At 35.3% G+C, this 56834-nt stretch carries 70 protein-coding genes and 1 pseudogene (2 of these 71 running past the window's edge); 24 read left to right on the top strand and 47 right to left on the bottom strand.

What is annotated here, in order from left to right; genetic code table 11:
- The 7 genes from AC13CQ_RS07760 to AC13CQ_RS07730 form a co-directional block, all read left to right on the top strand.
- Positions 1–171 carry the 3' end of an aldehyde dehydrogenase family protein gene (locus AC13CQ_RS07760; RefSeq protein ID WP_008610597.1) on the top strand. It extends 1341 nt beyond the left edge of the window, so only the last 171 of its 1512 coding nucleotides appear in the window; its start codon lies beyond the left edge, outside the window; the stop codon is at positions 169–171.
- Between the two features lie 69 nt (positions 172–240).
- The gene (locus AC13CQ_RS07755; protein WP_008610598.1) at positions 241–612 is read left to right on the top strand and encodes a DUF779 domain-containing protein; all 372 of its coding nucleotides are present in this window, start codon (positions 241–243) and stop codon (positions 610–612) included.
- A gap of 246 nt (positions 613–858) precedes the next feature.
- Positions 859–1854 carry an alpha/beta fold hydrolase gene (locus AC13CQ_RS07750; RefSeq protein WP_008610599.1) on the top strand — a complete coding sequence of 332 codons (996 nt, stop codon included), beginning with the start codon at positions 859–861 and terminating at the stop codon, positions 1852–1854.
- Between the two features lie 175 nt (positions 1855–2029).
- Positions 2030–2560: a YceI family protein gene (locus AC13CQ_RS07745; protein ID WP_008610600.1), complete on the top strand. Its 531-nt coding sequence runs from the start codon at positions 2030–2032 to the stop codon at positions 2558–2560.
- A gap of 69 nt (positions 2561–2629) precedes the next feature.
- Positions 2630–3454 carry a 4,5-DOPA-extradiol-dioxygenase gene (gene ygiD, locus AC13CQ_RS07740; protein ID WP_050989628.1) on the top strand — a complete coding sequence of 275 codons (825 nt, stop codon included), beginning with the start codon at positions 2630–2632 and terminating at the stop codon, positions 3452–3454.
- 15 nt (positions 3455–3469) lie between these two features.
- On the top strand, positions 3470–3634 hold the full coding sequence (locus AC13CQ_RS07735) for a DoxX family protein (RefSeq protein WP_157136641.1): 165 nt from the start codon (positions 3470–3472) through the stop codon (positions 3632–3634).
- A 71-nt stretch (positions 3635–3705) separates the two neighbouring features.
- Positions 3706–4326 (top strand): nucleotidyl transferase AbiEii/AbiGii toxin family protein, encoded by a 621-nt coding sequence (locus tag AC13CQ_RS07730; RefSeq protein ID WP_050989629.1) that lies wholly within the window; start codon positions 3706–3708, stop codon positions 4324–4326.
- Between the two features lie 314 nt (positions 4327–4640).
- Here AC13CQ_RS07730 and AC13CQ_RS07725 read toward each other — a convergent pair whose 3' ends face one another.
- A complete protein-coding gene (locus tag AC13CQ_RS07725) occupies positions 4641–5054 on the bottom strand; it encodes a DUF6691 family protein (RefSeq protein ID WP_008610602.1) in 414 nt (137 codons plus the stop codon).
- A gap of 3 nt (positions 5055–5057) precedes the next feature.
- Positions 5058–5615: a YeeE/YedE family protein gene (locus tag AC13CQ_RS07720; RefSeq protein ID WP_008610603.1), complete on the bottom strand. Its 558-nt coding sequence runs from the start codon at positions 5613–5615 to the stop codon at positions 5058–5060.
- A 106-nt stretch (positions 5616–5721) separates the two neighbouring features.
- On the opposite strand from AC13CQ_RS07720, the gene AC13CQ_RS07715 reads away from it, so the two are divergent.
- Positions 5722–5877 carry a hypothetical protein gene (locus AC13CQ_RS07715; RefSeq protein ID WP_008610604.1) on the top strand — a complete coding sequence of 52 codons (156 nt, stop codon included), beginning with the start codon at positions 5722–5724 and terminating at the stop codon, positions 5875–5877.
- A 9-nt stretch (positions 5878–5886) separates the two neighbouring features.
- On the opposite strand, the gene cydB is transcribed toward AC13CQ_RS07715, so the two are convergent.
- Both cydB and AC13CQ_RS07705 read right to left on the bottom strand, forming a co-directional pair.
- The gene (gene cydB, locus AC13CQ_RS07710) at positions 5887–6924 is read right to left on the bottom strand and encodes a cytochrome d ubiquinol oxidase subunit II (protein ID WP_008610605.1); all 1038 of its coding nucleotides are present in this window, start codon (positions 6922–6924) and stop codon (positions 5887–5889) included.
- A gap of 5 nt (positions 6925–6929) precedes the next feature.
- Positions 6930–8288: a cytochrome ubiquinol oxidase subunit I gene (locus AC13CQ_RS07705; protein ID WP_008610607.1), complete on the bottom strand. Its 1359-nt coding sequence runs from the start codon at positions 8286–8288 to the stop codon at positions 6930–6932.
- 183 nt (positions 8289–8471) lie between these two features.
- Here AC13CQ_RS07705 and AC13CQ_RS07700 point away from each other — a divergent pair, with 183 nt between their 5' ends.
- The 7 genes and pseudogenes from AC13CQ_RS07700 (at position 8472) to AC13CQ_RS07670 (ending at position 13373) form a co-directional block, all read left to right on the top strand.
- Entirely contained in the window at positions 8472–8810 is a 339-nt protein-coding gene (locus AC13CQ_RS07700) for a hypothetical protein (RefSeq protein ID WP_482882766.1), read from the top strand.
- A gap of 126 nt (positions 8811–8936) precedes the next feature.
- Positions 8937–9338, top strand: coding sequence for a DoxX family protein (locus AC13CQ_RS07695; protein WP_008610609.1), 402 nt, complete (start codon positions 8937–8939; stop codon positions 9336–9338).
- Between the two features lie 2 nt (positions 9339–9340).
- Positions 9341–9763 (top strand): sulfur reduction protein DsrE, encoded by a 423-nt coding sequence (locus tag AC13CQ_RS07690; protein ID WP_474506638.1) that lies wholly within the window; start codon positions 9341–9343, stop codon positions 9761–9763.
- Between the two features lie 2 nt (positions 9764–9765).
- Positions 9766–11424: a bifunctional metallophosphatase/5'-nucleotidase gene (locus tag AC13CQ_RS07685; RefSeq protein WP_008610611.1), complete on the top strand. Its 1659-nt coding sequence runs from the start codon at positions 9766–9768 to the stop codon at positions 11422–11424.
- Between the two features lie 139 nt (positions 11425–11563).
- A complete protein-coding gene (locus tag AC13CQ_RS07680) occupies positions 11564–12136 on the top strand; it encodes a DUF4372 domain-containing protein (RefSeq protein WP_211206187.1) in 573 nt (190 codons plus the stop codon).
- Positions 12137–12148: 12 nt separating this feature from the next.
- Positions 12149–12733, top strand: a pseudogene (locus AC13CQ_RS07675) (IS4 family transposase); the annotation flags it as partial.
- 22 nt (positions 12734–12755) lie between these two features.
- Positions 12756–13373 carry a TlpA family protein disulfide reductase gene (locus AC13CQ_RS07670; protein WP_040879845.1) on the top strand — a complete coding sequence of 206 codons (618 nt, stop codon included), beginning with the start codon at positions 12756–12758 and terminating at the stop codon, positions 13371–13373.
- Between the two features lie 75 nt (positions 13374–13448).
- Here AC13CQ_RS07670 and AC13CQ_RS07665 read toward each other — a convergent pair whose 3' ends face one another.
- The 15 genes from AC13CQ_RS07665 to AC13CQ_RS07595 all read right to left on the bottom strand — a co-directional run bounded on the left by AC13CQ_RS07665 (position 13449) and on the right by AC13CQ_RS07595 (position 24324).
- Entirely contained in the window at positions 13449–14051 is a 603-nt protein-coding gene (locus AC13CQ_RS07665; protein WP_008610614.1) for a class I SAM-dependent methyltransferase, read from the bottom strand.
- A 6-nt stretch (positions 14052–14057) separates the two neighbouring features.
- Positions 14058–14510: a methyltransferase family protein gene (locus AC13CQ_RS07660; protein ID WP_008610615.1), complete on the bottom strand. Its 453-nt coding sequence runs from the start codon at positions 14508–14510 to the stop codon at positions 14058–14060.
- A gap of 29 nt (positions 14511–14539) precedes the next feature.
- Positions 14540–15019, bottom strand: coding sequence for a Dps family protein (locus AC13CQ_RS07655; RefSeq protein ID WP_008610616.1), 480 nt, complete (start codon positions 15017–15019; stop codon positions 14540–14542).
- Positions 15020–15022: 3 nt separating this feature from the next.
- Positions 15023–16354 carry an MBL fold metallo-hydrolase gene (locus AC13CQ_RS07650; protein ID WP_008610617.1) on the bottom strand — a complete coding sequence of 444 codons (1332 nt, stop codon included), beginning with the start codon at positions 16352–16354 and terminating at the stop codon, positions 15023–15025.
- A gap of 79 nt (positions 16355–16433) precedes the next feature.
- Positions 16434–16637 carry a YgaP family membrane protein gene (locus AC13CQ_RS07645; protein WP_008610618.1) on the bottom strand — a complete coding sequence of 68 codons (204 nt, stop codon included), beginning with the start codon at positions 16635–16637 and terminating at the stop codon, positions 16434–16436.
- A 103-nt stretch (positions 16638–16740) separates the two neighbouring features.
- Complete coding sequence (locus AC13CQ_RS07640; RefSeq protein WP_008610619.1) at positions 16741–17988, bottom strand: NAD(P)/FAD-dependent oxidoreductase; 1248 nt, start codon at positions 17986–17988, stop codon at positions 16741–16743.
- Between the two features lie 97 nt (positions 17989–18085).
- On the bottom strand, positions 18086–18796 hold the full coding sequence (locus tag AC13CQ_RS07635) for a DUF2490 domain-containing protein (RefSeq protein ID WP_008610620.1): 711 nt from the start codon (positions 18794–18796) through the stop codon (positions 18086–18088).
- 169 nt (positions 18797–18965) lie between these two features.
- Positions 18966–19238, bottom strand: a complete 273-nt coding sequence (locus AC13CQ_RS07630) for a heavy-metal-associated domain-containing protein (RefSeq protein WP_008610621.1) — start codon at positions 19236–19238, stop codon at positions 18966–18968.
- 158 nt (positions 19239–19396) lie between these two features.
- Positions 19397–19795, bottom strand: a complete 399-nt coding sequence (locus tag AC13CQ_RS07625; protein ID WP_008610623.1) for a hypothetical protein — start codon at positions 19793–19795, stop codon at positions 19397–19399.
- A gap of 4 nt (positions 19796–19799) precedes the next feature.
- A complete protein-coding gene (locus AC13CQ_RS07620; protein WP_245547633.1) occupies positions 19800–20060 on the bottom strand; it encodes a hypothetical protein in 261 nt (86 codons plus the stop codon).
- A 2-nt stretch (positions 20061–20062) separates the two neighbouring features.
- A complete protein-coding gene (locus AC13CQ_RS07615) occupies positions 20063–21082 on the bottom strand; it encodes a cytochrome c (protein WP_008610625.1) in 1020 nt (339 codons plus the stop codon).
- Positions 21083–21084: 2 nt separating this feature from the next.
- Positions 21085–22887, bottom strand: coding sequence for a cbb3-type cytochrome c oxidase subunit I (locus tag AC13CQ_RS07610; RefSeq protein WP_157136707.1), 1803 nt, complete (start codon positions 22885–22887; stop codon positions 21085–21087).
- A 50-nt stretch (positions 22888–22937) separates the two neighbouring features.
- Positions 22938–23153 (bottom strand): hypothetical protein, encoded by a 216-nt coding sequence (locus AC13CQ_RS07605; RefSeq protein WP_008610627.1) that lies wholly within the window; start codon positions 23151–23153, stop codon positions 22938–22940.
- 4 nt (positions 23154–23157) lie between these two features.
- Positions 23158–23502, bottom strand: coding sequence for a rhodanese-like domain-containing protein (locus tag AC13CQ_RS07600; protein ID WP_008610628.1), 345 nt, complete (start codon positions 23500–23502; stop codon positions 23158–23160).
- A 162-nt stretch (positions 23503–23664) separates the two neighbouring features.
- Positions 23665–24324 (bottom strand): peroxiredoxin, encoded by a 660-nt coding sequence (locus AC13CQ_RS07595; RefSeq protein WP_008610630.1) that lies wholly within the window; start codon positions 24322–24324, stop codon positions 23665–23667.
- A gap of 120 nt (positions 24325–24444) precedes the next feature.
- Between AC13CQ_RS07595 and AC13CQ_RS07590 the strand changes: the two genes are divergently transcribed.
- Positions 24445–25038, top strand: coding sequence for a class I SAM-dependent methyltransferase (locus tag AC13CQ_RS07590; RefSeq protein ID WP_008610631.1), 594 nt, complete (start codon positions 24445–24447; stop codon positions 25036–25038).
- Here AC13CQ_RS07590 and AC13CQ_RS07585 read toward each other — a convergent pair.
- The 6 genes from AC13CQ_RS07585 to AC13CQ_RS07560 form a co-directional block, all read right to left on the bottom strand.
- Positions 25023–25664: a class I SAM-dependent methyltransferase gene (locus AC13CQ_RS07585; protein WP_008610632.1), complete on the bottom strand. Its 642-nt coding sequence runs from the start codon at positions 25662–25664 to the stop codon at positions 25023–25025. The genes AC13CQ_RS07590 and AC13CQ_RS07585 overlap by 16 nt on opposite strands.
- A gap of 28 nt (positions 25665–25692) precedes the next feature.
- On the bottom strand, positions 25693–27111 hold the full coding sequence (locus tag AC13CQ_RS07580) for an MBL fold metallo-hydrolase (RefSeq protein ID WP_008610633.1): 1419 nt from the start codon (positions 27109–27111) through the stop codon (positions 25693–25695).
- A gap of 134 nt (positions 27112–27245) precedes the next feature.
- Positions 27246–28121 carry a sterol desaturase family protein gene (locus tag AC13CQ_RS07575; protein WP_008610634.1) on the bottom strand — a complete coding sequence of 292 codons (876 nt, stop codon included), beginning with the start codon at positions 28119–28121 and terminating at the stop codon, positions 27246–27248.
- 2 nt (positions 28122–28123) lie between these two features.
- Positions 28124–28927, bottom strand: coding sequence for a sulfite exporter TauE/SafE family protein (locus AC13CQ_RS07570; RefSeq protein WP_482882761.1), 804 nt, complete (start codon positions 28925–28927; stop codon positions 28124–28126).
- Between the two features lie 64 nt (positions 28928–28991).
- The gene (locus tag AC13CQ_RS07565; protein WP_008610637.1) at positions 28992–29618 is read right to left on the bottom strand and encodes a Crp/Fnr family transcriptional regulator; all 627 of its coding nucleotides are present in this window, start codon (positions 29616–29618) and stop codon (positions 28992–28994) included.
- Complete coding sequence (locus tag AC13CQ_RS07560) at positions 29602–29904, bottom strand: DUF983 domain-containing protein (RefSeq protein ID WP_245547634.1); 303 nt, start codon at positions 29902–29904, stop codon at positions 29602–29604. Before AC13CQ_RS07560 ends, AC13CQ_RS07565 begins: the two co-directional genes overlap by 17 nt.
- 639 nt (positions 29905–30543) lie before the next feature.
- Here AC13CQ_RS07560 and AC13CQ_RS07555 point away from each other — a divergent pair.
- Positions 30544–31290, top strand: coding sequence for a hypothetical protein (locus AC13CQ_RS07555; RefSeq protein ID WP_474506640.1), 747 nt, complete (start codon positions 30544–30546; stop codon positions 31288–31290).
- 150 nt (positions 31291–31440) lie between these two features.
- Positions 31441–32109, top strand: a complete 669-nt coding sequence (locus tag AC13CQ_RS07550; protein WP_482882768.1) for a Fic family protein — start codon at positions 31441–31443, stop codon at positions 32107–32109.
- Between the two features lie 16 nt (positions 32110–32125).
- On the opposite strand, the gene AC13CQ_RS07545 is transcribed toward AC13CQ_RS07550, so the two are convergent.
- From AC13CQ_RS07545 to AC13CQ_RS07525, 5 genes are all read right to left on the bottom strand, one after another.
- On the bottom strand, positions 32126–33376 hold the full coding sequence (locus tag AC13CQ_RS07545) for a phage integrase SAM-like domain-containing protein (RefSeq protein ID WP_317133716.1): 1251 nt from the start codon (positions 33374–33376) through the stop codon (positions 32126–32128).
- Between the two features lie 536 nt (positions 33377–33912).
- Positions 33913–34755, bottom strand: coding sequence for a nucleotidyl transferase AbiEii/AbiGii toxin family protein (locus tag AC13CQ_RS07540; protein ID WP_335588787.1), 843 nt, complete (start codon positions 34753–34755; stop codon positions 33913–33915).
- Complete coding sequence (locus tag AC13CQ_RS07535) at positions 34730–35749, bottom strand: type IV toxin-antitoxin system AbiEi family antitoxin (RefSeq protein ID WP_335588788.1); 1020 nt, start codon at positions 35747–35749, stop codon at positions 34730–34732. The genes AC13CQ_RS07540 and AC13CQ_RS07535 overlap by 26 nt, the downstream gene beginning before the upstream one ends.
- A gap of 191 nt (positions 35750–35940) precedes the next feature.
- Positions 35941–36372: a TOTE conflict system archaeo-eukaryotic primase domain-containing protein gene (locus tag AC13CQ_RS07530; RefSeq protein WP_474506641.1), complete on the bottom strand. Its 432-nt coding sequence runs from the start codon at positions 36370–36372 to the stop codon at positions 35941–35943.
- Positions 36373–36382: 10 nt separating this feature from the next.
- Positions 36383–37735: an ATP-binding protein gene (locus tag AC13CQ_RS07525; protein WP_474506642.1), complete on the bottom strand. Its 1353-nt coding sequence runs from the start codon at positions 37733–37735 to the stop codon at positions 36383–36385.
- A 592-nt stretch (positions 37736–38327) separates the two neighbouring features.
- Between AC13CQ_RS07525 and AC13CQ_RS07520 the strand changes: the two genes are divergently transcribed.
- The gene (locus AC13CQ_RS07520) at positions 38328–38954 is read left to right on the top strand and encodes a hypothetical protein (protein WP_337899730.1); all 627 of its coding nucleotides are present in this window, start codon (positions 38328–38330) and stop codon (positions 38952–38954) included.
- A 27-nt stretch (positions 38955–38981) separates the two neighbouring features.
- Here AC13CQ_RS07520 and AC13CQ_RS07515 read toward each other — a convergent pair whose 3' ends face one another.
- The 17 genes from AC13CQ_RS07515 to AC13CQ_RS07435 form a co-directional block, all read right to left on the bottom strand.
- A complete protein-coding gene (locus tag AC13CQ_RS07515) occupies positions 38982–39629 on the bottom strand; it encodes a hypothetical protein (RefSeq protein WP_474506643.1) in 648 nt (215 codons plus the stop codon).
- A 39-nt stretch (positions 39630–39668) separates the two neighbouring features.
- Positions 39669–40724: a hypothetical protein gene (locus AC13CQ_RS07510; protein ID WP_474506644.1), complete on the bottom strand. Its 1056-nt coding sequence runs from the start codon at positions 40722–40724 to the stop codon at positions 39669–39671.
- Between the two features lie 176 nt (positions 40725–40900).
- Positions 40901–41518: a DUF502 domain-containing protein gene (locus tag AC13CQ_RS07505; protein WP_008610645.1), complete on the bottom strand. Its 618-nt coding sequence runs from the start codon at positions 41516–41518 to the stop codon at positions 40901–40903.
- A gap of 48 nt (positions 41519–41566) precedes the next feature.
- Positions 41567–42358, bottom strand: a complete 792-nt coding sequence (locus AC13CQ_RS07500; protein ID WP_335588795.1) for a hypothetical protein — start codon at positions 42356–42358, stop codon at positions 41567–41569.
- Between the two features lie 111 nt (positions 42359–42469).
- On the bottom strand, positions 42470–42760 hold the full coding sequence (locus AC13CQ_RS07495; protein ID WP_335588796.1) for a chaperone modulator CbpM: 291 nt from the start codon (positions 42758–42760) through the stop codon (positions 42470–42472).
- Positions 42761–42771: 11 nt separating this feature from the next.
- On the bottom strand, positions 42772–43674 hold the full coding sequence (locus tag AC13CQ_RS07490) for a DnaJ C-terminal domain-containing protein (RefSeq protein ID WP_474506645.1): 903 nt from the start codon (positions 43672–43674) through the stop codon (positions 42772–42774).
- 80 nt (positions 43675–43754) lie between these two features.
- Positions 43755–44351 carry a nucleotidyltransferase family protein gene (locus AC13CQ_RS07485; protein ID WP_474506646.1) on the bottom strand — a complete coding sequence of 199 codons (597 nt, stop codon included), beginning with the start codon at positions 44349–44351 and terminating at the stop codon, positions 43755–43757.
- 16 nt (positions 44352–44367) lie between these two features.
- Positions 44368–45405: an XdhC family protein gene (locus AC13CQ_RS07480; RefSeq protein WP_474506647.1), complete on the bottom strand. Its 1038-nt coding sequence runs from the start codon at positions 45403–45405 to the stop codon at positions 44368–44370.
- A gap of 6 nt (positions 45406–45411) precedes the next feature.
- Positions 45412–46602 (bottom strand): molybdopterin molybdotransferase MoeA, encoded by a 1191-nt coding sequence (locus tag AC13CQ_RS07475; RefSeq protein ID WP_474506648.1) that lies wholly within the window; start codon positions 46600–46602, stop codon positions 45412–45414.
- 11 nt (positions 46603–46613) lie between these two features.
- Entirely contained in the window at positions 46614–47402 is a 789-nt protein-coding gene (locus AC13CQ_RS07470; RefSeq protein WP_008610652.1) for a sulfite exporter TauE/SafE family protein, read from the bottom strand.
- Entirely contained in the window at positions 47386–48459 is a 1074-nt protein-coding gene (locus AC13CQ_RS07465) for a ThiF family adenylyltransferase (RefSeq protein WP_474506649.1), read from the bottom strand. The genes AC13CQ_RS07470 and AC13CQ_RS07465 overlap by 17 nt, the downstream gene beginning before the upstream one ends.
- A gap of 4 nt (positions 48460–48463) precedes the next feature.
- Positions 48464–49060, bottom strand: coding sequence for a molybdenum cofactor guanylyltransferase (gene mobA, locus AC13CQ_RS07460; RefSeq protein ID WP_456867816.1), 597 nt, complete (start codon positions 49058–49060; stop codon positions 48464–48466).
- The gene (moaC, locus tag AC13CQ_RS07455; RefSeq protein WP_008610655.1) at positions 49044–49514 is read right to left on the bottom strand and encodes a cyclic pyranopterin monophosphate synthase MoaC; all 471 of its coding nucleotides are present in this window, start codon (positions 49512–49514) and stop codon (positions 49044–49046) included. Before moaC ends, mobA begins: the two co-directional genes overlap by 17 nt.
- 210 nt (positions 49515–49724) lie before the next feature.
- Positions 49725–50708: a GTP 3',8-cyclase MoaA gene (gene moaA, locus AC13CQ_RS07450; protein ID WP_335588600.1), complete on the bottom strand. Its 984-nt coding sequence runs from the start codon at positions 50706–50708 to the stop codon at positions 49725–49727.
- A 25-nt stretch (positions 50709–50733) separates the two neighbouring features.
- Positions 50734–50973, bottom strand: a complete 240-nt coding sequence (gene moaD / locus AC13CQ_RS07445) for a molybdopterin converting factor subunit 1 (RefSeq protein ID WP_474506650.1) — start codon at positions 50971–50973, stop codon at positions 50734–50736.
- Positions 50974–51184: 211 nt separating this feature from the next.
- Complete coding sequence (locus AC13CQ_RS07440; RefSeq protein ID WP_337899739.1) at positions 51185–52516, bottom strand: sugar porter family MFS transporter; 1332 nt, start codon at positions 52514–52516, stop codon at positions 51185–51187.
- Positions 52517–52595: 79 nt separating this feature from the next.
- Complete coding sequence (locus AC13CQ_RS07435; RefSeq protein WP_335588594.1) at positions 52596–53375, bottom strand: HAD-IIA family hydrolase; 780 nt, start codon at positions 53373–53375, stop codon at positions 52596–52598.
- Between the two features lie 139 nt (positions 53376–53514).
- Here AC13CQ_RS07435 and AC13CQ_RS07430 point away from each other — a divergent pair, with 139 nt between their 5' ends.
- The 5 genes from AC13CQ_RS07430 to arsM all read left to right on the top strand — a co-directional run.
- Positions 53515–53850: an arsenosugar biosynthesis-associated peroxidase-like protein gene (locus tag AC13CQ_RS07430; protein ID WP_008610660.1), complete on the top strand. Its 336-nt coding sequence runs from the start codon at positions 53515–53517 to the stop codon at positions 53848–53850.
- A 194-nt stretch (positions 53851–54044) separates the two neighbouring features.
- The gene (gene arsS, locus AC13CQ_RS07425; protein ID WP_008610661.1) at positions 54045–55100 is read left to right on the top strand and encodes an arsenosugar biosynthesis radical SAM (seleno)protein ArsS; all 1056 of its coding nucleotides are present in this window, start codon (positions 54045–54047) and stop codon (positions 55098–55100) included.
- 16 nt (positions 55101–55116) lie between these two features.
- Entirely contained in the window at positions 55117–55725 is a 609-nt protein-coding gene (locus AC13CQ_RS07420) for a TIGR04282 family arsenosugar biosynthesis glycosyltransferase (RefSeq protein ID WP_337899740.1), read from the top strand.
- A gap of 3 nt (positions 55726–55728) precedes the next feature.
- Complete coding sequence (locus AC13CQ_RS07415; protein WP_008610663.1) at positions 55729–56544, top strand: purine-nucleoside phosphorylase; 816 nt, start codon at positions 55729–55731, stop codon at positions 56542–56544.
- A protein-coding gene (gene arsM, locus AC13CQ_RS07410) for an arsenosugar biosynthesis arsenite methyltransferase ArsM (RefSeq protein ID WP_474506651.1) crosses the window boundary here: on the top strand, positions 56541–56834 show its 5' end (the start). It continues 675 nt past the right edge of the window; only the first 294 of its 969 coding nucleotides appear in the window; the start codon lies at positions 56541–56543; the stop codon falls past the right edge of the window. Before AC13CQ_RS07415 ends, arsM begins: the two co-directional genes overlap by 4 nt.

Below are 56834 nucleotides of genomic sequence, written 5' to 3'. Positions count from 1 at the left end.
GCTGGTAGAGTTTGGGTAAACCAATACCATGCGTATCCTGCAGGAGCTCCGTTTGGAGGATATAAGCTATCTGGATTCGGTAGAGAAAACCACAAAATGATGTTAGGCTATTACCGTCAAACCAAGAATATGCTAATCTCTTATGACAAGAAAAAACAAGGATTCTTTTAATTAACGTTTTGAAAAGAGCAAATTCCATTTAGGGTTTGCTCTTTTTTTAACAACCAAAATCAATAAATTATGATATCTCGCATAGACAGTACAGAAAAAGCAAATGATTTAATCAAAGTGCTGCAAAAAAAACACGGTGAACTAATGTTTTACCAAGCTGGAGGATGTTGCGAAGGTACACAACCACAATGTTTTGAAAAAGGAGGTATTTATTTGCGGATGAATGATGTTTGTATCGGAGAAGTGGAAGGATGCGAATTTTGGGTGGATCACGATTTGTTTGAATACTGGAAACATTCTCATTTTACACTCGATGTAACCGACGGATTTGGAGCTGGAGGATTTTCACTCGAAACACCACTCGGAAAAACCTTTCAGATTCATTACAGACTTTTTACTCCCGAAGAAACAGATAATTTGACTCCGATTAAATTGGCTTAATGCACTAACGTTGTTGCCATCTAATAAAGAAGTCTGTATAATCGTCAAGCGAGTTTAGGGACGGTACAAAAATATACTCACCCCAAATGCACAACTCACCTAAGGAAGAGTTTAACAAACAAACGCTTACCTGTTTGTGTCTTTATGTTGTTCAATTAATAAAGCTGAAAATGCTCATTTTTCAAAAATCATTTTGCTAACAGATATTACATAAACAACAATCCATAAAATATAAAAACGATGAAAATGAACTTATTATCTATATTAACCTTTTTAATTACTTTTCAGTTTACGATAGCACAATCTGATAGCCTACAATGGTTGGACATTGAATTGTCTAACTATCAATATCCTTATGCTGTTTCTATTTTGGAGTTGAAAATACAAGAGCAAGATTTAAAAATGGCTTATATGGATATTACCCCTAAAAATTACAATGGTAAAAACATTGTTTTGTTTCATGGAAAAAATTTTAATGGAGCTTATTGGAAAACAACAATCGAAGCATTAAGCAAAGAAGGTTTTCGTGTCATCGTACCCGATCAGATTGGGTTTGGTAAATCCTCGAAACCAGAACATTTTCAATATACCTTTCAACAATTAGCACAAAATACCAAAACGCTACTTGATACTTTAAACATAAAGGAAACAGCCATTTTAGGACATTCTATGGGAGGTATGATAGCTTCACGTTTTGCCTTAATGTACCCTAAAACAATCACAAAACTAATATTAGAAAACCCTATTGGATTGGAAGATTGGAAACTAAAAGCACCATACAAACCTGTGGAATGGTGGTATCAAAATGAACTTAAAAGTAGTTATGACGGCATAAAGAAATATCAATTAGAAAACTATTATGACAACAAATGGAAATCTGAATATGATCAATGGGTGAACCTATTAGCGGGTTGGACATTAAATTCAGATTATAAAAAAATTGCATGGAATTCAGCATTAACCTATAATATGATTTTTACGCAACCTGTGGTTTACGAATTTAAAAATATTACCGCTCCAACACTTTTAATTATTGGCATAAGAGATAGAACGGCTCTTGGAAAACCGCTTGTTTCTGAAGATGTTAGAAAAACCATGGGGCTTTATAATGAATTGGGTAAAAGAACCCAAAAGGAAATTCCTAATGCACAATTAGTGGAATTAGAAAATATAGGGCATTTACCTCATATTGAGAAGTTTGATAGTTTTATTCAACCGGTAATAAAATTTTTAAAAGAATAAGTTGTCAAAACCCTATCAAAATAATTGAGTGTTAGTCTAATCAATCACCAAATGGGTTCTGGAACGATATGAAAAACATCCTTCCTTCCTAAATCTACAACTCAACTACCGAATAGTGTAACACCTGCACCAATGTATGTAAGTAACTTTGCATTAAACATTAAATATAATTTTTATGAAAACAACAACATGGGCAATAGACCCAGCGCACAGCGAAATAACATTTAAAGTTAAGCACTTAATGATTTCTAACGTAAAAGGAGAGTTTAGAACTTTTGAAGCCTCTATTGATGGTGAAGATTTTACAAATTCAACCCTTTCCGCAAAAATTGATGCCAGTTCTATATCAACCAATAACAATGATAGGGACACACATCTAAAAAGTCCTGATTTTTTTGAAGTAGAACAATTTCCTGAAATCACTTTTAAGAGCACTTCCCTTAAAAAAGGAGATGATGATGAGTATAAGTTGGTTGGTGACCTAACCATTAAAGGTGTTACCAAAGAAATCACGCTTGATACCGAGTTTGGAGGTTTTATGAAAGACCCATACGGAAACGAAAAAGCAGGTTTCTCTATTAATGGAAAATTAAACCGTAAAGACTTTAGACTTAACTGGAATGCTGCCTTGGAAGCAGGAGGCGTTATGGTTGGTAATGAAGTGAAGATTAATGCAGAAGTTCAATTTGTAAAGCAAATTTCATAACTTTTTTATGAAGTGAATCGCAAACAATTTTTAAAATCCTTGGCACTTTTGCCACTTGCAAGTTCGAGTATGAATTTAAAAGATTTAAATAAAATGACCTCAACAATGAGTCGCACAGAAAAAATGCCCGTGTTGTTCCTTGGTCATGGAAGCCCTATGAATGCCATTGAAGAAAATGAATTTGTAGCAAACTTTAAACAACTAGGGAAAGAATTGGTGCGGCCAAATGCGATTCTCTGTATTTCGGCACATTGGGAAACCAAAGGTACTTTTGTAACAGCCATGCAAAATCCGCCTACCATTCACGATTTTGGTGGATTTCCACAAGCCTTGTTTGATGTGCAATATCCTGCACCAGGAAGCCCAGAATTGGCACAAGAAACCAAAAATATCATCACTCTGACCGAAGTTGGATTAGATGACAAATGGGGACTTGACCATGGCGCTTGGAGCGTGATAAAGCATTTATACCCAAATGCAGACATTCCAGTAATACAGATGAGCATAGACTATTCGCAACCTGCAAAATATCATTATGAACTTGCAAAGGAACTAAACAGCCTACGCAACAAAGGTATTTTAATAATTGGAAGTGGCAATATGGTGCATAATCTACGAAAAGTGGCTTGGGATAAACTAAATGAAGAATATGCTTTTGATTGGGCGATAGAAGCCAATGACAAGATGAAAAGTTACATTTTAAGTGGCGACCATCAAAGCCTTATCAACTTTAAATCGCAAGGGAAAGCCTTTGATTTAGCCATCCCAACACCAGAACATTATATGCCTTTGCTTTATACATTGGCATTAAAAGAAGAAAACGAAAACATCACATTATTTAACGATAAACCTGTTGGAGGTTCACTTACAATGACTTCAGTAAAAATAGGTTAAACAAAAAACTGGATTATGAATAAAATAACGAATATTGATTATAGTACAAATTCTGTAAACATTGCACTTTTGATTTTAAGAGTGGGAGTTGCAGTCATGATGCTGGTACACGGTATCCCAAAACTTCAAATGCTATTTAGTGGAGATATCCAATTTCCGGGTGTTATGGTGAAGCCCTAAAACGGATAAAATCAAGTATTGAAGCTGCCGTCCCCGAAACACATATTTCCCTTCAGGAGAAAATACTAAAATTGCTCATTTCAACCCCAAAGGCACAAATAAAACTGGAAGTCAACCAAGCCAATAGGGGTGTAATCGATGGTACTAAGGAAATGATGCTATGCGAAAAAGCCCAAGATGAGTTTGCAGCATTCTGTGCTATTGATGTAGTCCCACTAAGTCAACTTTATGGGGGTAAAATATGTGCTGCTTTACACAGGCAACACCCAAGGGATTTGTTCGATATAAAATATCTAATGGAGAACGAAGGTTATACAGATGAAATAAAAAAAGGGTTTATACTTTGTCTATTGGGCAGCAACCGTCCTTTGCACGAAATACCCAGCCCTAACCTCTCGGACCAAAGGCATGCTATGGAAAATCATTTTGATGGAATGAGCTATGTTCCGTTTTCCCATGAAGATTTTGAAGAAACCAGAAGTCAACTTATAACGGTCGTCAAAGCGAGCCTAACAAAAGAGGATAAAGATTTTTTATTGGGCTTCAAGACTCTTACACCGGATTGGAGCGTTTACGATTTTGAAAGATTCCCTGCTGTGCAATGGAAACTACAGAACCTTCTTAAACTTAAAAACAGTAACGAATCAAAATACAATGAACTAGTTGGGGCTTTGAAAAATGTGCTCTACTAATGGAAGCTTTTCTGTCTCAAATTCATTCTCTTTTTGGGACAATGTAAATTTGAAATTGAGATAAATACGATTGTGATTGACCCTTATAATAATCTTAAATTTTAAATCTTAAAAAATATCAATTACTATCAAAACATATTCTAACTTCAAAAATGGCAAAATGTTGTACCTATGTTGTACCCAAGAAAAAAAGTGAAGTAATTTTTAATAAAAAAAGCCGAAGATTTCTCTTCGACTTTTGTACTGGCTGGGAGATTTGAACTCCCCTACCTCGTCGTTTTACATCTTAAATCTAAACTTTTGATTCTTAAAGATTAATGCTGCAACTTGTCCTTAACCAATCCATACAGAAAAGTACCTACCAACGCGCCAAAAATCACTATTAAAATAGATAAGTAACCAGCACCTGCCAATACATACATTGGACCAGGGCAAGCCCCTGCCAATGCCCATCCCAAACCAAAAATGATTCCACCAATAAGATAACGAGTAACACTCTTTTCTTTTGGATTTAAACTCATTTTGCTTCCGTCGATTGGCTTTATGTTTTTTATTTTAATTATTTGAACACCAATTATACCCAGCACTAAAGCCGAACCTATGATGCCATACATATGAAAGCTGCCAAACTGGAACATTTCATAAATGCGAAACCAAGATGCAGCTTCCGATTTGAACATTATAATTCCGAAGAAAATTCCTATTACCAAATATGTTATATATCTCATTATCTAAAAAATTAAGGGAAACATAATATGAATCATTACCAATCCACCAATGAAGAAACCAATTACCGCAATTAAGGATGGCAACTGTAAATTGCTTAATCCAGAAATGGCGTGCCCAGAAGTGCAACCACCAGCGTACCTTGCTCCAAAACCTACTAAAATGCCACCCACTAAAAGTATCAGTATATTTAAAGGGTCTGATAAGGATTCCAAAGAAAAAATTTCTGGCGGAAGGTAGCTTTCCCCGGCACTTTGAATGTTATAATCAACAGCAAGTTGTTGTGCGATTTCAGGATTAATTTTCACACTACCGTCGCTCATATAATTTGAAGCGATAAAACCACCAATGATGGCACCCAATACCACCATTAAGTTCCAGCGTTCTGCTTTCCAATCAAATTTAAAGAAATCTGCTGCCTTTCCTGCACCCACTACAGCACACGCTGTCCGTAGGTTTGAAGACATCCCAAATTGTTTTCCCACAAGTAACAAAACAAACATTACAAGGGCAATAAGTGGTCCCGCCAAATACCAAGGCCAGGGTTCATATATCAAATCCATACTAAATAATTTTATGCAAATATGACACTTTCGCAAAATTAAAACTGTAACAAGGGTTACAGTAGTGCTAATTAATTTTCATTAACTTTATTAAAATAGAAAGATTATGACTCGTAACAAAAAAATAAACTTGATTTCAGTACTACTTGGCTTAACTGCTGTAGCAATGATTATTATAGGAATAGTTATGAAAATACCAGCACCTGCAGTCACTGGTGTGGGATTTCTTTTGATAGTTTGGGCTTTTCAAATCTTTAAATAGAATAATTAATTAATAACTCGTATCATCCAATTTCACTTTACCGTGAAATGTCTTATATAGGAACAGGAAATAACCAGCTAAAAGAGGTGTACCAATAAGCACAATAGTTAACATTATGCCTAAAGATTTTTGGGATGCTGCTGCATTGTAAATTGTTACACTATATTCTGGACCTATAGTTGATGGTAATAGAACTGGATATAACTGAACTGCAACAAGCATTAACAAAAACGCCATTGTTAAAGACGAGAATATCAAGGCATACGCATATTTCTTTTTTGAGGCTAATCTTGGTACGTTTGCAACAGCCAAAAAAGCCAGTACAGGAATCACAAAATATATAGGATGCTCCTTAAATGTATCGGTAACGCCATGTAAAAACACCAATGTATAAAGTGATGTAGCTGCAAAGCTTACAATGAAAAAAATCATTCCTTTTTTTAGTAAAAATGTTAATCTCGCGTGTAAACGACCTTCCGTTTTTAATAACAGAAAAATAGCACCTTGTGTCATAAATAGTGATACCGTGGTTAAGCCAACCATTATAGCATAAGGGTTTAAAAACGAAAAAAACATACCACCTTTATAGCTGTAGTTTTCGGCTAATTCTATTCCCTGTAAAATGTTTGCTAAAACAACCCCCAACAAAAATGATATAAATACATTTGCTGTAAAGTAAATTATGTCCCACGTCTTACGCCACCAAAGCATCCTCTCTGCACTTCTAAATTTTATAGCTGAAGAACGCAGTACCAAAAACATTAGAAAGAGCATAAAAGGCACGTACATTGAAGATAACATCGTGGCATACATTACAGGAAAACCGGCAAATAATGCACCAGCTCCTATAATGAGCCATACTTGATTAGCATCCCACAGTGGTCCAATAGCATTGATTGCGATACGCCTGCTTAAATCCTTTCTGAAAAATAAGTGCCACATTCCGGCACCATAATCAAACCCTTCTAAAATTGCATAGCCTGAAAATAATAAACCGACTACTAAATACCAAAGTGTTGGGTAATCAATCCCTAAAAAATATTCCATAGTTATTAACTTACGTATTTTAAAAATTCATCCGGGTTTTTAGCTTCATCGTATGGACCGTGCTTTATCTTTTTATTTACAGAGTAAATGAACAATAAAAAAAGTATGGCGTAAACCACTAGGAACAATATCAGTGAAAACAAAATTTGATTCGAAGACACCTCTTGTGAAAAGCCCTCGTTTGTTCTTAAGTGTCCATAAACTATCCAAGGTTGTCTGCCCATTTCTGCTGCAAACCAACCTACTTGATTTGCTATTTGCGGTAAAAGCACGGAGAATGCAAAAATCTTCAGCAGCCATTTTTTTTCAAATAATCTACCTTTCCACCATAAGTAACTAGCGTACAATGTGAGGCCTATTAAAAACATACCTATACTAATCATAATATGATAAAATTGAAAAACCGCATTCACCTGTCCGGGTCTATCTTCCTTTGGAAAGGCATTTAGTCCCGTAACCGGTGCTTCAAAATCTTGGTCAATCATAAAGGATAGACCACCTGGTATTTTTAGGCCCGTGACTTCTTGGGTTTCATCATTTACCCAACCAAACAGATATAAATCGGCCGAACCACTTTCCTCATAATGACCTTCCATTGCGGCAAGTTTAGCAGGTTGGTTTTCGGCAACAACTTCTGCAGAACTATGTCCTGAAAGCAATTGAGTTAAAGAAATAACAGTGGCTATACCCAAAGCGATTTTGAATGCTTTTTTTGAAATTTCAACATATCGCTCCTTTAGTAGATAATAAGCGTGAACGCTTAATACTAAAAAAGCACCGGCTAAAAATGCGCCTTGCCATACGTGAATAATTCTATCTACACTGGATGGATTAAAAACCATTGCCCAGAAATCTGTAACCTCTGCCCTTGCATTAAATCCTTCACCTACAATATGATAACCTGCAGGCGTTTGTTGCCAACTATTAGCCACAACAATCCATACCGCTGAAAACATTGAGCCCAAAAACACCCCTATGGTTGAAATGAAGTGAACTTTCGGCGAGACCCTGTTCCAGCCAAATAGCAGTATCCCTAAAAAAGCACTTTCCAAGCCAAAGGCAAACAAACCTTCGGCTGCCAAAGCACTGCCAAAAATATCGCCAACATATCTTGAATATACAGCCCAATTTGTGCCAAATTCAAACTCCATAATTATACCAGTTGCCACACCTATACCAAAGGTGATGGCGAAGATTTTTAACCAAAAACGGGTTAAAATCTCGTATTGTTTATTACCTGTTTTTATGTACATCCCTTCCATAAAAACCATAATCAATCCCAAACCGATACTCAAAGGCGGGTAGATGTAGTGGAAGGCAATGGTAAATGCGAATTGTATTCGAGCAAGAATTTCTACATCCATAATGTGTTAATATTTTGTTACAAAGGTAGAAAAAGGTCTTTCTAAACTGTGTAACATATGTAACCTTATTGTGAATTATATCGATTTGAATATTAAAATGAACTTAAGTAACAAAGGTTACAAACGATGCACTTTCTTTCTTATATTTTTGTTCCAATCGTGAAAACTAAAACTTACATAGCAGTGCTGCTCACTTTCATCTTTATGGCAAAATTTCTTGCTATAGATGCCAATGGATTGAATGTTCTATTCAGCGGAAGCGATATCACATTTGTAAAACCTCATTGCAAGAAGAAAAATTCTGTAAAAAATTTACAGTCAACATCGGCATTTTCTCAAGTTGACAATACAACTTCACAAGTTGTTGATTTAAGCGGTTTTTGTACATCACAATTTCAGTTGGAATTATTCACTTGGGAAACAAATACCTCCAAGCCTATTGCAGTTTTCAACGAACATTTCAATTCCAACTTGAGTTATCGCTACTTGGATAATGATTCCCCACCTCCACGTTTGGCTTAAATACGATTACTTTCTTAAAATTTAATGTCGGTGCTTCTTTACAAGTTGTTTGTATGCAAGACTTTGTGCTAAATGAATAGTTATGGCCAGACATTAAACAAAATCAATCTTTTTAACTTATTTACAATGACGACAAAAATTTTAATAAGCCGTCGTTCCATACAGCTATTGCGCGTAATGGTAAGCGGTATATTCCTCGTAGCAGGTTTTAATCATCTACTCAATGTAGAGAAAACTGCCCAGCGTATAGAGCAGGCAAGTTTTAAGGGTATCGCACATTTTTTTGGCGAACCCCAGTGGCTAATCATACTTTCGGGTATTGCAATGCTTGTGGCAGGCTTTCTATTTTTAATAGGATATAAAACCAAATGGGCGGCAATGGTGCTGATAGCTGTCTTAATTCCCATCACATTAACAGTTCAAGTGGGACAAATAACAACACTTGGACCACTTTTTAAAAATATAGCAATTCTCGGTGGACTTCTTTTTTTCATATTGAACGATACCAATAACCTTTTAAATAAATAAAAATGAAAACATACATCTTTAGTTCAGTAATCTTAATGTTGACCCTGTTCGGAGCCCTTAATACACAGGCACAGCAAATAGACAATGCCAAAAACAATTACGTGGTACTTACCAAAAAAGTGCCACAGTTACAGCCAATACTATTGACTGCCGAATCCCTAAAAGCTGAAGACGGCGAAGCTTTTGGGGATTTTCAGGTAATTATTTGCGGAAAGGAAATAGGTGATATCACTGATACCGAAAAAATAAGCGACTTCATCATAAAAGCCGAAAAAGCTAGTGTTCAACTAATAGCCTGTGGCTTTTCGCTCAATAAATTCAAAGTAGATAAAACCAAAGTCCCAAAAGAAATTGAGGTTGTTGAGAACGGAATTCTGTACAACTTCCAACTCCAGAAAAAAGGGTATAAAAGTATAAGCTTATAACTATGACAGTATTTAAGAGATATCTCCAAACAACTTTAGTATTAATCGGAATATTATTCGGAATGGTTTCTTGTAAAACAGAAAAATCGAACACAATGGAAACTAATGATTCAGTTAAAGACACATTGAGTATAACGATATTACAGACAGCGGATATACACGGTCAATTGGACACCCATCCTGAACTATTTTGGGAAAATGAAAAGGTAGTATTTAAAAACCGTGGCGGTCTCGCTAATATTAAAACCCTTTTTGACCAGGAACGAGTGAAAAACCCAAATAGAACTATTATTGTAGATGGTGGCGACCTTATACAAGGTAGTGGTTACACTGCTTTATCTGAAGGAAAAGTGATGCCTGATATTATAAAAAATATGGGCTATGATGTCATCATTCCCGGAAACTGGGAAGTGGTTTACGGAAAAGATATAATGATGGATGTAATGAAAGGGTACGACACACAGGTCATTGTCCAGAATATGTATCACGATGACAATGAAGAACCCTTATTTCCAGCCTCTTGGATTAAGGAAATCGAAGGGATTCGCCTAGGATTTATAGGTGTCAATGACCCAGATGTGCCCATTAGACAAAACCCTATTTTTAGCAAAGGAATTGGCTTTAGTGGACTAGACGAAAATCTAAAGAAAATGGTGGACGACTTTAAGGTCAAGAAAAATATTGATGTTTTGTTTTTAGTAACGCATCTTGGAATTTTTAAACAAGTTGAGCTTGCCAATAATTCCATAGCAGAGCACGCAGATTATATATTGGGTAACGATACCCACGAACGTGTGCGTGAACCTATACAAGGCAAATATGCAAAAGTGACTGAACCTGGGGCTTTTGGTTCATTTGTAGGTAAGTTGACCTTGAATTTTGTGGATGGCGTGTTAGTGGATGACGATTATGAACTCATCGATGTTGACCCAAAAGTCTTTTCAGCCGATGAAAAAATACAGGCACTTGTGGATAAGGCAAAAGCACCTTACAAAGCAAATTTAGAAACCATAGTAGGTTATACCAACACACCTATTTATAGATATTTAACGGTAGAAAACCCGATGGACAATATGATAACCGATGCCGCTCGATGGAAAACGGGTGCAGATATCGCTATTTCAAATGGGTTTCGGTTTGGTAACCCCATTGTGCCCCAAAATGGAAAACCGGCACCGATTACGAGAGCCAATCTGTGGAACTTGCTCCCGGTAAATGAAAAGGTAAAAACAGGAAAAGCTACTGGAAAACAGATAAAGGACTGGTTGGAAAAAGAAATGCACAATGCCTTTTCTCAAAACCCGACCGAACGTTTTGGGGGTTGGTTAGTACGCTTTTCAGGAATGAAGGTCAACTTCAATAGCCAAAATGAAAAGCGCAAACGAATCCATAGCATAACCGTAAACGGCGAGCCAATGCAAGATGACCAGTATTATACCATCTCTGCCTGTGTGCGTCCCGGTGACCCTATCGATAATCTTTGTAGGATGCCCAATGTTAAGGATGTTGAAGTAAAGGATTATACCATTCACGATGTGGTGGAAGAATATTTAAAAGAAAACTCGCCAGTATCGCCAACATTAGAAGGCAGGGCCTATTGCGAATATCTTGGCGAGTATTCCTTTTCTACCGTACCCAAAACCGATTATAAATTTCAATAAAGAATAAAATTCACTAATGGGCACTAAAATATAAATCAAGTTCTTTTAAATTCTTTGTATATCGAGGTTACGGCGTTTTTTAACACGGTGACGATTTGAATTGGGTTCAGGATTTTTGCTGTTGCAAAATCCACATCCAATGAATCAAGGTAAATACATTTTTGCTCAGTTGACCGAATTCTTGCCCCGTCGCGTGTTTGACCGCATTGTCAAAAAGCACGATGGGAACAAATATGTCCGAAGCTTTACCTGCTGGAACCAAATGCTCTGTATGGTATTTGGTCAGCTCACCTCCAGGGAGAGCATGCGGGACCTGATGCTAAGCTTGGAAGCCCATCACTCGAAATATTATCATCTGGGTTTCGGAAAATCAATTTCAAGGCGCAACCTGGGCAAGGCCAACGAAAAACGCAGCAGCAAAATCTTTGAGGAGTTTGCCATCGTCCTGATTGAACAGGCTAGAAAGAGCTATTATCGGAACGATTTTGAGGTTAAGGTTGAAGGCAATGTGTATGCCCTGGACTCCACCACCATAGACCTGTGCTTGAACGTGTTTTGGTGGGCAGAGTTCAGAAAGGCCAAGGGCGGGATAAAGATCCATACGCTGTATGATGTAAAAACTTCCATCCCGAGTTTCCTTCACATATCCAATGCCAGTTTACACGATGTGAACGTTTTGGACATCATCCCTTTTGAACCAGGGGGTTTTTAGGTACTCGACAAAGCCTACATAGACTTTGAACGCTTGTACAAACTCCACGGTAAAGAAGCCTTTTTCGTTACCCGGGCCAAGGACAATATGCGGTTCAAGCTGATGTACTCCAACCCGACCGATAAAGCAGCAGGCGTGAAATATGACCAGATAGGCAAACTGGAAGGATATTATTCCCGAAAGGCCTTTCCGGACAAACTGCGCCGGATAAAATATTATGATGAAGAAACACAAAAAGAGTTTGTTTTCTTGACCAACAACACCGAGCTGGACGCCTTGGAAATCGCCCTGTTGTACAAAAAACGGTGGGAGGTTGAACTGTTTTTCAAGTGGATGAAACAACATTTAAAAATCAAATCCTTTTGGGGTACGACCCTAAATGCTGTTAAAATCCAGATTTACTGTGCGATTATTGCTTACTGTTTGGTTGCCATCATAGCGAACACCTTGAAAGTGGAGTGGAGAATCTACGAAATTTTACAGATTCTGAGCATATCGCTACTCGATAAAACACCTGTAAGAGAGATACTTACAAGACACGATTACAAAGGTGTCAATGAACTAAAAAATAAACAACTGAAAATCAATGGGTTTTAAGCGCCCACTAATGAATAAAATTATGGATAAGAAGAAAAAGAAAACTTGGATTCAGTATGGCATTTTTGCTGTGGTGGCGATTTTCCTTTACGCAACCGGACTACATACCGAAGTTATTGGTTTTGCACAGCGTGGACTATTGGCAACTGGCTTGATGAATCCTGATGTAGCTGAAATAGCGCAAGCAAGAAACAATGAAAACACCGAAGCGATTACTGAAAAGCTAAGCCTTACTGAAGGAGATTATAATCTAAAATTGACTGACCGGGATGGTAACATACATTCGTTGGAAGAGTTTAAGGGCAAAGTAATATTTTTAAACTTCTGGGCAACTTGGTGCCCACCTTGCGTAGCCGAAATGCCGAGCATTGATAAGTTACACGAAGAAATGGGTGATGATGTTGCTTTTGTATTATTATCATTTGATGATGATTTTGAAAAAGCCAAAGCTTTTGATAAACGAAAAGGCTATAATTTACCCATCTATGCTCCTGCGAGCAATCTTCCAGCTATGTTTCAATCATCTGCCTTACCTACAACCTATGTAATTGATGCGAAAGGAAACCTTGCTTTAACGCATAAAGGTATGGCTGATTACAGTGACCCGGAATTTAAAAACTTTCTTAATAGTTTAAAGTAAATTTCTACTGCAAAATAAAAAACCGCACTGTTTAATTCATACAATGCGGTTTTTATTTATATCAAAGTACACTCTCTACTTTATTCCCACAAATCGAATCACTTCAGCAATTCCCTGATGATGATTACCTTCGGAAAGCTCAATGGTTCCTTCCTTTAATAATTTAAAGTCGAGTTGCGGGAATTCTGTTTTTATTTCCTCAATGGAAAATAACATTGCTTCATTTTTTGGACCACCAGAAGCATTTCCCAATTGTGCTTTTGCAAACGCTTCAAAAATCACAATGCCATCAGGTTTTAAAAATTTCATCAAATGCAGATGAGCTTGGTTGCGTATTTCTGCGGGAAAATGGGCGTAGCAAAAGCCAATGGCATCAAACTGGGCGTCGCTCTGAAATTCTAGAATATCCGAAATTTTATAGTGGATAGAAACTTGATTTTCAGCTGCCAAACCCAATGCTTTTTCTTTACCTTTTTCACTTATATCAAAGGCAACCACGTCCCAACCTAGTGAAGCGGCATATATTGCATTACGCCCTTCACCTTCGGCAGGCAAGAGGATACTGCCAGGTTTTAACTTGTCAATCTGTTCCTTAAAGAATTTATTTGGCGCTGTGCCGTAGATATATTCTTGGTGACCGAAGCGTTCGTTCCAAAATTCAGCTGGGTATTGTTTCATAGTTCCCTAAATAAATCGTCGTGTTTTCTTTTTATAATCTTCATATTCGGAAAATGTTTGGCCAAGCAACTTTTCTTCATATCTTGACTTGTAATAAAATAAGGTAAATAACACCAATGTAATCAATAGCTTAACTAAAGATTCCTGATATATCGTAAACCCTAGTGCCGAAAAAACCAAAGCTGTGTAAATGGGATGCCTGGAAACTGAAAAGGCTCCAGTTCTAATTAACTTTCCGTTTGAAACTGGTGTTGGAAAAGGTGATATTTTAGTGTTGAGTTGAAGCAATGCAGTTGTTCCTAAAATTAAGGCCATCCCCGTAACAACCAATCCCGAATAGCGCAACCATTCGGGAATGCTGATTGATATTATTTTAAAAGGCACAAAATAGGTGGCAAATATCAAAAATTGAAGTGCTACGAATAGATAGTCTTGATATGAAAGCTTATTTATTTTCAATAGCTTTTAACTAATAAAATGGTTGGTTTTTATTCCAAATAGGATGAAAGCATCCAGACCAATTTTTCTTGCTCAACGATGTAATCACTCATTAAAGCAACAGTACCTTCATCATTTGCTTCGGAAGCCATAGTTAATATCGTTCGTTCTTTTGCCAATAAGATTTTTAAAGCGTCAAGAATTATATTAATTGCTTCTTCACCAACTTTTATGTTTTCGGCAGCTTTTATTTCGGTAGTATCCAGATATTTTTTGAAGGAATGAAATGGCGTTTCACTTAAAGTAAGTATGCGTTCTGCAATTTCATCTACCTTAATCAATGCGTCATTATATAGCTCTTCAAATTTAAGGTGCAATTCAAAGAATTTTTTCCCCTTGATGTTCCAATGAAACCCTCTCAAGTTCATATAGAACAATTGATAATTTGAAAGTAAATCATTCAGATTTTCAGCTACTTTTTTTGATTTTTCTATATTTAAACCAATGTTATTATTGTTTTTAGTGTCCATAATTTATTGTTTAAAATCGTTAATATTCTCACTTAAATCGTACACAGTCACACCTTTCAATTTTTTTTGAAGGATGCTACTTCCCGCCGCACTTCTGTATCCACCTGCACAATGTACAACAATAGGTTTATCTGTAGGTATTTGTCCCGCCGTATCACGCAATTCATTCAATGGATGTGATATCGCATTGTCAAAAAACTTGCCTTCTTCCACTTCGCTGGTATTACGGATGTCCACAATGGTATAGCTGTCCGGATTTTTTTTGAAATCTGCTAAATCCAGTTTTTCAGTAGTAACCAAATCTTCGTCTGAAATCGTAATCACTTTGTTGAGCAGTTTTTCGTAGCCAATTTTTGCCACACGGTGCAACATGGTGTCTTTGTTTTCTTTGCTATCGATAACCAGCGTAAATGTTTCTTCTGGCTTGATGATGGAACCTAGCCAAGTTTCAAATTTTGCATTTTCAGAAACTGCCTGTATATTGAAACTTCCTTTTAAATGCCCTTTTTTAAACGTTCCTTCATCACGCATATCAACGATAAGACCTTCGGAAGTTGAACTTTCAGTAAAAGGTATTTTTTCAATGGACGGTTGTAAATTATCAGCTCCGGTTTTGTTCGTATCGACATCAAATCCAAAATAATGAGGAATAAAGGGTTGCCCATCAAGAATGGTATCCATATATTCTTTCTTGGATTGCTTTTTGAACGCCCAATTCCCCATTCGCTCATTGCCCAAAGTACTGCTGGCAGCGTCGCTTAAGTTCTTTCCGCAGAGTGAACCTGCACCGTGAGCCGGATAAACCAATGCATCATCTGGCAAGTCTGTAAATTTATTTTGAATGGTGTTATACATCATTTCAGCCAGTTCTTCGCGTTTGGCTTTCATATTACCCGCCTTTTCACGTAAGTCAGGACGTCCAACATCGCCTATGAATAAGGTGTCGCCAGTAAATAAAGCTGTTTCATTCCCTTCCTTAGCTATCACGGTAATACTGTCTGGTGAATGCCCTGGTGTGTTAATCGCTTTAAGGGTTACATTTCCTAACTGGATACTATCGCCTTCATCAAATGAAGTGTGTGGATAGTCTGCACCCAACTTTTCACTATTGTATATAGTAGCTCCCGTTTTTTTATGTATTTCGAGATGTGAGCTTACAAAATCTGCGTGTGGGTGCGTTTCGATTACCGCAACAATTTCTGCATTGTTTGCTTTCGCAAAATCATAATACTGCTCGGGATTTCGTTCTGGGTCTATAACCGCCATCTTGCCATTACTCACAATAGCATAGGAATAATGTGATAGTGGCTTATATTCAAATTGTTTGATATTCATAATTTTAAATTTTATATAAAAATAAAAAAGGTTACAGCAAATAGCTGTAACCTTTGATACATAAGTTCAATTTATCTAGCTATTTTCTTGGACAGGTATTAAGACCCACTAATTTGTATAATGGACAAAAGCTCACAAAGCTGGTCAACAGGAAAACCGCCGCAACTGCGATTAATACATAAGCCAAGGTTCCTTCTATGATACCCTGCCAGTAGAGGATACCTATTACAATAGCGATGATAATTCTAATTATGCGGTCTGCACCGCCCATATTTTTTTTCATAATATTTAGTTTAAAAATTCAATAAATAGCACCACAGCAGTTATTATAATGATACACAACACACATACTATAAGAAGCTTTTTTGTTTTCTGTTTATCCAATGCTATACATCTTTACCCTTTAACATTTTATTCCAGTATAGATAGGGAAGGCCGTATTTTTTCAGCATCCACAAACGCCAATGTTCTTTTGAACTATCTGAAATAAACATTTGTTTAAGTTTAGGATCAGGGGTAAAATTATTGTTATAATCAAATTCTGCCAAAACCATTTTTCCATAATCGGTAACTAATGGGCAAGATGAGTAGCCGTTGTACGATTTATTCCCCATTTTATCGTGGTTGATAAGCAAGCCAAGGTTATCCACAACCACAGGCACTTGTTTTCTGATCGCTGCTCCGGTTTTAGCAGTGGGCAATCCGGCGACATCGCCGAGACCAAAAATATTTGCGTACCTATTGTGTTGCATTGTGTGCTTATCTACATCCAACCATCCCGCTTCGTTTACCAAAGTTGATTTACTTACAAAATCTGGTGCAACACTTGGTGGTGCGGTATGTAGCATATCATAATGAATACCTGTTAAATTCCCGTCTTTTTCAATTTTCACATTCTTATGGTTATATTCTTTTTCGTGCTCTGCAAATGAATACCAAGCAATTTTATTTGCTCCGTCTATTTTCTTTAGTTGATACCCAAAACGTAAATTGATATCTTTTCTATCTACAACTTCCATTAAAGTTTTAGCAATTTCCTTTACGCCAAAAATTACTGTTCCGGCGGTGGCAAAAACAACATCAGTTTTTGAACGTGTTTTGCTTTTCGCCCAATGGCTCTCGGCCAAGTACATAATTTTTTGTGGTGCCCCACCGCATTTAATAGGCGTTGTAGGCTGTGTAAATAATGCAGTACCTCCTTTAAAATTCTTCACAACGTCCCACGTGTGCTTTGGGTCTGTATAGTTGCTGCACACCACACCTTTATCAATTGCATCACCCAACCCGGGCACGAGACTAAAATCGTAGGCAAGACCTGATGCTACCACGAGATAATCATACGTGATATTGCCAGAATTGGCTGTACTTACCAAATTATTTTCTGGGTCGAAAGCTGTAGCTTTATCCTTAATCCATTTAGCGCCATTAGGCATTACATCAGCCATTGGCTTTCCTGTTTTTTCATAATCATAGGTTCCAGCACCTACCAGTGTCCAAGCTGGCTGATAATAATGGGTATCGGCTGGTTCTATAATTGCGATATCTTTGGTTTTCTTTTGCGTTATAAGCTGTGATGCTGTCATTATTCCAGCGGTTCCGCCGCCAATGATAAGCACTTGATGATGCGTTGCCATAGTTGTATAGTTTTTATCCTAATAAAGATATAGGATGAACATTTGAAAGTTTGTAACCTTTGTTACACAAATTAGGATTTACTATTCGCTATAATCTTTATAGTGTAAACATTACAGAGGTTTCCCAAATATGGTTATTGATAACGATTTCAGTTCTCGGGATATTAATATAATGATATCCTGATGTGATAGTAATATACTCATTTTCCTGAAAGCGTAAACCGAGAAACATCCAGTTTTGGTCTAGTTTTTTGGGCTGTAGTCTTTTTTTAAAATCAAGAAATACTTCATCGTAAGCCAAAACTGAAATTTTGGGCTTTTTAAAAACTGGTACCTCTATAATAAATCGATAACGTAATCTATTGCCATAATTACTGCCTGTAATTTCAGAGTGGTCCTCTATTGTAGCTATTTTATCTTGAAAGCGCTCTTCAAATCGTAACCTATGAGATAAGGTAAATGAATGAAATGGCTGTTTGATAAATAATTGCTGCCAAAGATTGTTTTCTTGCGTATCTATGGGTGTTGAAAACTCTGAATAAGAATAATTTTGAATAAATGTATAACCTATGCCAACTGTAATAAATGGATTGACCTTGTGCTGAATTGAAGGCCGTAGTACAAACTGTTCCCAATCTTGAAGAAAATTTGTACGTCTAAAATTGAATTCAGATTTTACAAACCAATTTTCATTTATAGCTGCCTTAACTGTGAAGGTGTTCCAACTGCTACTGTGCTCAAATTGCTCCTGTTGTGCTCTTGTAGTCCCTACAAAAAACAAGAGACCTATTAGTAAACTATATCTCATCTATAAATGTTTGTTTAGCCAAAAATATAGTATGCAACGAGAGAAAAAGGTAACCCCTGTTACAGAAGTCAACATTTCGAAAAAAAAGAAAAAAAGAAAAAGGGCAGACCTTAATAGTCTGCCCCTTAACCTAACCAACTATTGGCTGGCTCGCATCAAGTGTACTAATTTAAGCAATGTTCAATTTTCCTGTCGCACAGCTTATAAGAGATTTTGCCTTATTTACGACTGTATTATCAACACCTTCTGGTGGATAGCCCATTTGTGTAAGCATTCGTTCTGCTATGGCAAGGTCATTTACGGTTTCATAGCTAAAACTGACCTCTGAAGTCTCATCGCTTACCTGCACGTTATTTATACCTGATAACTTCAGTAGCCGAACAGCAATGCCATTTGTACAGCCGCCACATTTAATGTTTTGTAATTTAAGTGTTGTTTTCATTTTATTTATTTTCTAGATTTATTAATCGTTCTTCTATTAGTATAAACTTCTTTATGATGGTGATATGTGTTTTGTTGGGTCGATACCTAAAGGGCTATCATTATTATGTACCTCTTTCTCAATTTTATGATAAACTTCTTTGTCAATCATAGTGTAGTTTATAAAGTTAATGAGGTTATCAAGTAGTAAATTGCCCAAGCAGCAAATATGATTATCCCTGCCCACAGCCAAGAGGGTATGCTTTGTGGAGTTTCGCTTCCCTCAATAAGAAAGTGTTTTTTTCCTCCTTTTCCATAAGCGTTAATCATAACGGGCACTTTACCATCTACAATTGCATTTTGTTTTATACCGTCAATATCGATAGCTGGGCCATTACGCACTATAAAATCTACTTTCTTAATACCCTCTTTGCCATAAGGGTCTTTACTGATAATTTTTAAAGTATGCTCGCCATCCACCATTTTGGTTGTGTCGAGTTCAAAATTTATAGGCACCTCATATTCTCCAATAGGTATTGGCTCTTCATCCAAAAATATTATGACCTTATTGCTTTCCATTGTCTTAGTCAAAATTCAATATTTTACGCTTGATGTGCGATGGTTTTGTTTCTCCTGGTTTTATAATCCATTTTATGGAATAATAAAGAGATATAAGGACTATAATGGATGTTAGAATTACAATGACGTAATCCCATTGCTGTTGTGGTCCTGCACCGTGTCCAATACCTTTCAATATTCCAGGTTGACTGCGTTCACATTCTGGGCAGGCCATAGCGGCTAAAGGCAATAACAATGTCACAATTAAAAAATGTCCTTTTTTCATAATCATTGATTTTCGTTCTGCTTTTTAAGTTCTTCCAGAATTTTATTGATTTCTTCTAGGCTTACTTCAGGTGCGTCATTGCTCCAACTGGTACGTTCGTGGTTCATCAATGCAACCAATTCTTCTAGCGATAGGTCATTAATTTGGCCGATTGCGGGCATTTCGCCGTATTCTTCCCTTGCATTATAGCCATACATTATGATATTGACCATAGAGGTTGGGTCTATGCCCTGCACGATGGCACTTCCGTCCAATGGTGGGAACGCACCGCTAACCCCTTTGCCATCGGTTTGGTGGCAACTGGCGCAATAATTGGTATATAATTCTGCTCCGTCTAAAGCGGAAGAACCTCCAGATTCGTTAGCTCCATGTTTTTTCTGTTCCCTTTTGTATAAAAATTCTGGGCTAGGCGTTCCATCTGGAAGTTTAACCTGTTGCAGTGATTTTAAATAGGCGACCAGTGCAATGGCATCTTCGGTGGCGACTACCTTTTTGCTTTTGTCCTTGATGTATCTAGCTGGTAGATTGACTATTTTGTCCTTTTCCGTAATCTTGATAGAATCCTTAAGTTCAAATAACCAAGGGTAAGGTGCCATAACTGAATTTTCTACTACTGCTCTTGGCTGGTAAAGGTGTGTTAAATGCCAATCTTCGCTTGGTTGTCTTTTTCCTATATTGGTCAAGTCGGGACCTGTTCTTTCTGTGCCCATTAAGGTGGCCGTATTTACCCAGAAATTAGTCCGTTCTATACCTGCATAATCCGCTGCGACGTTGGGGCGGCTTCCCCAAACCTTATCTATTTCCACATTACGCACCTGTTGCGTGTGGCAGGCAACACAGCCATTGCCAATATATACCATTTTACCACGCTGTTCTATTTCGGTCAAGGGTATAGAATCGGGTAAGGGTTCGTAGCTGTATTGGTTGTTTAAAGCAGGGAAAATAGCCACGAAAACAGTAAGCGTACCGAATAACAGTATCACTAATAGAAAGAGTCTTTTATGATTGCTGAATATATCCATAGCTATGTCTTTAGGTCTTCTTCAATTTCACTTTCCTTATTGTCGTTTTGCAATAACTGCAATGTCACTTCATGGATATCAACTTCTTTTTCCACTCGTACCATTTTATAGAAATTATAGGCAAATACAATATGGGATAACCACATCAATGTCCCGCCTATGGCACGCCATAGCCAATAAGGCTCCATCAATACTACAGAGTTTATAAAAGGTTCTCCATCTCCCCAAGAAAGTCCTTTGAGCGTCCCACCTATCATAAGAGGTATTGTATAAAATTGAAGCCCTACCAAGGCCATCCAGAAGTGTGCTCCTACCCATAGTTGGGTCGGTTCCTTGCCTGTCAATCTTGGTACAATAGCATAGACGCCTGCAAACAGGGTAAATGTTATAATCCCATACATTGTGATGTGGGAATGTGCTATGGTAAAATCAGTAAAATGCCATAATAGATTGGTAAACCTAAACGCTTCCGCAGTCCCTTGAAGCGAGCCTGTGAAATAATAAATAACCCCAACAAGGAAAAAAGGTAGAGAGTAACTACTGGCCACCTTGTTCCAAGAACCTTTGAAAGTCATCAAAAAGTTTATTGTTCCTGCCGCAACGGGTATCAACATACCCACACTACCCACAATTGCAACGGTTTGCAACCACCAAGGCAGGGAACTAAATACGAAATGGTGCGTGCCAATTAGGGTATAGAACAAAATTTGCGTCCAAAATGCCAATATGCCCAAACTATACGAATAAATGGGTTTATTTAATTGCTGGGGAAGAAAATAATATAACAGCCCCAATACAAACATCATAAACCAAAGCCCTACGGCCTGGTGCATATAATACCCTTGTATAATGGTTTCTCCAAGTCCATCTTGCCAAAAAGGAAGATACGATACTACAGCAATGATGTTAATGAAGATAACAGCTGCTATTATATACCAGTTTGATATGTAAATTTCTTTGGTTTTCCTAATGGCTACAGTCTTGTAATAATTGAAAAGACTCAACATTAAACCAATAACAAACAACAACATTACCGGCCAGATATATTCGCGATATTCGCCACCACCATTGTTTATTCCTGCCATCAACGAAATTGTACCAATGATATGGGATGCGTTTATAAAATAGAGCGAATACCATCCTAATTTTAAACTGGCGATACTCGTGTTACCCACTCGTGGTACTGTATAATATCCCAACCCTAACATTGCAAGGGAAGACCATCCCCAAAAGACCAGATTTGTATGTACAGGACGCAAACGCCCAAAACTTAACCAACTTACTGAATCCGCATCAGGTACAAGAAATTTAATGCCTAAATATTCACCAACACTCGTTCCCAACAACAACCAGAATATGGCAGAACCCAAAAACCAAAGCACCAGCTTTGTCAGGTTTTTATCTATTTTAGGACGCTTGGGTGGTTGGCTCTTTCTGGCAAAGAATGAATTAATCAATTCATTGGTAGGGTTCTGTATTAAACCGCGAACATCCTTTGCGGGTTGCTTTCCAGAAAGTTCCGCATTTGACAATTTATATTCCAGTCGTCGTTTTTTCTCTGCTATTTGTTCCGGATTTAAGCTGGCCTTGTTTCTAACAATTTCTTCTGCTAAAATTTTGGCCTGTTTGAGAGTTTCCTTATTTCTAATTTGCTTTGCAATCCTATACGATTTCATCGTAAGAATGATAATTCCTAAAATCATAGGAATAGCTATAAGTACTATGGTTATCAATACTCCTGGCGAACTCCATAATGATACTTCATCAGGGGTCTGCTCTTGAGCCAATACCATTGAGGGTATCATTAAAAAGAGAATGCTATAAAATATTGATTTCCTCACGTTAGTAGTTCTTATTATTTCTTATTTAAGGCCTTATTCAAGATGTCTAATTGCTTGCTGTCCATCTTATCTAAAAAACGGGATATCTTATCTTTTAAATTATGGCTGGAGAGTCTTTTTAGCTCTTCATACTCATCTGCCACTAATCGTAATCGATATATATACACGCCCACGAAAGCTAGAACCAAGAAGGCAATTACCAGTGCCCAAATTACAAGTGTATTGTCCATAATCTTATTTTTTAAATGGCCAACCCATATAACCTCCCCGTAAATCATAGATTTTTGTAAACCCCATTTCCTGCAACTTTGCAGCGGCTTGTTGGCTTCGATTCCCTGAACGACAGTAGAGATAGATAGGTTCTTTTTTATCTAACTTGTTGAATTCTTCAGAAAATTTTTCCTGCTGGAAGAAATCTATATTTAAAGCCCCTTTAATTGCACCTTCTTTATATTCTTGTGCTGTACGCACATCCACCAATTGGATGTTATCATTTGAAATGGCTTCATTAAATTTTGAAGCTGCAAGGATTTTTATAGAATTGTTTTGTTGCGCTTTTGCGCCGAATAGACTGCTCATAATTATACTTATTTATACGATTTTTTTCATTGTTTTACGCTCTATAAATTTATGAGTATAGTTATAAGTTGTTAGTAACTTATGTTACAGTAGTGCAAAAAAAGCGACGATTGCTCGTCGCTTTTTAACTAACCAACCTTAACTAAAAACTAACTTTGTTGATTACAATGATTTTTTGGCGAGATAAAAATCTACTTTTTCACAGCCGTCATCTGCAATTCTTGCATTCATTTCATCCAATGTTTTCGGCGGTGGCACGATAACCTTATCGCCCTTTTTCCAATCTAATGGCATTGCCACTTTATGTTCATCTGAAACTTGCAAGGCTTCCAGTGCTCTTAAAATCTCATCCATATTTCTACCTACATTCAACGGGTAGTACATTATCAAGCGTATTTTCTTTTTTGGGTCTATAAAGAATACAGCCCGTACTGCTGCAGTTTCGCTCTCGTTGGGTTGTAGCATTCCATAGAGTTTTGATACCTTCATATCAATATCTGCAATGATTGGGAAATCAAAATAGACACCGGTTTTCTCTCTTACGTTGTTTACCCATCCCAAATGCGAGTGTATGCTATCTATGCTCAATCCCAATAATTCTGTATTGAGCGCAGTAAATTCATCATTACGAATTGCAAAACCACTCATTTCGGTTGTACATACAGGTGTAAAATCTGCAGGGTGCGAGAACATCACAATCCATTTATTTTTTGCAAAATCAACCATTTGCATATCCCCTTTAGTTGTTTTCGCTTTAAAATCAGGTGCTTTATCGCCTATTCTTGGCATTGAATGCACTGTAGTTGTTTCCGTGTTTTCCATAATATTTTTTTTATTTGTTGGTATAAAATTATTAAGATTACTTACCGAAAACAGTAACAAGCGTTACACAAACAAGGAATAGTTTCGTTTATATTGCAGAAACGTTAAATCAAATTATATATGGATTACAATACTACTTTTGACGCATTAGGAAACGTTGATATTTATGTCATCGACCAGATATTGAAGGGTCGTTATCTAAATGGCCAATCCATTTTGGATGCTGGTTGTGGTAAAGGACGAAATCTGAAGTGGTTTTATAAGAACGATTTTGAAATATTTGGAATAGATGCGGATTCTGAATTTTTAGCAAATGCCAAACAAAATTACCCTAAAGCAGCATCAAACTTTAGGGTTGGCACATTGGATAAATTGCCTTACGGCGAAAAAAGTTTTGACCACATTTTATGTTGTGCTGTATTGCATTTTGCACAAAGCGAAACCCATTTTACGGCTATGTTTTCAGAATTAATCCGCGTGCTGAAACCTGATGGAATGCTGCTCATTAGGATGGCATCAAATATAGGTTTGGATGGCAATGCCCTAAAAATCATCTTCAAAGACAATGGAAAAAAAGGCAACTACTATCTCACCCGCGAACGTATTACTGATTTAATAACTGAATTTAATATTGATTTGATAGAACCTATTAAAACAACCAATGTTAAAGATGAACGAGCGATGACGACGCTGGTGTTTCAGAAAATGTTTTGATTCATCTTCTTTTTGAAGCTACAAAAAAGAAAGTTTTGTAACGTTTTAAATGGTGTTATATGATTATTATTTAAGCAAGTGATTTTTTCAAAATCATTGCTAAATAACTCTATAAGCTCTTGCTCACAATACTGTTTAATTTTTAGTCCGCTGCATTTTTCAGGCCCATCTTTCGAAAAGGTTCCAATAATTAAGAAATTGGAAACATATTTTTTTGCGATTTGAAAATATTTATCACGTTCTTGAGCTGTTGTAAGAAAGTGAAAGGTTGCCCTATCGTGCCAAACATCATAAGTTTCTGTAGGTTTAAATTCTGTAATATCGCTGACTATCCATTTGATTTGTTTGGATTTATCTCCGAGTCTATACTTTGCTTTTTCCAAAGCTTTGGCTGAAATATCGAGCACGGTAATATTAGTATATCCTTCCTGAAGTAAATAATCCACTAATTTACTGTCTCCGCCTCCTACATCAATGATCTTAGCATCTTTATCTAACATAAAAGAATCTAAAAAATCCAATGATGTTATAGGCTTTTCTTGGGTCCAACTTACTTGTTCTGGATTTTTAGTTTCATATACTGATTCCCAATGTTGCTTGCGATTTAGTTCCTTTGCCCTTTTCATTAGTGTGTTTTCTTTGATAAATGGTATTTTATTTCAATGTTGATGGACAAACATAATCTGTAGTCTCAACACCAGCTTCTTTTATTGCCTTATATCCGCCTTGCACATCGATTAAATTATGTATGCCACGGCTTTTCAAAATAGAAGTTGCAATCATACTGCGATAGCCACCTTCACAATGGACGTAAAAGGTTTCATTTTTTGGATATTCTGCTAGATGTTGGTTTATATTGGATAAAGATGTGTTGTTCGCGTTGAGCACGTGTTCACTTTGAAACTCGGAAGGCTTTCTTACATCAAATACTGGAACATCATAATTGCTATCATCTTCAATTTGTTTGAATTCGCTAGCGGAAATAGATGTTACCATATCGTATTCCCTTGCCGCTCTTTTCCAAGCTTCAAAACCACCATCTAAATAGCCCAATGTATTGTCAAAGCCAACACGCGATAATCGTGTAATTGTTTCTTCAATTCGGTCTTTATCGGCAATCAACAAGATGGGTTGCTTCACATCTTTTATCAAATCGCCAACCCAAGGTGCAAAGCTTCCGTCAATACCTATAAAAATTGACCCTGGAATATGTCCTTTTGCAAAATCGTTTTGGTGCCTTACATCCAGCACCACGACTCCTGTTTCGTTGGCTACGGCTTCAAAAGCATCTGGCGCTAGCGCATTTTCGCTTTGAGCGATTACTTCGTCTATATTTTTATAGCCCTCTTTGTTCATTTTTACATTCATAGGGAAATAGGCTGGTGGCGGTAACAAGCCGGCAGTCACTTCCCTTACAAACTCTTCCTTGGTCATATCGGCACGTAAGGCATAGTTCATTTCTTTTTGGTGTCCCAAAGTATCGACAGTTTCCTTCATCATATTTTTACCACAGGCTGAACCTGCACCGTGAGCCGGATATACCATTATATCATCTGCAAGCGGCATAATTTTATTACGAAGGCTATCGTATAGTGTTTCTGCAAGCTGTTCTTGGGTCATATGTGCAGCCTTTTGTGCCAGATCGGGTCGTCCTACATCACCAAGGAATAATGTATCACCTGTAAACAAGGCTTGGTCTTTTCCATCTTTGCCCTTTAACAAATAGGTGGTGCTTTCCATTGTGTGCCCCGGTGTGTGTAGTGCTATGAAAGTAAGGTCGCCTAGTTTGAATTCCTGCCCATCCTTTGCAGTAGTGGCTTTAAATGTTGGATTTGCATTTGGGCCATAGATGATAGGTGCATCGGTTTTTTCTGAAAGGGTAACGTGACCTGAAACAAAATCAGCGTGAAAGTGGGTTTCAAAAATATATTTGATTTTTGCACCAGCCGCTTCAGCTTTGTCTATGTAAGGTTGCACTTCGCGCAATGGGTCAATAATAGCCACTTCTCCCTTGCTTTCAATATAATAGGCACCTTGTGCCAAACACCCTGTGTAAATCTGTTCTATTTTCATAATTTTTATGTTTTAAGTTATCGCTATTTTAAATTATGCTTTCGCAATTCAACTGCATTAAACATAAACTTGAGCGGGAATTATAGATTTAAAATTATAAGAGATTTTTCTGTTTGTCAGTAACCATTGTTACGCTACTTATCTTTTTTGAAGGGATACTTCATTTGTTTTATAAAAGTATTAGGAAAGTTAGCGTCATCTTCAAACCCCAATTCGATATCACGGCCACTGTCAGGAACGTATGCAGTCCCGAACAGGTAATCCCAAATACTCAAGGTAAGCCCAAAGTTCATTCCGTAAGGGCGTTCAGCTGGTAATGCTTTGGCGTGATGCCAAATATGCATTCGAGGATTGTTGAATATATAACCAAATTTCCCATAGCTCCAGTCGAGATTTGCGTGATTAAGATGCCCAACAAAAACAGTAAACATATGTACAACAAAAAATTGTTCAATACCAAAACCTATCATTGCCAAAGGAATGTATTGAATGGATTTATATACGATAGTTTCCAAAAAATGAAATCGAAATTGAGCAGCAAAACCCATTTCCTTTACGCTGTGGTGCACTTTATGGAATTTCCACATCCACGGAACCCGATGCAGCATTCTGTGCACATTCCATTGCACAAAATCTGCTACTATGAACATAATAAAAAGCTGCATCCATACAGGAAAATCCTGTACTTCTACTGCAACAATATTTTTGATGCCAAATATGCCCAAGCAGTCATTAAATAATTCGACCCCTACATTTGAAAGAGCGTTGTAACCAATTAATGAAAACAGGAAAAAATTAAAGAGGATGTAAAAAGTATCGAGCCAAAACCCTTTTCTAATGACTGACTGTTTCTTACGCCAAGGAACGATGATTTCAAATAAAAACACAAGAATAGAAAGACCTAATAACCAATAAAAATAATTAGTCCAAGAGGGATTGGAAATTTCCTTAATTAGGTAATTGAAGTAACCTGAAAAAGAACGCTCTATTATGTCAATGTATTTCCCCATTGCTATTGATCGGAAATTTCCTTATATATAATATAAATTCCCATTAGAAGTACAAACCAGCCAAATGCCTTTTTAAGTTTTTTGCCATCGATAAATTTATTAAGCCAAATACCTATAAATATACCCACTACTGATATTGAAGTAAATAGCAGCAAAAACAACCAGTCTATATCATAGTTTTGCACATCTCCTAAAAACCCTATCAACGAATTAATAGCAATTATAAAAAGAGAGGTGGCCACCGCTTTTTTCATCGGCAATTTGGCCAAAAGAACCAATGCCGGAATAATTAAAAACCCACCTCCTGCGCCAACCATTCCAGTTACAATTCCAATGAAAAAGCCCTGCACCACCAACAAGAGGTGATTAGATTTTTTTTCAACTATTTCTGTATTAAGTTGCCGATTTCCATTGCGAATCATAGTAATGGATGCCAAAAGCATTACAATGGCAAAAAATAGCATAATGGCCAAATTTTTTGTGACCATAAAATCATTAACTTCAAAAAATCGTTCTGGAATTACAGGGATTAAATAAGCTCTTGTTAAATATACAGCTGTAAAAGCGGGAACGGCAAAAATAAGGGCCGTTTTAAAATCTACCTTACCCTTCATCATATTTTTAAGTGCTCCTACAAGTGAAGTTGTACCCACTACAAATAATGAATATGCTGTAGCAATTACTGGATTAAATGATAAGGCATAAACCAAAATGGGTACAGTTAAAATTGAACCACCACCTATCAATCCTAACACAATTCCAATAAATAGCGCACCTGCATAACCAAAAATTTCTATAATGTCCATTTATCTATCTACCTAATGATAGAACAAATGTAAAGGGCATATTAAACAAGTTTGGTAACTGATGTTACAAGACTTCAATAAAACTACGGTGTAATTTTATTTTTTTATTGATTTCCATTTTTTTGAGTAGTCTGGAAACCACCACACGGCTAGTATGTAAATCTGAAGCAATTTCCTTATGGGTTGTATAGATATGCTTACTGTTAATTAGGATAATTCTATTTTGGATATAGTTTTCCAAACGTTCATCCATATTATTGAATGCAATATTGTCAATACTTTCAAGCATTTCCATCATTCGCGCGTGATAGCTAGAAAATACAAAGTTTCGCCAAGATTTGTATTTTCGGGACCATTCTTCCATCATTCCTACGGGAACCATCAGAAGTTTAATGTCCGTTTCAGATACAGCGTGTATTTCACTTTTGGAATCTCCGATGCAGCAACTCATTGTCATTGCACAGGTGTCACCTTTTTCAATATGATAAAGCAACAATTCATCGCCATCGCCATCAGGACGCATAATTTTGATACTGCCAGACAACAGTAACGGTATTGATTTTATATATTGACCAGGTTTCATTAAATCTTGTCCTTCCGGAACTTCCATAAAAGTCCCAACTTGGTTGATTTCTTCCAAAAGTGCAAGTTCAAATTGTGAGCCATAATATTTTTTAAGTTCTTGAATCATTGCTTACTTTTTTAGCGATTTCAGGATTGTATTTTAAAAAGAAATGTGCCCAAATGGATTTTGAAACTGCTCCTATATAGGACATTGTAATAAGCAACGCGGCGACAATACTTAGCATTATTCCTGTTGGACCGAAATCCAAACCAAATATGAGCGTAAGCACATAAGCTGCCACAGCCACCGCAATACCAACGCCATAAGAAACATACATAGACCCTGTATAAAAGCTTGGTTCTATATGATATTTTAACTTACATTTTGGACAGTATTCCCTTACTTTATTCATATTTGAAATTCTATAAGGATGTCCCTCCAGAAATTCCCCTTGACGGCACTGTGGGCATTTTAAGAATAAGATGCTGTATAATTTTGTCTTTTTCAATTTTAAGTCTACCTAAATTTTAGGTAAAAATACAAGGAATTGATTTAATTTTCGGTAACAGATGTTACATAAAATCAAATGAGAAATATAATATTCTGATTATTTGGATTTTTAAATATCTACTTGTGGTCTTTTTAAGTTATTAAAGGATCAATGATATTTCTTTTTAAATTTGAAATATAATATGGAATGATATTAAATGCCTTCATATTCTAAAAAAAATATTTGGGCAGCAAAAATATCAAAATGTTGTACTCGACCCTTTTTTAGGGTGGATTTAGAACAAAAAAAGCCGAAGATTTCTCTTCGACTTTTGTACGGGCGGGGGACTCGAACTCCCACATCTCGCGGCACCAGATTCTAAGTCTGGCGTGTCTACCAATTCCTCCACCCCCGCATTTAATATTTTTATAAGCTTTTTCTTGCTTAATTCCCATGTTTTGCTATTGAACATATAGATAAGTAGAGTTTTACTGTTAAGTATACATATTGACTTATTGAATGCGCCTATTTATATTTTTTTGCACCTAAATTTTATTATATATGTCTTGTAGCGCTCATTTTTCATTTCTTGCACCCGTTTTTAATGGTATCTCTCTTCCTGATGAAGGATTTATTTCAGGTTATGCAGCGATTATTCATGGTTTACAGTTGCCAGTTCCTTTACCAATTCCATTTACAGTGGTAAGTTTGAAAACAGTACGTGTCCAAAATGATAACTTCACTTACTTGCCCAAAAGTTATAAAGTGGATGATTCACTTGAATATACAGAAATACAGGCACTCTATAAACATTTAGTGTTTGCCTTAAAATATGAAGGGGTGAATCTTTTAGTATTTAGTGCCTTAGTAAAACATTATAGTGAAGAGGAGCTGATTCAATTGGTCAGTATTGAGCCTACAGGTCAATATTCAAGAAGAATTTGGTTTTTAATAGAATGGTTACTCGGATCGGAACTTACGGGTATTTCCAGCATTAGTAAAAAAAGCTATGTTGACGTAATTGACACCCAATTACAATATGGTGTAAAAGCAATACGGTCACCCCGTCAAATGGTCAATAACAATTTACCCGGAACCGTTGACTTCTGCCCACTGGTTCGTAAAACAGCTTTTTTGGAGCATCATATTCAGGAAAATTTATCAGCCAGAAACAAAATCTATCTAAAGGGTATACGAAAAAGTATTTTACAAAGAGCTGCTTCCTTTTTATTATTAAAAGATTCCAAGGCTTCTTTTACCATTGAAGGGGAAAGCCCCAAAAGCAAACGTACCGCACGTTGGGGATAAGCCATAGGGCAAGCAGGCATGAAAGACCTAAGCCATGAGGAATTTGAACGCCTACAGCAACTCGTCATAGAAAATTCCCGTTTTATTGATATGGGCTACCGTAAAAAGGGAGGTTTTATAGGGTAACGGGATAAGGATACTTTTTCTCCCATCCCAGACCACATTTCCGCAAAACATGAAGATATTCCGATACTGATGATGGGGTTGTTGGAAACTAATAGTAAACTATTGGACGATGAGATAGATGCTGTACTTTCCGCAACCATTATTGCGTTTGGGTTTGTAAACATTCACCCTTTTGTAGATGGAAATGGACGTATTCATCGCTATTTGGTTCATCATATATTAGCTAAAAAAAGTTTTTCGGAGCAAGGAATTATTTTCCCTGTTTCCGCCTGTATCCTTAATCATATTGGAGATTATCAAAAAGTACTGGAAAGTTATTCCACCTCTTTATTGGATTTTATTGAATGGAAGGAGACAACTGACCACAATGTTGAAGTCATCAATGAAACTATAGATTATTATCGTTATTTTGATGCAACTGCACACGCAGAGTTTTTATATGGTTGTGTCAAGGATACCATTGAAAATATCATTCCTCAAGAAGTTGATTATTTGACCAAATACGAAGAGTTTAAGTATTATATTGACAACACATATGCAATGCCTGATGATATGGTGTCATTATTAGTACGCTTTTTGGAGCAAAACAATGGTAAATTCTCTAAACGGGCAAAAGCGAAAGAATTCTCAATGCTTACTAAAAGAGAAATTGAAGATATTCAATCCCAATATAATTTGATTTTTACCTCCTGAAAAAGAATAAAGAGAACTAAAAATCAACAACTTTATCCAAAGCAGCATCAGCCTCTTTTTTCATAAAGTTTGCTTGGTAATTTATAGTAGTCGTCACGGAAGAATGACGGTATAATTTCTGCAGCATTTGAATAGGAATTTTATCCCCGGAGATATTACCAAAAGTATGGCGGGCAATATGCATACTCAATTTTTTATTAATATTGAGTTTATCGGCTACTCGCTGAAGTTTTCGATTGACATTTCTGTTTACCGATTGTGTTCTTGAAAGGAGGGATTTTTTATCATTTAAATCGATTTCTCCCAAATCCGGAAATACTAGGTTATTTTTGTTAGAGAATTGTCTATAGAATTCCAATATGGCTTTAGCTTTTTCCGGAACTTTTAAAGAATCATGTTTTTGATTTTTGCTCATTCTGTAATAAAGCCTGTCATCCTTAAAGTCTGACCATTTTAGAAGTAATAAATCTCCAACCCGTATGCCGGCAAAGTAAAAACTGAACAACCACAAATTAACGGCATGTTTCTGTGGAGGGGTTAAGTTTGGTGCGTTTTCCAATAACCTGACTTCTTCAATACTCAACCCGATCTTTTCAGACTGCGGAAACTTGATTTGAATTTTCCCCTTTCCAAAGGGATAGCTGTCTTTACTAGCCAATGAATCGGAAATAGCCCTGTTATACACTGTACGAATAACCATCAAATAGTTTACCACAGTTCTTGGAGCCTTTTTGTCTTGATGTAACAAATAGGTTTCAAATTTTCTCAAAAGAAAAACAGTGATTTCCCGAAAGGCTAATTCCTGTTTACCTACAAAATTTTTAAACTTTTGGATTCTGTTCTTTTGTGTTTTGTACTGACGGTATTTTTCACTTTTCAAAAGATTGTCTAAGTAGCGTTCGGCAACGAGAAAAAAATCAGCTTTTTTCTTTTCAACGATTTTCTTCTTGATAGTTGAAATAGATTCATAATCATCTTTTGCTTCAGATTCCAATAGTTGACCATTTGCTTCAGAAAGTTTTTTGAGGATTAGTTGGTTGAGTCTTGTAGCATTTGGGTGAGATGATTTTACAAGTCTATTACCTTCATCCCAAAATTTAGGAGCAACATATTGACCAGTATACAAATAGGTAGATCTTCTATTTTTTGTAATTCTGATAACAATAGGATGCTCTTTATCAGCTTTTTTTTTCTTCCATAAAATTGCTCTAATTGATGCCATAAATGATATCTTTAATATAAAGATACAACATCTCAGGTAAAACATAGGTAAAACATTTTACCATTTTTCTTATATTTATTTGGTATTTTTTAACATTCAAAAATATTTAACTAATTGATTACCAGTTAAATTGCATTTTATTGATTTGGACAGGTAATTTTCTCATAACCCGAAGGTCACTGGTTCGAGTCCAGTTCCCGCTACTAGAAAAGAAAGGCTTCACAGAAATGTGAAGCCTTTCTTTTTTACAAGGGGTACAGAATAGGTACAGAATACTGGTTTTTTTATCAAGGCATTTATATCTGTACTGATTGTAATTAATTGCAATCAAATCCTATTATTTCTACTTTCTCCGAAATAATTTTATCTATAACTTTATCATTATAATATCATATATGATATTATAATATAGGTTTTATGAGTGCTTTTTAAAAGTGGGACGTTTATTTGCCTTTCTCAATCTCATTAAAAACAAAAAGATCATTATCCAAAAGTATATAAGAGTCTGGTGTCCCTGATTTTGTTTCTTTTTTCCCTAATGCCATACCAGACCGACCAAAATCTTTGTGAGACGGGTAATTCTATTTATTTTCAATCAAACCTAATTTAAATTCTTCCAAAATTTGAACAGCATATTCTAAATCCCATTCTCTATTTCTTATCCATTGTTTGGCAATTACTGAATCTTTGGCATTTGCAACGTTATCGTTGATAGTTTTTAAAATTCTATCATTGATGGCTTCTGAAATATTTAAAAACTGGCTTGCTTTTCTCCCTAATACTCTTGCTGCAATTTTGAATTGATCCAAGTCATCTTCTTCCGGAAAGGTATCATTATGATGTTCTACTATTTCATCAAAATTTAAATCGAAGTAATGTTCTATAATTCTCAAAATATCATAGAGGTCGTTATCCCTATCTTCTGGCCTGTCACTCCAGGCGATTAATTTAAGAATCACCATTCCTGGAAGGGACGGAATCTTTAAAGACTTTTCTTCTATTTGAACGGTCCCGGATTCTTGTAGCACTTCGCTAAACCCTAAAACGTGCAAATCTGTATAGCGTTCATTAAATTGTATGGTGAATTTTTCCTCAATTTCTCCAAAAGGTAATAGGTCAATGGCAATATTGAATCTGTCATTATATAAAGTCCACGGCGCTTCTACTTTGTTAAATCCATATTTGAGAAGTGCTTCAACCACGGCTTCAAATTCCTGTATGGAAGCTATCATTATTGCAAAATCAATATCTTTTGTTCCCCTGCTCGGTTTAATGCCCCCTTTCAATAGTTCTAAGGCTACCGCACTTGCGCCAATGAGGTAATATGGTATGTTCAGTTTTACCAATACATCATCGATAATGTCAAAAACTTCTTTAAAATAAGGGATTGCTAATTCCTTATAGGTTTGGTTTGATTTGCTCATTGAAAATTATGTTTGCAGTTTCTTTGCTTCTTTTATCGTTCCCAATCATCAATTCTGCATAAACCAATGCTGTGGGTGCTGTATTCTCGTTAAATTGGGGGTTCCAAAAGAGGTCGTATGCCCATACATCTCCTTCATCATCTGGAATTAATCTATAGTTGACCATCAGATCTCTTACGGTCTCTACGGTATATAGTATAAACTTTTCCGGACGTAAATGATTAGTAAGTATATCCCCTGCAGGTTCACCTCCCCATACGGTTTTCCCTGGGTTGAACTGTATCTCTTTCCAATCTTGATTTTTATTTTGAAATCTAAAACGTTGCTTAAAAATCGTAGGTCTTAAAGTTTGTTCAAATTCTGTAATCCATCTATTGAGGAGTTCTTCATAATTATTAATGACGTATTCATTCTTATTCAATTTTAAAATGAAGTTGGTGTCCAATAGTCCATTAATAATTAAAGGAATATTTCCCAAGCCTACATTTGTAATCTCAGCAATATCTCTCTGTGTTTGATTTAGTAACTGGGGATTTAATAAAAAATGAAATATGACTTTAAGTCCCGTTTTGGTAAATGCCCTATTTCCTTTATCCTTTTTAGTTTTAAGTGTCTTATTGGTATCAATATATAGGAATACGTCATTATGGTTTATATAGACATTTCCATTGCCCTCTAAATAATTCACGTTATGCTCTCTTAGTTCTTCCTTTACCTTTGGAAATAGCTTTTCCACTACCAATAGAAAGTTTTGAAATTCATTGTTGTAATGAAGTATATTGAGTATTTGATGATTTTTTACATCCTTTTTAATCTCTACCATTAATAAGACCTTCTTATCATTCAGGGTTATATCCAATTCCCCATCTATACCGATGTCTTTATTAGGAGCAATAGTTTTCCAGTCCCAAGTAATTGGGATATCCTTCTCTAAATTATGAATTGCATTATTGAAAATATCTAATTCAGTCATTACAAAAACATTTTTGTTCATTATTTTTATTTGTTCATTATTCGTGAACATAATTTATTTGTGAACAAATATACATATTTATTCTGATTAATACATATAAACCACTCAGCACATTCCCCTTCATTTTGCGAAAAGCTAGATTTCGGGCAAAGAGCTTCCCTAAAAAGTCTTGGACACCATCCTCAATTTCTCCTTTCCATTCCGTTAACCCTTCACGATGCTCTGGGAAGGAACACTGTATTCCCAATCCGAAATCGTGAACGCTCGAGATAGGCTGGAATATTAAATTCCTCGCAAACCGAAAGGGCTTGTTTAGATTGTTCTTGCCAACCCTCCTTATCAAAATCTGCAACTATAAAGGAGGATGTATTGTTTTTTAACAAAGGATAAACACCAATGGCTTGCGTACCTTTCAAATGTTTCTTGATTTGGAAATCATCAAGCCGTAGATACGTTTTGTCTTTATAATTTTTAAAAGTTCCACCCCGTTGCTTGTGTAGCCGGTACATATATGGATCATATGAATAAGCTGGCATATACCCTTTTTTCTTATCCTTTTCCCAGCGCAGGGCAAAAATGTCTTCTCTACCTCTGAAAAGGGTTTTGAACAGTTTCAATCTTTCGTCTTCAGGAGTTCCTTCCACACTTCACTTTTTATAGGTTTACTTTCCAATAACCTCCTTTATCGGGACCTACCCTGTCTATCACACCTGTCTTTTTTAATTTAGCTAGCTGTTTTTCTACAGCCCTTGTACTAATGCTGATTATTTCGGCTATTTCTGAGGCAGTACTATTTTCATTTTCCAATAACAACCCAATTATTTTCCCCGAACTTCCTCCGAACTTTTCTCCGAACTTTCTCCGAACTTCTTCAAGTTGGACTTGATATTCGGTCTGTGTTATTTCTGTTTCTCTTTCAATAACATTGCTAACAGATTTAGGAAAGACCATTCTAAGGAAGTTGTCCGAAAACTTAAAACAATCCTTACTATAAGTTTCTAAAATCCGTGGCACGCCAGAACCTAATTGTTCCACTAGCTCAAGATCCTTGTATACCCTCATAATTCCTTTGTTCCTAGGAACGGAATAACCTTCGAAAAAATCTTCCTTACTTAAGCCGTTTGGCAAACCACCAGTAGAAGTGATTTCAATGCGGTCATCAAAAATTTCGAATTTTGGAGGAACCTCAGTAGTATAATCGTTATGGATTATGGCATTAAGAACGGCCTCCCTTAATGCTACCTGATTCCACAGACGTTGGCTTATGCGTTCTTTTGAGGTAATCTTAGTACGGGTGGTGTTTTCCACCTCTAGTTTATCTAAGATACTATTGGTAGCTTTAATGAGGGAGCAATAACCATATTCTTGATTTTCTATAAGGTCAACCCTATTATTACCATAGTATTTTGCCAACTTCATTGAGTTCCCGTTTTCATCAGCCATTAAGTAGGCAAGATAATTAAATGCCTTGTCACCTGTAAGCAACTCTAAGTTAATCGGAAAATTTTTATTCAAACGGGTGCCTCTTTCCTCATAATAAATTTTAAGCTGCTCAAAGGTTAGTTCTTGCCTGTTTGATTTTATGATGTTGATAGAATTCCGTGTACGTTTAGCAAAAAGCTCATCAATCATTCTTTGCGGCATAGGCTCTGCAGCTGTACCAGAACGCATAAAAGCTCCTTTTTCGGTCATTCCATACTTCTTCTTAAAGTAGGGTTTTTCACTTCCGCCAGCTACAATCACTTTAATAATATGTTTCCCTTCATGTTCTTCTGTCACAATATCGAACAAGCCAAGGGCAGAAGGAAGAATGTTGTTTTTAATACGGTCTTTCAGTTTTAGCATATCGCTGTCCACATCAGTAACACCAATAGTTTTACCTGTCTTTTCTATACCAATGTATATTACTCCACCTTCACGATAGTTGAGGAAAGCAATTACTTCTTTTTCTATATCTACTTCTTTGGTAAGTTCCCGTTTGTATTCTATCCGGTTTGTTTCAGTCATTATAGCACTTGCTTTAACTCAAAGATACCAAAGTTGGATAAGCATTTCAATGTTTTTTACCCAATTTAAGATTGTTTAATATTCAGGTTATGTTATGTTATGAACTAAATATTTTCAAAAGTGAGATACTCTAATTTACATTTAGTCATAGTGGATAACAAATCAAAAAGAGTGAACAGTTCCAACTGAAGCTTTAGTCTCAATTTGATTTTTAGTAATTATTATTTTTTTGCTTGTAAATGACTTTTATATTTAATCCCCAATAAAGAGATTCGAAAATTGTTTCTTGATAAAACTACTGCGCTAAAAGAATTTGTAACAGATTAAATTGCTTCTATCACATATTCAACACAAAAAATACTGCAAAATAGATCCATTAGGAGTAAATCTTAAATTTATTCACGATAATTTCTTTTTTTAAAAAGCAAATAACAACTACAGAAAATTCCTTTATTGTAAAAGATAGCATAGAAATAGGTTATGGAAACCTAATCCCTATTTGGCTTTCTGTATTAAATAAAATTAATTATCCCCCATCCAACTCCTATTGGGATTAAATTTATAAAACCTGTAAATTTGAAGAAAAAGTACTATGAAGAAAAAGCATATGGGATTTGGGGGACTTATACTCATTCTTGGATTGTTTGTACTTAAACCTTTGCTCACCAACAGTATTAAAAAATATAGGTATGAGAATGAAATTCTTCCTATCCGAAAAGGAATAAAAGAGCGTATAAAGCGAGAACAACAAAGTTTCCCTGGCACTAAGGGAATTATTTATTCCCTCTCTACTTTTCCTAATCCTGAGATTGCTTATGTAACAGGCTATCAAGAAGAAAAAAATAGCGCGCTCCCCTATTTTGATTTGACAGTTGAAACTCCTTTAGGACATAGAACTTTTTCAAGAGATACTACCATTGGACAAGTGATAGGAATTTTAATAAACCATCATGACTCTATCCCTGATGAAGATAAAAACCGCATTTTTAATATTTATTACAAACTTGGTACTGATTTAATTGATAAAGAAATAAATCGTTCCGTAAGTATAATGAGAGTATATTTAAAGGATTCTTTATATGATGCCGTATTTATTGCTAATACCTTCACTAAGAATTTCAATAGTAAATCTAATGAATTAGCCAGAAAGCGACTCAAACGTATTGAGAAAGAATTAGGCACAATCAAGACTCAATATTATCAGCAGACCATTAAATAATCTCCCTATAAATTCTTTCTAAGACTTTTAATTCAAGTTAAAAACAACCCCTCCTCCAAGACTAAATTGATAAAATGTAGAGTATGTTACTACGGTAGCTTGGGGTCCATATCCATCAAAATAAAATCCACCACCAGCTCCCTGAACTGCTGAGAGCAATTGCGCTTGCATCCGAATTCCAAAATAGTCGTTCATCCAAAAAATCCCTCCTAATTTAGCTCCCCAACTAAATTTTGTTGCATCAGAGCTTCTTCCATTATCTGGATTGTCTAAGTTTGCTATTACCATTCCCGCCATTAATCCTCCATATCCTTGAAATTGAGAACTAGGTCTCGAAAAATAACGATTTGCACCCAACATTAAGTAATTTATCCCTAAATCAAAATTGGTATATTGCTCTCTTATCGTATTGTAAGTTTGATACCAAGTTGGTGAATTTGTGTCTTGACGTAAATAAGTAAATTCAAACCCCATATACGGACTCGGTTTATATTCCAGTCCTCCACCCCATTGAAAGCCTCCTTTTATTTTTCCTTCGTAATAAGCCTGATAATCATAATACGAATCGAAACTATCATCAAAAGCATAACTTCCATAAAAGTTAACATAAATATCTTGAGCTTGAGCGCTACCAATTCCTAAAAACAAAACCAATAGATAAAAGAATTTTTTCATTATTATTTTTTTTAATTACACCCTATTATATAATTCAATTTACTTTTTCTTTATTCCGAAGCGATAATTTGCCGATAGCATAATTTGGTTTCTCCCTCTTCCAACCCCAGTTTCAAGACGATACCACCAACGTTTTCCATGGTTATACTGAACCCCTAATTGTAAAGACACATGCCCTAAAGGCTCTTTCTCAAACTGATAGCCCAATGTTCTATCTCCGGGTGTTCTTCCTTCCAGCCAGTCGTCAATTTCTTTTACAATTTGATTTACAACTACCTTTTGAGCTGGTTTCAAACCATCATACCAATTATTTGCTGTATCTGAAATATCATTTTTTATTTCTTGGACTTTCCCTTTATCAACCTTAGAAAACATATCACTTATGCGAAGCTCGCCAGATGAATCTCTTGCCAAATATTGATGTTGAGCTCCTATACTAAAATTAATATTATGAAACCGTTTATGAAATCCGAAACTACGGCCTACACGAAAAGAAGTAACTGTTCCGAATACCTTATCGTCTAAAGAACTTACATCCGACCAAGTTGCATTGAAATTCAAAATAGCAAAATAATTTCCTGCTCCATATGCCAAAACAGTTCCCAATCCATAAGTATCTGCAGTGGGATTGGTTGGGATATCTAATTCGAAAGGGTTTGTTAACTTTATGGCGTTATTGCTTTCTGAATGCGCATATAAGCCATATACATTTAAGAAGGGAAACAACCAAGCTTCTAATCGTACGTTTACAACATTTGCAGTATTTTCAAAAGTTTCAAACTCCAAAAAATCCATATCTACAAATTCGGAGTCGTCCAATCTCAACGCTATATTATCAATATTTAATTTAGTGTCTTGAGCAATATAATTTACCATTATCCCAAAAGGAAGTGGCAAATCATGACCTGTTTTCTGGACTCTGTCTCCATAAATAGGTAAAACATAAGGGTAATCATGACTCATCAAACTGTCTCTATAAGCTTGATCTATCTTTCGAATAGCTAAATCTTGCCCAAAAACATCATTACAATTTACTATTGCAACAATCAATAGTAACCCTATCTTAAAAAAAAAGTCTTTTTTGATATACCTCATATATTATATTTTCACAGGAAAAATAACAGAACCAGTAATCTATTGTATAAAACCTCTCCTATAATAATATCTCCGTTTAAACAAAACTGAGAAAAATTTAAAATGAATATTTATCCTTTATTTCAAACTTGAAATATTATCCTTACTCTTCCTTACTCTTCTAAAGCATTAATTTCTTACGCCTTATTATTCTCTTTATGTATGGCATCAATCATATACTTTTCCAAAGTACCATCTCTCCCAAAGCTGTTTAAAGAATTCATTGCATCTTTCATAGAAATAGGGATAAACTCTATATCTACCTTGGCTATAAAACGTATTTCTCCTGCATCCATTCTGGGAGCATCTGGAACATAAACACTAAAAAAACCATCTTTATAACTAGTAATAAAAGCTATTCGGTAGAAGATATCTTCTTTTAAAAGAATGGATTTCCAATTATCATCATCTTTTTTTGCTGGCTTATCTCCAAGCAATCTATACTTCAACATTTGCAAACTTGGAAAAAGTAAAAACAATTTATCCTCAACTTTTTGCCCCCAATCATTCACAAGTCCTTTCTGCACTAGATATCCACTTAGATAGCAAATAAAAACTAAAATTGCTACTGTAAATATGGTTACTGTAGCAGCTCCAAAAACAGAATGAATATTAAAAATATCAACCAATTTTCTACCTAAAGGTGTAGCAAGCTTGATAGCATGTGTAATTAGAACAATAAAAATGAGTAAGGGAATTAGAAAAAATATCCCTCCTAATATTACAGCATTAGTAGATTTATTAAATATTTTCATAGTGTTTCAAGCTAAGTGATTATTTACCTTTCTAATACCTCCAAAAATCTACATAAACTGTAAATTAATCCCCGTAAATACTTGAAAAATTGGCTGAGTTCCTGCTGTTAGCATAGAATATTGCGGTTCTATAAAACAATTAATCATTGTATCATTAAGTTTAATAACTTTTCCTATCCCCAACGCTATTGGCACACTGTACGCATCATTTTTAATATCGAAATACCAAATTGGAGCTCCTCTTAAATACAATCCTTTACCTAATTGCCAAAAGTAAAAAGGTTGGAATGCTGCATTATTAGTGCTTTCTCTATCACTTTGTCCAGCAAATGAGGTTTGCCAAGTAACTAAAGCTCCATATTGGAAAATTGGAGATTTAGCAAAGAAAGCAACAAAAGCAAAACCTGCTTGCCATTTCCCTGTACCTAAGGCTTGATTAGTTGAAGTTGGCGCTGTTATTAAAGGCCCTGCACCCATAGTAGTTGTAGGGTTTGAAACAAAATTATAGGACATAAATGCATTCATATCTCCTAAACCATTTAATGTTTTTACATTTCCATTTACTTCGGGTAATCCAATAGTACTTATAGGAGTGGATACTCTTAGTAATAATTTCCCGCCAGAAAGCGGTTTAGCAAAGCGTACCCATGCAGTATTCATATATGCATCGTCTGGAGCATTTGACAATTTTGGCATGTAATAATCGTGAAAGTTCAGCGCAGTCATATTTGCAAGCGGATTGTTTGCTTGCGCCGCATTCCCCTCTGCTTCTTGAGAAAAAACTGAAATGCTTATTAAAAAGCACATAAATAAGCACACTCTTATTCTTAATGTTTTCATAACGAATTTAGATTAAGTAAAATTAACTGAAGGATTTATAGGGGGGATAATCTATATCAAAAATACAATAATATTTCTATAAAAATGATTTAGATGAAAAATAGATTTATTTTATTCATACAATTGTAATCTGTTTCTTAAATATTGAAGCTCTTCATTCATGCTTTCTACCCGATTTAACAAGTGGGAAATAGCTTCCAAGCCTTCTAAGTTTATTCCTAAATCTTGATGCAGACGCACCATTTTTTCTAGTTTAAGGAAATGATGTTCTGTAATCAAATTCCTACCTCCTTCTTTTTTAATTTGAATGATTTTTGCCTCAATAAAATGCGACACAAAAACTTCATCTACTTGATAATTCTTACAAAAATCGTGAATACTAATTCTATATTTTGTCTCCATAACTTACCACATTAAAGATCTGTCTTTTTCAATTCCTCAAAAAGTTCCCTTTGTTTTTCGGTAAGATTTGAAGGTAAATCTATCTGATAGGTAATATATAAATCTCCAAAACTCCCCTCCTTTTTATACTCAGGGAAACCCTTTCCTTTCAATTTAACTTGTTGTCCGTTTTGAACTCCGGGTGCTACTTTTAATTTAACTTTTCCATCAAAGGTTTCTGCTGTAATTTCTCCTCCTAAAACGGCAGTTGTTAAGTTTATTAGAACTGTTTTATAAAGATTTGCTTTCTCTCTCTTAAAAGGAGTATTATTTATAACTGAAAATGTAATATAAAGGTCGCCATTTGGACCGCCATTACTTCCAGTAGCTCCATGCCCTTTTATTTTTATTGTCTGTCCGTTTTCAATCCCCGCAGGTATTGTTATTCGGATTTTCTTATTGTTAACGGTTAAAGTTTGTTTTTGAGAGGTATACACATCTCGTAGTTGCAATTGTAGTTCAGCATTAAAATCTTGACCACGAAAGGCTGTTTGCCTTCGCTGATTTCTAAAACCTCCTCCTCCAAACATCGATTCAAAAAAATCTGAAAAGTCTTCATCAGTAGCGCCTCCACTATAAGAATATGAATCTCCAGAGGCATATTGTTGACTACTTTGCTGTTGAGTCTTCGCTTTTTCAAATTCTTCAGCATGCTGCCAATCTTTTCCGTACTCGTCGTATTTTTTACGCTTTTCTGGGTCGCTTAAAACCTCATTAGCTTCATTGAGTCTTTTAAATTTTAACTCAGCTTCTTTATTATTAGGATTTAAATCTGGATGGTATTTCCTTGCTTGTTTTCTATATGCCTTTTTTATTTCGGCTATAGTAGCACTTTTATCAATTTCTAAAATTTTGTAATAATCAATAAATTCCATACTTCCGAGAAGATTAATTTTGAAATTACGCTAAATGTGTAACTTAAATTTACGGATTTATTTTGAATCTAGAAATCCTATTAATCAGTATTGAATTTAATTTTGTATGCCCGCTTATATGTTTCAACAGTATCAATATCTATTACCAAATCATCAGCTTGAAAGGTTTCTACATCTTGAAAGTGAGATTTTATAATATGTTTTGCACCAGTATCTGTATCCAACTTCTTTAAATCCTCAAAATATTCAGCAGAAAAAATTGCAGGCACCCCTACACTTCCAGCAAAGCGAGAAGCTATAATATTTTTTTCTCCTGAATTAAAACTATTTATTAATTCTTTTAAATAATAAGAAGTTACAAAAGGCTGATCTGCCAACATAATTAATACCCCATCAAAATCTAATTTTTGAAGCGTTCCAACCCCAAAAGCAATAGAACTTCCAAGGCCTTGCTCCCAATCTTTATGGTATAAAGCTTCCGCATTCAAAGTTATTTTTTGCTGAATTAACTCGGCATTAGCTCCCAAAACCACAAATAATGATGCATTTTCCACATTTACAGCTGTAGAAACTGCATTTTCTAATAATGTTTCTTTGCCCCATTTCAAGAGTTGCTTAGGAGTTCCCATTCTTTTGGAAGCCCCTGCACTTAGAATTAAAATAGCTACTTTTTTCATTGAAAAGCTTTAAAACCTATATTTCTTTTTCTTCAGAATGTATTCTTCCTTTTTTGTCTTTCAACAAATAAACTTCCTCTTTTCTTACTACAGCCAATATTTCTGCAATAATAGAAACTGCTATTTCCTGAGGGGTTTCTGCTCCAATATTAATTCCTGCTGGGGCATGGATCTTTTCAAAAAATAATGAATCTATAGCTGGATTATGCTCTAATATTTCTTGAAAAAGCTTTTCTCTACGTCTAGCTGGTCCTAAAATTCCGAGATATTTTAAATTTAAATCTGTTAACCTTAAAAGGTATTGTAAATCTTTGGAATAACTATGCGTCATTAAAACAACCGCAGTTTCCTTATCTATTATATTTTGGTTGAATGTTTGCGGACTCACATTTTCTATATGCTTTGCTCCAGGGAAATTTAATAAAGTTTTTGGGTCGCTCTCAGGGGCAACTATAGTTACTTCCCAACCATTTAATGACGCTAGAACACCTAATTGAACCGCATCATGCTCGGCGCCAATAAGTACTAATTTTAAGGACGGTTTTAATTTTTGATTAAAAACTTCTAAACCTTCCTTAACCTTATTGTCTTTATTATCCTCATTTAAATAAAACTGATTTTCATCATCAAAAACAACACAAGAACCAAAATTTACATTCTCCTCATCTGTCCTTTTAAAATATGAAGTAATGTAAAATGCTTGTCTATTATCCAATACTTTTTCAAAAGCTTGTAAGAAATGTTTTTGTAATGATAAAGGTTCTATTAATATATATAAAATCCCTTCACAACCTAATCGGTAACGCCCATCATATGTCATTATTTTAGGAATTCGGGTAGTAAAAACCGACTGACTCTGACGAAGAATTTCTTTTTCAACACATCCGCCACTAACTGCGCCTGTCATTTTACCATCTTCTCGAATAAGCATTCTAACGCCAGGCCTCCTATACGACGAGCCTTCCATAGCTACTACAGTTGCTAAAACCGACTTTAAGTTTTTCGATTTCGCCTTTAAATAACTTTCTATTATTTGCTTAAATTCATGCGTCATAACACATTATCTGGTTGCTATAAATGGAGCCACTTCTTCTTTTTTATACAATTCTTTATTTGGAGAAAGTGCTATAAATCCATCTGTATGTGCTAAGCTCATTAAATCTCCAGAACCATTCTCTTTTATTGGAAAAGCATACGTAATTCCATTTTTACTTTCAATTTTTACTCTAACAAAAAGGGTTAATTTTGTAGGGTTAAAAAAATCTTCTCCTAGAACAATATTTTCTTTTTCGTTCTCTATTCCAAGCGACTCATAAAGCCAATCTTTAAAATACACATAATAATTAGCAAAGGTAGAAACAGGGTTTCCAGGAAATGAAAAAACAACGGTGTTTGTTTCTTTATGGATTCCAAACCAAAAAGGTTTTCCTGGCCTTTGGGCAACCCGATGAAATATTTTTTCTACCCCCAACTCTTCAAAAGCTTCGGGGATAAAATCAAATTTCCCTTTAGACACTCCACCACTCAACATTAAAACATTATTGGTGCGCAATAATTCATTTAAACCATTTTTTATTTCCTCCTTATCATCATTTAAATGTACATGCGTTGCTAGTATATTTTCTTCCTCTAACAAAGCATGCAGCGAAAGCATGTTTGAGTTTCTAATTTGATGTGGTTTGGGAGTTTCATGTACTGCCACTAACTCATTTCCTGTTGATATTAAAGCAATTTTTGGTAACTTTTTAACCCTTACCTCTACTTTTCCTACGGAAGCTAAAATCCCAATCTCAGCAGCTGTAATTTTTGTATTCTTCATAATTACAACAGCGCCTTGCTCAACGTCGGTTCCTTGCCTGTGGATATTTTGTCCTTTTTTTATTTCTGAATTAACAATTGCGCTTCCATTTTCAATAGTAATATCTTCATACATTACAACGGTATCTGCATTTTCTGGAAGCACCGCTCCCGTCATTATTTCCAAACAGTCATTAGTATTATTTAATTTTACTTTTGGAGTACCAGCTGCAATAATTCCCTGAATTTTAAATTGTTTTTTAGTGTTCTCTCCCGCTCCATAATTAATTGCAATTCCGTCTTTTGTAGCACGATGAAACGGAGGAAAATCTCGATCGGCTAAAATATCTTCAGCTAAAATTCTTCCTAAACTATTGGTAAAAAAAACATTCTCTTCTTCAAAAGAAAGTAGTTTTTCCATCACTTTTTTATGTGCTTCTTCAAAAGAAATCATACCTTTTTTATTTAAAAATCAATTAATCCAAGTCCGTTATTTAATAAAACACGGACTCCTACAATAAACACTAAAATAGCTGTGAGTAATTTTATTCCACGACCACTTAATTTATTTAAACTAATTCGGATTCCTATTTGTCCTCCTATAAAAACCACTGCCAAAAGCACCAACCCTTCCTTCCACGGAAAAACAAACATTCCGTTAGAAACTAAGCCTGCAACTCCAGAGATAGAATTTACCAAAATGAAAAAACTAGCTAAAGCTGCTATTTTGATAGACGATTCCCATCGCATGTGGTTTAAAATTGGGGCTAAAAATATTCCCCCTCCAATACCTACAAGTCCTGATAAAAATCCGATACCAGCTCCCAAAATATAAGTTACCCAAATTGGATACTTCTTTGCTGTAAGCCTTGTTTTTCGTTGTCGTTCCTTTATACTTTGTGTAACTAATAAAATTGCAGAAGTCATTAAAGCCACTCCTAAAATGATAAAAAACACATATTCTTTAAGCCGAAAAGATGCCCCTATAAATGCTAGAGGAATACTAGTAGCCACAAACGGAATAAACTTTTTGACATCAAAATGTCCATTTTTGTAATACAGATAAGTACTCCCAGAAACCACAATTAAATTACACACAAGCGCTACGGAACGGATTACAAAAAAACTTGCAAAAAACAGGGTCAATAATGCTAAATAACTACTTCCCCCACCAAATCCTACCGAAGAATATAGCACTGCAATTATAAAAAAACATAAGGCTAAAATACTAAGAGATTCAGGTGTTAACTGCATGTTTTAAATAATTATTTAAACCACCCTCTAATTCAAGGAAAGTGGTGTTTATTTTATCTTTTAATTGCACTAAGGCTTTTCCACTTCTAACGCCAGATTGACAAACTAAATACACAGGTTTAGAGCTATCAATTTCTGAAATTCTCTCGGAAAGTTCCTGCAAAGGGATGTTCTTCGAAGTATCAAAATGAAAATCTTCAAACTCTAAAGGGGTTCTTACGTCTATAATTTGAAGAGGTTTTTTCTGATTTAATAAAGTCGAAAAATCTTCCGCAGAAATTACAGCATCAACATCACAAGAAACATTTTCATAAGTTGCTTCTAGCGCTGTTCGTTTTAAATTTTCTTGTTGAGCGTCAAAAGTTATTTTTTGATATTGTTGACTTAACCCATCAAAAATAAGTAATGTTCCCGACAATGGCTTTCCTATTCCAGTAATCACTTTTACTGCTTCTAAAGCTTGTAAATTTCCTATAATTCCGGGTACTATTCCCAAAACTCCATTTTCATTGCAATCTGGCATTTCTCCTTTGCTTGGCATGGTTGGAAATAAACAACGATATGTAGGCCCACTTTTGTAATTAAAAACACTTACCTGACCTTCAAACTCGTGTAAAGCCCCATAAACAAAAGGCTTATTTAACAACACACAAGCATCGTTAATTAAATACCGCGTTGGAAAATTATCGGTTGCATCTATAACAAGGTCGTAATTTTTTATAATTCCTAATGCATTGTCCTTATGTAAAAAAGTATCGTATGCATTGATTTTAGTTTCAGAATTCTGAGCCTCTAGTTTTTGCTTTATAACAGCTAACTTTGAGAGTCCAACATCTCCTTCTCCGTATATAACTTGTCTTTGTAAATTGGAAAGGTCTATGGTATCGCTTTCCACAATCCCTAAAACTCCAACTCCCATAGCATTAAGGTATTGCAGTACAGGAACTCCTAATCCACCAGCACCAACCACTAAAACTTTGGCTTGTTTTAGTTTCTCTTGAGCTTTAACACCAAAACCCTTCAATAAAGTTTGTCTTATGTATCTATTAGCATTCAATTTCTTACTTATTTTTCAGTTTTTTCACAACTTCTATACGTTGTTTTTCTTCATTTACATTTAAAAGTACGTCATCTTGAAGTGGTTTCACAATTTTGACATTACTATTCCTCAAAAACTTTATTGGAGCGAACGATTTTTGCGCTGCAATAAAAACCTCAGCTTGCTTTAAACCCTCGGCCTCCCAAATAGCACACAGAGGCTCGGGCATTTCTTTAGTGGAAGCAGTAAAAACCGTTGCAATACTATTTACGTCTCTTTCTACAATTAATTGCTTTATGGCACGCTTATTTATTAAAGGCAAATCGCAGGCAATGATAAGCCAAGCACTATTTTTATCAAAATGATGCGCACTTAAAATCCCGTTAAAAGGACCTTTATACACATCTTCATCTATTATTAATTTTTCTTCGGAAGTAAATTCGTTTTCTTGCTCTTTACGGATGCTAATATAGGCTTCATCACAAACCTCTTTTAGCAATTTATAAAGGTATGTACGTTGAGGAACTCCGTGGTATGCAATCAAGCCTTTATCTGTTTTCATTCGGGTACTCAATCCCCCCGCCAATACCAATCCATATAATTTACCTGTTGAAGTCACTTTTTCCTCCCGATTTTTTCTCAAGCTGAATATTGGCAATTTTTATATCGTGAGAAAGCGCCTTACACATATCATAAATTGTAAGTGCACTCACCGAAACACCTGTTAACGCCTCCATTTCTACCCCTGTACGCTCCGTACATTTTACAGTACAATTAATAATAAACGAAGTTTTTTTAGGTTTAATATCAATCTGAATTTTAGACAAAGCTAACTGATGGCAAAGCGGAATTAAATCGGCCGTTTTTTTTACCGCTTGAATTCCTGCAATTACTGCTGTCTGAATTATGCTTCCTTTTTTATTTGAAAACTGATTTTTCTCTAATTCTGAAAAAACCTCAGCAGGAAAAATAACTTCTCCAGAAGCAGTTGCTACTCTTGCTGTTACTTCTTTAGTAGAAACATCCACCATAGTTGCCTCTCCAGCTTCATTTATATGTGATAATTTACCCATTTTTTGTTTTTAGCAGGTAGTATAAAGTATCAAGTACGAAGTATTAAGATTCTAGACTTTACTTGTCTTTGCTCTATATTTTTCACTCTAAATACTTGATAATTAATACTTTATTCTAAATACTTTTATCTCTTTGCTCTTTACTCTAAATACTTCGTACTTGATACTTTGTACTTAATACTTTATTCTAAACACTTTGCACTTCAAAAACTACCCTCCAATTGAGGTCATCGAATTATTAAAAACACCTTTGTATTTTTCTTGTTCTTCAAAGCCTGTTTTAGAACGACTTCCTATGGTTGCTAGAATATGTTGTTTTATTTTTTCTTCTGAATTTTCACTTCTTAATAGGGTTCTAATATTCATCCTTGGTTTTCCGTACAGGCAAGTAATAACATCTCCAGTAGCAGAAATCCGTAGGCGATTGCAACTTCCGCAAAATGTTCTCGAAAAAGACGGGATAAGCCCAAAAGTTCCTTTATAATCTTTGATTTTATAATTTATAGAGGTAGATGTTTTTTCTGAAACTAATTTTTCAATCGCATCAAAACGATTGGCAATATGCTCATAAATAGCTTTATAGTCCCATTTAATAGTATTGAAGCTTTTTGAACCTCCATTAAAAGGCATTTCTTCCAAAAACCGAACTGAGACATTGTAATATTTTGTGAGTTCTACTAATGGAATAATCTCTTCAATATTCTGCCCCTCTAAGGCAATACAATTAATCCGCACATTAAAACCTTCAGAAATCAATTTTATAAGGTTTTCATAAACCGTTTCATACTGATTTCTTCTGGTTATTCTCTCAAAAACATCTTTATTTATAGCATCTAAACTTACATTGATGTTTTTTATTCCTAAGGACTTTAATTCGTTTATATAGGGTCCAATTAAAGTAGCATTGGTAGTAACAGAAATATCGTCTAAACCTTCTAAAGAAGCTAAATGACGAAATAAAACCATTAAATCTTTTCTAACAAAAGGCTCCCCGCCTGTTAATCTAATTTTATTAATCCCTTGAGAAACCATTATACTACTCAACCTACAAAGCTCCTCCATTGAAAATAAATCTTTGCGCTTTGCAAAATCAATCCCTTCTTCTGGCATACAATAATTGCAACGTAAATTGCAACGGTCTGTAACCGCCAATCTTAAATAATTTATAACTCTATTATGGTTGTCTATTAACATATAATTTTTTAATAGCTTCATAAAATCATCCGCCACTAACTGGAGGAATCAGTGCAATTTCATCATCAATTGTGATATTATCTTCTTTTTGCGCATACTTATTATTTACAGCAATTGCCAACGAAGAAAGTTTTTTGAGTGCTGGATACTGCTCCATCAGAAAAAGCCTAAGCTGCTGTACAGTTTTTATTTTTTCTTCCGCAGAAATATATAAAGAAGCATCTCCAACTATCTCTCTTGTGATCCCAAAAAGTAAAATATTCATAATTGACACTTCGTTTTCTTATTGACTCGGCAATTGGTATTTAATACATCAAGGCAATTTACACCTCCAATAATAATGGTTAAGTTAACCAAAAACAAAAGATTAGATTAAATTTTTCAGCTTATTTAACACTAAAAATGTACTTCTTTAAATTTATAAATGCTTTTTGCTCGATAATCAAAGTTTAACGCTCCAATACTTACATAACATTTTACTTTTTCAAAAGTGATTTCGACAAATCCTCAAGAGATTTTCCCTTTGTTTCTGGCATTAAAAAGATTACAAATAACAATTGTAAAATCATCATTCCAGCAAAGAAATAGAATATTGGCGCTGGCCCTACAACTTCTGTAAAGTAAGGGAAAAAGTTTGTTATCAATGCTGCAAAAATCCAATGTGTAGAACTTCCTAAAGACATTCCGTAAGCTCTTACTTTATTTGGGAATATTTCAGAAATAAAAACCCAAATTACAGCTCCTTGACCAATAGCATGAGATGCAATAAATATAAATGATAATATAGGCACTATGCTCCCTTCAGTATTTCCTGTATCAAAAGCTCTTCCTATAAAAAATAACGAAATAATATACCCGATAGAACCAATATACATAAGCTTTTTTCGTCCGCTTCTATCTATTAGATACATTCCAACAAGGGTAAATATTAAATTTATAATCCCAATTCCTACCGTAGAAAACATTGAAGATTCACTCCCCAGCCCAGCATCTCTAAATATTCTTGGTGCATAATAAATTACAGAGTTAATTCCTGAAAGCTGATTAAAAAATGCAAATAAGAATGCCAAGAGAATAACAAAACTATATTTCTTAGATAAAAACCTTTCTTTAAGTGATGTTTTAGTTGCATCCATTGCTGCGGAGGCTTTTATTTCCTGTAATTCCGCTTCATAATTATCATTATTAATTAATTTTAAAGTCTGTAGTGCTTCTTCTTCGGCATTGTGTTTTAACAACACCCACCTTGGGCTTCTTGGGAGTTTTCTTACTAAAAGTGCAAAAGCTAAAGCTGGAATTGCTTCTACTCCCAACATCCATCTCCAAGCATTTTCTAAATTTAGTAAGCTAATAACATAATTAGACACATAAGCCATTAAAATACCTAAAACTAGATTTAATTGAAAAGACGCTACTAATTTCCCTCTATTTTGCGCTTGAGAAATTTCTGAAATATAAATAGGCGCTGTTACAGAGGATGCTCCAACAGCAATTCCTCCAATAAATCTAAAGATTACAAAGGAGTATATATCTAATGCTAAAGCTGAACCTATGGCCGATACGAGAAACAAAATTGCAATCCAAAAAAGGGTTTTTCTTCTTCCATATTTATCCGAAGGAAATCCTCCAAAAATAGCTCCTATTAATGTACCGTAAAGCGCAACTGCAATTGCAAAACCATGCATCAAGTCGCTTAAACCCCATGTTTGCTGTATTGATTGTTCTGCTCCAGAAATTACTGCGGTATCAAAACCAAATAAAAAACCACCAAGCGAGATGATGATGGCCCATTGTAATACTTTACTCATTCTAAGTTTTCATTTTGAAGCATACTATTCCTTCCGAAACAGAAATGCTTCTGGTTGACTGGTTTTAAAGGTAAGAATTCTATTGAAGTTCCAAAGCCTTTTTTAAATCTAGCTCCGCAACAGAATTTATTATCAAATCTGGTTTAAATGCATAATCGTTTAAATCGTTTTCTTTAGAAACTCCAGAAAGCGTCAAAATAGTAGTATATCCTAATTGGACACCTCCTAAAATATCGGTATCCATTGTATCTCCAATTATAATAGTCTCTCGAGCTTCTAAACCTAGATACTTTCTTGCAGAACGCATCATTACGGGGCTCGGTTTCCCTACAGAAAAAGCTTTTTTTCCAGTAGCTTCTTCAATCATGGCAACAATAGCTTTTATTCCTAAATTAGACCATCCCTTTTTCATAGGAGATGGATCTAAATTGGTAGCTATTAATTTTGCTCCTGAGAGGATCATATCTACTGCATTGTTTACCATTTCTAAAGTGAAGTTTCTTCCTTCTCCAACCACCACAAAATCTGGATTTTGATTTACTAATGTATATCCGTGTTGATGTAAACTGCTTATTAATCCACCTTCACCTAAAACATAAGCTGTTCCGTTTGGGTTCATAAAAGATAAAAAATAAGCCGTAGCCATTGCGCTTGTATAGACGTTTTCTTCTTTTATTTTTATCCCCATCCTCGCCACTTTATTTACTGTGTCTAAAGGGGTACGCTGACTATTATTGGTCATAAACAAAAAAGGGATATTCTCTTTTTGCAATGTTTTTATAAATTTATCAGCGCCAGGAATTAAGGTGTCATTACCATAAATTACACCATCCATATCAATTAAAAATCCTTTCTTCATCTTAGAATCTCTTTATTTCTTTTACTTTTACTTATGCAACTAAATTACAATTTAATATTTTTCTCTTGTAAGAAATAGCAATAAAAACGTCCAATACTACTAGGATTTCACAAAATCAATATTTATACTCAATTAAACTATGGAAAAGACATATTACGACCCAGCAGATTTAAAAAAATTCCCTAAAATAACAGAATGGAGTGAGGAGTTAGGAGAAAAATTTTTTGATTACTACGGAAAAGTTTTTGAAGAAGGAGCTCTTACAGCTAGAGAGAAATCTTTAATTGCATTAGCTGTATCTCATGTTGTAAAATGCCCATATTGCATCGATGCATATACAAAAGACGGTCTCCAAAGAGGGATCACTAAAGAAGAAATGATGGAAGCCGTGCATGCTGGAGCTGCTATTGAGAGTGGCGCTACTTTGGTCCATGGGGTTCAAATGATGAAGAAATACGATAAGTTGTCCATGTAATTGTAAAATATGGATTGTTAGTTGTTATTACGGAATTAAGGGTTGTATTTTTCAAAAATATGAATCTGCTACAACTTCTCTAGCAGTAGCTGTACTGTGTAACAACGTAACTTCATAACTTTACAACTCTAAAATGTAAGGCTTATTTCCTTTACAGGACAATTTTAAAAGACATTATACGCTAACATATCAACATGCTAAAAAAATCGTTACATAAACGAGCAAACCAACTTTCTCAATCGAAAAAGCAATTAGAAATACTTTCTAATGGAATTTTTGCGAATGGAGAACTACCTACTTTTAAAGACAAAATTGCAGAGACAAATCAGTTTCCGCTTCGTCCAAATAAAACAGAAATCCTACAAATTAATGTGGGATATATGTGCAACCAAGTATGCTCCCATTGCCATGTAGATGCAGGCCCCGACCGTAAGGAAATAATGACAAAGGAAACCATGCAACAATGTCTAGATATTATAAAAAATACGGGGGCTCATACGCTAGATTTAACTGGAGGAGCTCCAGAAATGAATCCTAATTTCCGATGGTTTGTAGAGGAGGCTTCCAAAATTGGAGTGGAAGATTTTATTGTACGAAGCAACCTTACCATTATTGAAGCGAACAAAAAATACAACGACCTTCCAGATTTTTTTAAAAAACACAATATCCATGTAATTTCTTCCATGCCACATTGGACCAAAGAAAAGACCGATAAACAACGCGGACAGGGAGTTTTTAACAAATCAATAGAAGCTTTAAAAAAATTAAATGCTGTTGGCTACGGAATGCCGAATAGCAATTTAAAACTGGATTTGGTTTACAATCCTGCTGGCGCTTTCTTACCTACCAATCAAGCCTCCATGGAAAAGGATTTCAAAAAAGCATTAATAGACGATTTCGGAATTCAGTTTCACAATCTGTTTGCTATTACTAATCTTCCTATTTCTAGATTTTTGGAATACCTCATCGCTTCAGAAAACTACGAAGATTATATGTATTCCCTAGTGGAAGCTTTTAACCCTTCCGCAGTAAAAAATGTAATGTGCACCAATACTATTTCCATTAGTTGGGATGGTTGGCTTTATGATTGCGACTTCAACCAAATGCTCGACCTCAAAGTAGATAGTAAAGTAAAACATGTTAGTGAGTACAATGAAGATATTTTAAACAATAGAGATATTATTATCTCTCAACATTGCTATGGTTGTACTGCTGGCGCAGGAAGTAGCTGCCAAGGAACAGTAGTCTAAAATAATGTGCTTTTAAATGAAAGAAAAAAATATTTTAATCATATTTATCCGTAATCCAGAATTAGGAAAAGTAAAAACTAGACTTGCTAAAGATATAGGTGATAAAAAGGCCCTTGAGATATACATTTTTTTACTCGAACACACCGCCAAAGTTGCCAAAAGGGTTAACAGTAATAAAGTTGTATATTATTCTGAAGAAATTCCGAAAAAAGATTTGTGGAATCTAGAACATTTTGAAAAAAAACTGCAATGTAGTAGTGACCTCGGAGAACGAATGATGCATGCTTTTGACGAAAGTTTCAAAGAAGGTTACCAAAATGTAATAATTATTGGTAGTGATATGTACGATATTACTGAAAAACACATTGAAGAAGCCTTCCAAAAACTCAATAATTATGATGCGGTAATTGGACCGGCTACAGATGGAGGTTATTACCTTCTAGGTTTAAAAAGAATGTATCCTAAAATATTTCAACAAAAAAAATGGGGCACAGATACTGTTTTAAGAGAGACTTTAGAAGATTTAAAAACCATTAATGTAGCTTTGTTAGAAGAACTTAATGATGTGGATGTGTATGAAGATATTGAGGAACATCCTGCATTTCAAAAATTTTTAAAAGATTAAATTATGACCAAAAACGAATTACTAGAAACAACAGCATATTTAAAAAGTAAGGGCTTTGAAGCTCCAGAAGTTGGGATTGTTTTAGGAACTGGACTAGGAAAATTGGTAGATGAAATTGAAAATCCAATTGTAGCTCATTACAATCATATTCCATTTTTTCCTTTGGCTACCGTAGAATTCCACAGCGGAAAATTAATTTATGGTGAAATTGAAGGTAAAAAAGTAGTGGTTATGCAAGGTCGTTTTCACCTGTATGAAGGTTACGATTTTATTGATATTACTTATCCAATTCGTGCTATGCATGAACTCGGAATTAAAAAACTACTTATTTCTAATGCTGCAGGCTCTATAAATTTAGATTATAAAAAAGGAGATTTAATGCTTCTTGAAGACCATATTAATTTACAAGGTGGTTCTCCACTAGCATTTAAAGGAGTTAGCGAATTTGGAGAACGATTTGTGGATATGAGTCAGCCCTACGACGTTGACATGAGAAATACAATTATCAACACAGCAAAACAAGAAAATATTTCCCTCCAAAAAGGGGTGTATGTTTCGGTAGTTGGTCCGCAATTAGAAACAAAAGCGGAATACAGATACCTTAAAATTATTGGCGCCGATGCTGTAGGAATGAGCACTGTTCCAGAAGTTATTGTTGCCAACCATTTAAAACTGCCAGTTGCCGCTATTTCTGTAATTACAGATGAAGGAGATCCAGATAATTTAGAACCTGTAGATATTAATGAAATTATTAGAATTGCCGGGGAAGCAGAACCAAAAATGATTACACTCTTCAAAAAACTAATTAAGCAGCTATGAGTTATTTAGAAACTACAAAAGACGTATATAAAAATGCTGCTTTAACTCCAGATGTTGGACTTTGTTGCACCACAAATCCTATTTGGGAATTACCGGGATTAAAAATTCCGAAAATAATGCAAGAGATGAACTATGGTTGCGGGAGCACTGTACACCCAAGAGATTTGGTTAACAATCCAAAAATTCTATATGTTGGTGTTGGCGGAGGCATGGAACTTTTACAGTTTGCTTATTTTTCTCGTCAAAAAAATGGGGTTATTGGTGTAGATGTTGTAGATGAAATGTTAGAA

Source organism: Galbibacter sp. L-19 (genome assembly GCF_056857615.1).
This window is presented reverse-complemented; position numbering and strand designations above follow the sequence as displayed.

Bases quoted from the DNA above. Each gene is read 5' to 3' on its own strand.
- AC13CQ_RS07590 (WP_008610631.1), top strand. From the start codon at position 24,445: ATGGATTACAATACTACTTTTGACGCATTAGGAAACGTTGATATTTAT.
- moaA (WP_335588600.1), bottom strand. From the start codon at position 50,708: ATGTTAATAGACAACCATAATAGAGTTATAAATTATTTAAGATTGGCG.
- AC13CQ_RS07495 (WP_335588796.1), bottom strand. From the start codon at position 42,760: ATGGAGACAAAATATAGAATTAGTATTCACGATTTTTGTAAGAATTAT.
- AC13CQ_RS07685 (WP_008610611.1), top strand. From the start codon at position 9,766: ATGACAGTATTTAAGAGATATCTCCAAACAACTTTAGTATTAATCGGA.
- AC13CQ_RS07520 (WP_337899730.1), top strand. From the start codon at position 38,328: ATGAAGAAAAAGCATATGGGATTTGGGGGACTTATACTCATTCTTGGA.
- AC13CQ_RS07560 (WP_245547634.1), bottom strand. From the start codon at position 29,904: ATGAATAAAGTAAGGGAATACTGTCCAAAATGTAAGTTAAAATATCAT.
- AC13CQ_RS07415 (WP_008610663.1), top strand. From the start codon at position 55,729: ATGACCAAAAACGAATTACTAGAAACAACAGCATATTTAAAAAGTAAG.
- AC13CQ_RS07620 (WP_245547633.1), bottom strand. From the start codon at position 20,060: ATGAAAAAAGGACATTTTTTAATTGTGACATTGTTATTGCCTTTAGCC.
- AC13CQ_RS07475 (WP_474506648.1), bottom strand. From the start codon at position 46,602: ATGATTTCTTTTGAAGAAGCACATAAAAAAGTGATGGAAAAACTACTT.
- AC13CQ_RS07600 (WP_008610628.1), bottom strand. From the start codon at position 23,502: ATGAGCAGTCTATTCGGCGCAAAAGCGCAACAAAACAATTCTATAAAA.
- AC13CQ_RS07680 (WP_211206187.1), top strand. From the start codon at position 11,564: ATGAATCAAGGTAAATACATTTTTGCTCAGTTGACCGAATTCTTGCCC.
- AC13CQ_RS07670 (WP_040879845.1), top strand. From the start codon at position 12,756: ATGGATAAGAAGAAAAAGAAAACTTGGATTCAGTATGGCATTTTTGCT.
- AC13CQ_RS07595 (WP_008610630.1), bottom strand. From the start codon at position 24,324: ATGGAAAACACGGAAACAACTACAGTGCATTCAATGCCAAGAATAGGC.
- AC13CQ_RS07420 (WP_337899740.1), top strand. From the start codon at position 55,117: ATGAAAGAAAAAAATATTTTAATCATATTTATCCGTAATCCAGAATTA.
- AC13CQ_RS07715 (WP_008610604.1), top strand. From the start codon at position 5,722: ATGACTCGTAACAAAAAAATAAACTTGATTTCAGTACTACTTGGCTTA.
- AC13CQ_RS07650 (WP_008610617.1), bottom strand. From the start codon at position 16,354: ATGAATATCAAACAATTTGAATATAAGCCACTATCACATTATTCCTAT.
- AC13CQ_RS07640 (WP_008610619.1), bottom strand. From the start codon at position 17,988: ATGGCAACGCATCATCAAGTGCTTATCATTGGCGGCGGAACCGCTGGA.
- AC13CQ_RS07705 (WP_008610607.1), bottom strand. From the start codon at position 8,288: ATGGATGTAGAAATTCTTGCTCGAATACAATTCGCATTTACCATTGCC.
- AC13CQ_RS07735 (WP_157136641.1), top strand. From the start codon at position 3,470: ATGAATAAAATAACGAATATTGATTATAGTACAAATTCTGTAAACATT.
- AC13CQ_RS07565 (WP_008610637.1), bottom strand. From the start codon at position 29,618: ATGATTCAAGAACTTAAAAAATATTATGGCTCACAATTTGAACTTGCA.
- AC13CQ_RS07505 (WP_008610645.1), bottom strand. From the start codon at position 41,518: ATGAAAATATTTAATAAATCTACTAATGCTGTAATATTAGGAGGGATA.
- cydB (WP_008610605.1), bottom strand. From the start codon at position 6,924: ATGGAATATTTTTTAGGGATTGATTACCCAACACTTTGGTATTTAGTA.
- AC13CQ_RS07610 (WP_157136707.1), bottom strand. From the start codon at position 22,887: ATGATACCCTCAATGGTATTGGCTCAAGAGCAGACCCCTGATGAAGTA.
- AC13CQ_RS07480 (WP_474506647.1), bottom strand. From the start codon at position 45,405: ATGACGCATGAATTTAAGCAAATAATAGAAAGTTATTTAAAGGCGAAA.
- AC13CQ_RS07575 (WP_008610634.1), bottom strand. From the start codon at position 28,121: ATGGGGAAATACATTGACATAATAGAGCGTTCTTTTTCAGGTTACTTC.
- AC13CQ_RS07720 (WP_008610603.1), bottom strand. From the start codon at position 5,615: ATGGATTTGATATATGAACCCTGGCCTTGGTATTTGGCGGGACCACTT.
- AC13CQ_RS07625 (WP_008610623.1), bottom strand. From the start codon at position 19,795: ATGGAAAGCAATAAGGTCATAATATTTTTGGATGAAGAGCCAATACCT.
- AC13CQ_RS07470 (WP_008610652.1), bottom strand. From the start codon at position 47,402: ATGCAGTTAACACCTGAATCTCTTAGTATTTTAGCCTTATGTTTTTTT.
- AC13CQ_RS07570 (WP_482882761.1), bottom strand. From the start codon at position 28,927: ATGGACATTATAGAAATTTTTGGTTATGCAGGTGCGCTATTTATTGGA.
- moaD (WP_474506650.1), bottom strand. From the start codon at position 50,973: ATGAATATTTTACTTTTTGGGATCACAAGAGAGATAGTTGGAGATGCT.
- AC13CQ_RS07490 (WP_474506645.1), bottom strand. From the start codon at position 43,674: ATGGAATTTATTGATTATTACAAAATTTTAGAAATTGATAAAAGTGCT.
- AC13CQ_RS07630 (WP_008610621.1), bottom strand. From the start codon at position 19,238: ATGAAAACAACACTTAAATTACAAAACATTAAATGTGGCGGCTGTACA.
- AC13CQ_RS07510 (WP_474506644.1), bottom strand. From the start codon at position 40,724: ATGAGGTATATCAAAAAAGACTTTTTTTTTAAGATAGGGTTACTATTG.
- AC13CQ_RS07545 (WP_317133716.1), bottom strand. From the start codon at position 33,376: ATGTTTTACCTGAGATGTTGTATCTTTATATTAAAGATATCATTTATG.
- AC13CQ_RS07695 (WP_008610609.1), top strand. From the start codon at position 8,937: ATGACGACAAAAATTTTAATAAGCCGTCGTTCCATACAGCTATTGCGC.
- AC13CQ_RS07745 (WP_008610600.1), top strand. From the start codon at position 2,030: ATGAAAACAACAACATGGGCAATAGACCCAGCGCACAGCGAAATAACA.
- AC13CQ_RS07540 (WP_335588787.1), bottom strand. From the start codon at position 34,755: ATGAGCAAATCAAACCAAACCTATAAGGAATTAGCAATCCCTTATTTT.
- AC13CQ_RS07690 (WP_474506638.1), top strand. From the start codon at position 9,341: ATGAAAACATACATCTTTAGTTCAGTAATCTTAATGTTGACCCTGTTC.
- AC13CQ_RS07500 (WP_335588795.1), bottom strand. From the start codon at position 42,358: ATGAAAACATTAAGAATAAGAGTGTGCTTATTTATGTGCTTTTTAATA.
- AC13CQ_RS07615 (WP_008610625.1), bottom strand. From the start codon at position 21,082: ATGGATATATTCAGCAATCATAAAAGACTCTTTCTATTAGTGATACTG.
- AC13CQ_RS07635 (WP_008610620.1), bottom strand. From the start codon at position 18,796: ATGAGATATAGTTTACTAATAGGTCTCTTGTTTTTTGTAGGGACTACA.
- AC13CQ_RS07580 (WP_008610633.1), bottom strand. From the start codon at position 27,111: ATGAAAATAGAACAGATTTACACAGGGTGTTTGGCACAAGGTGCCTAT.
- arsS (WP_008610661.1), top strand. From the start codon at position 54,045: ATGCTAAAAAAATCGTTACATAAACGAGCAAACCAACTTTCTCAATCG.
- AC13CQ_RS07755 (WP_008610598.1), top strand. From the start codon at position 241: ATGATATCTCGCATAGACAGTACAGAAAAAGCAAATGATTTAATCAAA.
- ygiD (WP_050989628.1), top strand. From the start codon at position 2,630: ATGAATTTAAAAGATTTAAATAAAATGACCTCAACAATGAGTCGCACA.
- AC13CQ_RS07605 (WP_008610627.1), bottom strand. From the start codon at position 23,153: ATGGACAATACACTTGTAATTTGGGCACTGGTAATTGCCTTCTTGGTT.
- AC13CQ_RS07435 (WP_335588594.1), bottom strand. From the start codon at position 53,375: ATGAAGAAAGGATTTTTAATTGATATGGATGGTGTAATTTATGGTAAT.
- AC13CQ_RS07525 (WP_474506642.1), bottom strand. From the start codon at position 37,735: ATGACTGAAACAAACCGGATAGAATACAAACGGGAACTTACCAAAGAA.
- AC13CQ_RS07725 (WP_008610602.1), bottom strand. From the start codon at position 5,054: ATGAGATATATAACATATTTGGTAATAGGAATTTTCTTCGGAATTATA.
- AC13CQ_RS07485 (WP_474506646.1), bottom strand. From the start codon at position 44,351: ATGAAAAAAGTAGCTATTTTAATTCTAAGTGCAGGGGCTTCCAAAAGA.
- AC13CQ_RS07665 (WP_008610614.1), bottom strand. From the start codon at position 14,051: ATGAAACAATACCCAGCTGAATTTTGGAACGAACGCTTCGGTCACCAA.
- AC13CQ_RS07440 (WP_337899739.1), bottom strand. From the start codon at position 52,516: ATGAGTAAAGTATTACAATGGGCCATCATCATCTCGCTTGGTGGTTTT.
- AC13CQ_RS07645 (WP_008610618.1), bottom strand. From the start codon at position 16,637: ATGAAAAAAAATATGGGCGGTGCAGACCGCATAATTAGAATTATCATC.
- AC13CQ_RS07750 (WP_008610599.1), top strand. From the start codon at position 859: ATGAACTTATTATCTATATTAACCTTTTTAATTACTTTTCAGTTTACG.
- AC13CQ_RS07515 (WP_474506643.1), bottom strand. From the start codon at position 39,629: ATGAAAAAATTCTTTTATCTATTGGTTTTGTTTTTAGGAATTGGTAGC.
- AC13CQ_RS07655 (WP_008610616.1), bottom strand. From the start codon at position 15,019: ATGGACACTAAAAACAATAATAACATTGGTTTAAATATAGAAAAATCA.
- AC13CQ_RS07555 (WP_474506640.1), top strand. From the start codon at position 30,544: ATGTCTTGTAGCGCTCATTTTTCATTTCTTGCACCCGTTTTTAATGGT.
- moaC (WP_008610655.1), bottom strand. From the start codon at position 49,514: ATGGGTAAATTATCACATATAAATGAAGCTGGAGAGGCAACTATGGTG.
- AC13CQ_RS07535 (WP_335588788.1), bottom strand. From the start codon at position 35,749: ATGAACAAAAATGTTTTTGTAATGACTGAATTAGATATTTTCAATAAT.
- AC13CQ_RS07585 (WP_008610632.1), bottom strand. From the start codon at position 25,664: ATGAAAAGGGCAAAGGAACTAAATCGCAAGCAACATTGGGAATCAGTA.
- AC13CQ_RS07430 (WP_008610660.1), top strand. From the start codon at position 53,515: ATGGAAAAGACATATTACGACCCAGCAGATTTAAAAAAATTCCCTAAA.